The organism is Streptomyces violascens (assembly GCF_014649955.1).
Taxonomy (GTDB): domain Bacteria; phylum Actinomycetota; class Actinomycetes; order Streptomycetales; family Streptomycetaceae; genus Streptomyces; species Streptomyces violascens.
Window position 1 is genome coordinate 171,175 of record NZ_BMUA01000002.1, and the last position, 57,053, is coordinate 228,227.

A 57,053-nucleotide genomic window follows, 5' to 3' on the forward strand; every position below is an offset into this window, starting at 1 on the left:
GGGTGCACCCCGACCGGGAGGTCGGCCCTGCCGCCTGCTTCAATCCGCGTGTGAGCGAGAGAGACGTACTAATCGACGTGCTCAGGGTCTTCTGCGGCCCCGACGGCCGGCACGGCAACGCCCTCGGAGTGGTGCGCGACGGCGCGACCGTGCCCGGCGAGGGGGCCCGGCAGGAGCTGGCGCGTCAACTCGGCTTCAGCGAGACCGTGTTCGTGGACGACCCCGAGCGCGGCACGGTCGAGATCTACACCCCGGGAGTGCGCCTCCCGTTCGCCGGCCACCCGGTCGTCGGCGCCGCGTGGCTCCTGGACCTGGACGTCCTCGAACTCCCGATGGGCGACATCTTCGCCCGCCAGGACGGCGAGTTCACCTGGATCACGGCCCGAGCCGACTGGGCCCCGCCACGTACCCTGCGCCAGTACGCCTCGCCGGCCGAGGTGGACGCGCTGACGGTCCCGGAGCCGGGGGAGTGGATATACGCCTGGTCCTGGCAGGACGAGGCGGCAGGCCGAGTAAGGGCCCGCGCCTTTCCCGGCCGGGGCGACGGAATCGACGAGGACGAGGCAACGGGAGCGGCGGCCCTGCTCCTCACCCAAACCCTGGGCCGGGCCCTGAACATCACCCAGGGCCGGGGCTCCCAACTCCTGACGGCCCCGGGCCCGGACAACACGATCGAACTAGGCGGCCGGGTACTCCTGGAACGTGCCGTGAGCCAGAGCCTTTAGGGAGCGGGGCTGCGACATCGCGCGGCCCCGCCAACGGGTCCCGGGCGCCCTGCACGGGCGCGGGGAACTGCGCGAGCAAGCACGTACGGCCCGCGGGGACATGGGGTTTGAGGGGCGCGGGGAACTGCGCGAGCACCACGCACGGCCCGAGGCCGAAAGAGGGTTCAGGGGCGCGGGGAACTGCGCGAAAGCCCCCGACCACCCCGCGCCCAGAACCCCGCCCCCCCCGCGGAGCGCTACGCGCTGGCCCGGAACAACTCCCCCAGCTCCCTGAACACAGCCGTGTTCAAAGCAAAAGCCCGCTTGCACTCCTCGACAACCCGCCGCCGCTCCAGCTCATCCGCACGCAACGCGTCGAGCAGAACGCGATAACCCCGCTTGAACGCCGCCGGGTTGGCGATCCCCTCGAAGACGTAGAACCGTACGCCGTCGCCCTTGCGGGCGAACCCCCACGTGCGCTCCGCCTTGTCGCGGATGATCTGCCCGCCCGACAGATCACCGAGGTAGCGCGTGTAGTGGTGCGCCACATACCCGGCGGGCCAGGTCCGCGCGCACTCGGAGACGCGCGCCGCGTACGCGGCCGTCGCGGGCAGCGGGCTCGCGCCGCGCTGCCAGTCGGCGCCGCGCAGGTGGGCCAGGTCCCGTTCCAGCGAGGCCGTGCGCATCAGCTCGGGCTGTATGAACGGCCCCGCCACCGGGTCGTCGGCGAGCGCACAGGCGCCCTCCTCCAGGGCCCGGTACACGAACCAGAGCTGCTCGGTGTAGCGGGCGTACGCGTCGACCCCGAGCCGGCCGCCGAGCAGGTCGCCCATGAACGTCGACGTCTCCGCCTCCGTGTGCTGCTCGTGCGAGGCAGTACGGATGAGGGTGGAGAACGGCGTGGTCGCAGTGGTGGTCAAGGCGCGCCTCCGGGGACCGAGGGGTGCGGGAACCAGTATGATCGTCTCAAGTTAGGCTTACCTAAGTCAACTGGTTCCCGACGTCCTGTCGGTAAAAACGTACCCGGTGGGGCCGGGGTGCGACACCCGATCGAAAAATCCCGCCCGGCCCGGAACTGCGGCACAGGGCTACGGCAGCGTGAGGATCTCCGCGCCCGTCTCCGTGACCACCAGCGTGTGCTCGAACTGGGCCGTGCGCCTGCGGTCCTTGGTGACGACCGTCCAGCCGTCCTCCCACATGTCGTACTCGTGGGTGCCCAGAGTCAGCATCGGCTCGATGGTGAAGGTCATGCCGGGCTTGATCACGGTGGTCGCGTGCGGGGCGTCGTAGTGCGGCACGATCAGGCCGGAGTGGAAGGCCGTGCTGATCCCGTGGCCCGTGAAGTCCCGCACGACGCCGTAGCCGAAGCGCTTGGCGTACGACTCGATGACCCGGCCGATGATGTTGATCTGGCGGCCGGGCCGGACCGCCTTGATCGCGCGGTTGAGGGACTCCCGGGTCCGCTCGACGAGCAGCTTGGACTCCTCGTCGACGTCGCCGCAGAAGTACGTGGCGTTGTTGTCGCCGTGCACGCCGCCGATGTACGCGGTGACGTCCAGGTTCACGATGTCGCCGTCCTTCAGGACGGTCGAGTCGGGGATGCCGTGGCAGATGACCTCGTTGACCGAGGAGCACAGCGACTTGGGGAAGCCGCGATAGCCGAGCGTGGAGGGGTAGGCGCCGTGGTCGCACATGAACTCGTGCGCGACCCGGTCGAGCTCGTCCGTCGTCACCCCCGGCGCGATGTGCTTGGCCGCCTCCTCCATGGCCCGCGCCGCGATCCGGCCGGCGATCCGCATCAGCTCGATCGTTTCGGCGGTCTGCACTTCGGGGCCGTCGTACGGCGTGGGCATGGGCTTCCCGACGTACTCGGGACGCCGGATACGACCCGGGACGGAACGGGCCGGAGAGATCTCCCCGGGCACGAGCAGGGACTGCGACTTCGGCTGGCCAGACATGCCGGCGAGTCTATCGAGCGGGTGTGGGGCAGCATGGCCTTGAGGTCCCGGCCACCGTCCCAGGGAAGAGGCACCCATGGCTCTGTTCAAGAAGCGCACCGTCGGCAAACCCGGCGAGTGGTTCTACTGCCTGGTCCACCACAAGGTCGAGGAGGGCCCCGAGTGCCCGGCCAAGGACCGCTTCGGCCCGTATCCGACGCGCGAGGAGGCCGAGCACGCGATGCAGAGCGCGCAGGAGCGGAACCTGGAGTGGGAGAACGACCCCAAGTGGCACGACAAGTCGGCGCCGCAGGACGGCGGCACCGACTAGGCCCGCCCCGCCGGGCAGGTGCTAGGCCGCCGTCGTGGTGGGCCGGCCCGCCGCCCGGCGGCGGGCCGCGTCCTCGTCGGTCGCCGAGTCGTAGGTGATCAGCTCGGACAGCGCCGCGGCGAGCAGTCCCACCGCCGCCACGCAGGCCACCCCGCCCGACCACACCGCCGCCCTCGTCCCGGTCCAGCCGGCCATCGCGCCCGCCCGGACCTGGCCGAGCTGCGGGCCGACGCTGTACGAGAGCACCTCTATGCCGGCCAGGCGCCCACGCAGCTCCTCGGGGATGGTCTGGTTCCAGATCGTGGAGCGGCCGAGGCCGCTCAGCATGTCGCCGGCGCCCGCCACCGCGAGACAGGCGAGCACCAGCCACACGTTGCCGAAGAGACCCGCCCCGGCCATCGCCGTCCCCCAGACGACCGCCCCGACCACCACGAACAGGCCGTGCCGCCGCACCCGCGAGGTCCAGCCGCTGGTCAGGCTGAGCAGCACCGAACCGACCGAGCCCGCCGCGTACATCAGGCCCAGCGACCAGTCGGCGCCCAGGCTGTCGGCGAGGAACGGGAAGATCGCGTTCGGGAAGGCGAAGAACATCGCGGCCAGGTCGATCGCGTACGTCCCGAGCAGCACCGGCCGCGACCACGCGTAACGCGCGCCCTCCGCGATGCCGCGCAGCGAGGGCTTCTGGGCGTCGTGGGCCGGCGGAGCCGGGGTCAGCCGGGCGCACAACACCACCGAGACGGTGAAGGTGCCGATCGTGGTGGCGTACGCCGTCGCCGTGCCCGCGTACGCCACCACCAGGCCCGCCAGCGACGGCCCTGCGATCGCGCCGAGCTGCCAGCGCAGGGCGTTGAGCGCGGCGGCCGCCGGCAAGTGGTCGTGCGGCACGATCCGGGCCATCAGCGAGTCGAGCGCCGGGCGCTGCAGACCGGCGAGCGCCGAGACGCCCGCGGCCACCACGTACAGCGGCCAGAGCACGGGGTTCGGGAGCAGCGCGTTGACCAGCAGGATCAGCGCGAGCAGACCGAGACCCGCCTCGGTGGCGAGGATCACCTTGCGGCGGTCCACAGCGTCCGCGAGGGCGCCGCCGTACAGGCCGAAGAGGACCAGCGGCACCAGTTCCACCGCGCCCATCGCGCCCACCGCGAGCGGTGAGTCGGTCAGCTCCTTGATCTGGAGCGGCAGCGCGACCATCGCCATGAAGCTGCCGAAGTTGGTGATCAGGCCCTGTACCCAGAGCAGCCGGAAGTCGGCCGAGGCCCGCCAGGGGGCGAGGTCGGGCAGGATCGAGCGGAGTCGGGACGCGGGAAGTTCTTCGGGCACGAGCGGCCATGCTCCGCACCCGCGGCGCCGGAGGCAAACGAATTAGCGGTGCGCGCGCGATCCCGCCGAGGACTCACGGACGCCCGCTCACCAGCGTCCCGGCGGCGGCGCCGTCAGCTGGTCGGCGAGCCGGCTGAGCCGGTCGCGCAAGCGGCGCGGGCCGCGCTGCGGGGGCAGGGTGTTCTCGCCCGCGGCGGCGCTGACCAGGTGCTGCACGGTGTCCAGGTCGAGCTCGGCGTCCGGGGCCACCGTCAGGGACTCGTGGACCAGGCCCCGCACCTCGCGGTCGCCGCCGTCCAGGGCGAGCACGGTCGCCCCCGCCCGGCGGGCGTCGTGGACGCGCTCAAGGAGCCCGTCGGCGGGCCGCTCGGGCGCCACCACGAGCAGCGTCTCGCCGCGCCGGGCCGCTTCGAGACGGCCGAGCCCGACGGACAGATGGGGCGGCCCGCAGGGCTCGACGTGGTGGCGCACCAGCGTCGGGCTCAGCTCGGGAAGCCCCGACCAGGCCGCCTCGTCGGTGAGGTGGGCGGCCAGGTGCCAGGGCTCGTACCGCTCGGTGCCGACCAGGAGCAGCCCGCCGCCGTGCGGTACGACGGACGAGCGGAGCACGCCCGCGAAGCGGCGGGTGGCCCGCAGCCACTCCGTCCCGGCGAGCACTTCCCGCAGCAGTGCGACCCGTACGGCATCCATGGCCGGCAGCCTGCCGCATCCGGCCCGCGCGCGGGGGCCGAACCGGGCTTCGTCATCCGGACGAAGGGCCCCGCTACGGCCGAGTAGGGTCGCCCTCATGACTTCCACTGACAACGCCGGTAACGCATCGAAGCCCGCTGTGAAGGACCCCTGGGAGCTTCCGGACGTCTCCGGCCTCGTCGTCGGCGTGCTCGGCGGCACCGGCGACCAGGGCCGCGGCCTCGCCTACCGGCTCGCCCGGGCCGGCCAGAAGGTGATCATCGGCTCGCGCGCCGCCGAGCGGGCCCAGGCCGCCGCCGACGAGCTCGGCCTCGGCATCGAGGGCGCCGACAACGCCGAGTGCGCGCGGCGCAGCGACATCGTGATCGTGGCGGTGCCGTGGGACGGCCACGCCAAGACGCTGGAATCGCTGCGCGAGGAGCTGTCCGGCAAGCTCGTCGTCGACTGCGTGAACCCGCTCGGCTTCGACAAGCAGGGCGCGTACGCCCTCAAGCCCGAGGAGGGCAGCGCCGCCCAGCAGGCCGCCGCCCTGCTGCCGGACTCCCGGGTGACGGCCGCCTTCCACCACCTGTCCGCGGTGCTGCTCCAGGACGCGTCCATCGAGGAGATCGACACGGACGTGATGGTGCTCGGCGAGGTGCGCGCCGACACCGACCTCGTCCAGGCCCTGGCCGGGCGCATCCCCGGCATGCGCGGCGTCTTCGCGGGGCGGCTGCGAAACGCCCACCAGGTGGAGTCGCTCGTCGCCAACCTGATCTCGGTGAACCGCCGCTACAAGGCGCACGCGGGGCTGCGCGTCACCGACGTCTGAGGACGGCGGGGCATGGTGGACACTGGACGGGCGGGTGCGAAGGCGCCCGCCCGTCCGCTTTCACCGTTCCACCCCGTTCGACCTGAGTGCCGAAGTACCCGACAGGAGCCGACCTCCATGCCCCGCCTCGCTCTGTACGCCCTCGTCGTCTGTGTCCTCGCCGTTGTCGCGGCCGTGGTCTCCTTCGCCCAGGGCAGCTGGCTCGGAATCATCTGGGTGCTGCTCGTCGGACTCTCGTCCAACATGACCTGGTACTACGTGCGCCGGGGCCGCGCCGCTAGCCCTGCGGAGTGAGCGAGAGGCTCGGCAGGTCCGGCCAGAACTGGTAGAGGCTGCGGCCCGTCGCCGCGTCCAGGTCGGACACCCCGAGCCCGTCCAGGATCGCGTAGACCAGCCGGAAGAACTCCTGGTTGATCTCGGGGACCCAGAGCAGCGCGAACACCGCGAGCAGGCCGAACGGCGCGAACGGCTCGGCCTGGCGGCGGGCCGAGTGCGACAGCCACGGCTCGATGATCCCGTACCCGTCCAGGCCCGGCACCGGCAGGAAGTTCAGCAGCGCCGCCGTCACCTGGAGCAGTGCCAGGAACGCCAGCGCGTTGCGGAAGTCGGCCGGCACCCCGTCGAGCGCGTGCAGCCAGAACGGGGCCGTGCACACGATCGCGAACAGGACGTTGGTGAGCGGGCCCGCCGCCGAGACCAGGCTGTGCTTCCATCGGCCCCGGATCCGGCCCCGCTCGATGAACACGGCGCCGCCGGGCAGACCGATGCCTCCCATGATCACGAAGATGACCGGCAGCACGATCGACAGCAGCGCGTGCGTGTACTTCAGCGGGTTCAGCGTGAGATAGCCCTTGGCGCCGACCGTGATGTCCCCGCCGTGCAGCGCGGTACGGGCGTGCGCGTATTCGTGCAGGCACAGCGAGACGACCCAGGCGGACGTCACGAACAGGAACACCGCGAAGCCGCGGGACGAGGCGTAACTCGTCCACACCGCCCACCCGGAGACCGCCATGACGGCGACGATCCCGAGGAAGACCGGGCTGATCCGCCGGTCGTGGTGGCGGGAGGTCGTGGTGGCCATGCCGTGGGCTCCAGTGGCTGGTGGGACGGTCGAGCGGGACGCGCCCGACCGTACAGGGGCCGGGCGCCCGTGTCTGGATTCCGTCCGGATCGGACGCGGGCTCCGAGCGTCAAACGTCCCGGGACGGGGCGGGAGTTCCGCACCGCGAGCCCCGGTCCCTGCCGTGTCGATGACAATGGGGGCGTGCGCTACCGGATTCTCGGCAACACCCAGGTCCACCACCTCGACGGCAGCCCCGTCGCCCTCGGCGGTGCGCGGCTGCGCGCGCTCCTGACGGTGCTCGCGCTGCGGCCGGGCCGGGCCGCCCCGGTGGGCGTCCTCGTCGGCGAGGTGTGGGGCGGCGAACCGCCCGCCGACGCCCCGGCCGCGCTCCAGGCCCTGGTCGGCCGGCTGCGCCGGGCGCTCGGCCACGACGCGGTCTTCTCCGCGGACGGCGGCGGATACGGGCTGGCCGCCGAGGCCGACGACATCGACCTGCACCGCTTCGAGCGGCTCGCCTCCGACGGCGCCCGCGCCCTGGAGGAGGGCGACCCGGCGAAGGCGGCGGCCCTGCTCGACGACGCGCTCGCGCTGTGGGCGGGCCCCGCACTGGCCGACCTGCCCGACCCCGGCGCCCTCGCCTCCCGCGCCGAGGCCCGCAGGCTCGACGCCCGGCGGCTGCGGCTCGCCGCCGCCCTCGCGCTCGGCCGGGCCGGGGAGTCGCTGGCCGAGCTCGCCGCGCTGTGCCAGAGCCACCCGTTCGACGAGCCGCTGCACGCCCTGCGCATCCGGGCGCTGCGGGCGGCGGGCCGCCCCGCCGAGGCGCTCGCCGCGTACGAGGGTGTGCGCGCCACGCTCGCCGAGGAGCTCGGCACCGATCCCGGGCCGGAACTGCGCGCCATCCACGCCGAGTTGCTGAACCCGGCGGCCGTTCCCGCCCCGGCGCCCGCCGCCGCCCCGGTGCACGGCAATCTGCGGGCCCGGCTCACCTCGTTCGTCGGGCGCGAGGCCGAGCTCGCGGACATCCGCGGCGACCTCGAAGGCGCGCGTCTCGTCACCCTGCTCGGGCCCGGCGGGGCCGGCAAGACCCGGCTCTCGCAGGAGGCCGCCGACGGTGCCGCGGCGTGCTGGCCGGACGGGGTGTGGCTGGCCGAACTCGCGCCCGTGGACGACCCGGCCGGGGTGCCCGCCGCCGTGCTCACCGCGGTCGGCGCCCGCAAGACGGTGCTGCACTCGGCGGGCGCCGAGGAGCTCAGGGCCGCCGACCGGCACGCGGACGACCCCGTGGTCCGGCTCGCCGAGCACTGCGGGCCGCGCCGCATGCTGCTGCTCCTGGACAACTGCGAGCACGTGATCGGCGCCGCCGCCGAACTCGCCGAGTACCTCCTGGCCCGCTGCCCGCACCTGGTCGTCCTCGCCACCAGCCGCGAACCGCTGGGCGTGCCGGGGGAGTTGGTGCGTCCCGTCGAGCCGCTGCCCGCGCCGTTCGCGCTGCGGCTGCTCGCCGAGCGGGGCGCCGCGGCCCGGCCGGGCTTCCGCGTCGAGGACGATCCGGACGCCGCCGCCGAGATCTGCCGCCGCCTGGACGGACTCCCGCTCGCCATCGAGCTGGCCGCCGCCCGCCTCCGCATGCTGACGGCTCGCCAGATCGCGGACCGGCTCGACGACCGCTTCCGCCTGCTCACCAGCGGCAGCCGTACGGTGCTGCCGAGGCAGCAGACCCTGCGGGCCGTCGTCGACTGGTCCTGGGACCTCCTGGAGGCGCCCGAACGCGCGGTGCTCGGCCGCCTCGCCGTCTTCGCGGGCGGCTGCGACCTGGCGGCGGCCGAGGCGGTGTGCGCCGAGGACGACGGCCTCGACGCCCCGGACGTACCCGCCGTGCTCGGCTCGCTCGTCGACAAGTCGCTCGTCGTGGCCGCGCCCGACGACACCGGCGAGATGCGCTACCGGCTGCTCGAAACCGTCGCCGAGTACGCGACGGAGCGGCTGGAAGCCGCCGGGGACCGCGGCGCCGCCGAGCGCCGCCATCTCACGCACTACCGCGAATTCGCCCGCCGCACCGACGCCGCCCTGCGCGGCCCCGGGCAGCGCAGGGCGATCGACGCCTTCGAGCGCGAGTACGAGAACCTGCGCACCGCGCTGCGCCGCTGCGTCGCGCTGCGCGACGAGGAGGAGGCGCTCTGCCTGGTGCACGCCCTGTTCTGGTACTGGCAGATGCGCGACCTGCGCGCCGAGTCGCGCCACTGGGCCAAGGAGGCGGCGGCCCTTGGGCCCGACCCGTTCGCGCCGCCCGTGACGCCCGCGCCGCCGGTCTTCGTCCAGTGCACGGACTCCCCGCCGCCGCTCGACCCCGAGGTGCTCCAGGAAGCCCGGCGCGGCGTGCGGCTCGTCCAACTGGCCGCCATGGACCACGAGATGGACCAGTGGACGACCCCGGAAGCCGCCGAGCGGCTCCGCGCGATCACCTCCGCCTACCGCCCCGGCCTGCCGCAGACCTGCCGCATGCCGGGCTCGCTCTGGTTCTTCCCCGTGGTGCTCACCGGCGACCAGGCCCGGCTGAAGGAGGTCCTCGACGTGACCGTCGAGGCCAGCGCGGAACTCGGATACGAGTGGGAGCTGGCCGCAGCCCTCCAGATGCGCGCCAACGTCCTGGCCAACCGGACCGAGTGGGCCGGTGACGCCACCGCCGACGCCGACGCCGCGCTCCTCATCTTCCGGCGCCTCGGCGACGCCTGGGGATCGGCCGAGGCACTGGGTGCCAGGGGCGAGGCGCGTGAGAAGCGGGGCGAATTCGGCCGGGCCGCCCAGGACTTCACCGCCGCCCTGAGCTACGCCGAGCAACTCGGCGCCCAGGCGCAGGTCACCCTCCTCAAGGCGCGGCTCGCCTCCGTCCTCCTGGAGATGGGGGAGGGCGAGCGCGGCGAGGCCATGCTGCGCGAGATCCTCGCCGACGGGAACCGGGCAGGCGTCGAGGCGCGGCCCGCGGCCCGGCTCTTCCTCACCATGTGGCTCGGCCGCACCGGCCGGTTCGACGAGGCGCGCGAGCAGTCCGAGGTGATGCTGAAGGAGTTCAGCTCCGCCAACCTCGTGCTGTTCGAGGGGTTCGTCCTCGGCGTGCGGGCCTGGCTGGACAACGCGCAGGGCCGGTACGCCGAGGGGCTCGCGGGCGCCCTGGTCGCGCTCGACCGGGCCCAGGGGCCGCTCTCGCGGATGGTCGCGCCCGAGATGATCGCCGTCCACATGCTCACCGCGGCATGCGCGATCGCCGGACTCGGCGGCCTCGGCAGCGGCGAGGACGCGGCCCGGCTGGTGGGCGCGCACGACGCGTTGCTCCCGGCGGGCCACTTCCTGGCGCCCGTGCAGGTGGAGCAGCGGGCCGAGGCCGAGCGGGCCGCCCGCGCCCTGCTCGACGACGCGGCGTACGAGGCCGCGTACGCCGAGGGCGGCGGCCTCTGCGTGGAGGAGGCCACCGCCGTGGTGCGACGCGATCGCAAGAGCTGACGTACCGTCAGGATCAGGTGCGCTTGCGGAACTTGGCGACCGCCAGCGGGGCCATCACCAGCGTGATGCCCACCGACCAGGCAAGGGTCATCAGCGCGGAGTGGGCGACCGGGCCGCCGGTCATCAGGCCGCGGGCCGCGTCCGCGAGGTTGGACAGCGGGTTGTAGTCGGTGAACGACTGCAGCCAGCCCGGCATCGTGGTCGGCTTGGCGAAGATGGACGAACCGAACTGCAGCGGCATCAGCACGAGCATGGCCACTCCCTGGACGGCCTGGGCCGTCTTCATGGTGAGTCCGAGCAGGATGAAGATCCACATGAGGGACGCGCCGAACGCCAGCGACAGGCCGACCGCCGCGAGCAGGCCCCACACCGAGGTGCTGATGCTGAGGCCCAGGATGAAGCCCATGATCAGCAGGATCGTGGTGGCGACCAGCATGCGGCCGACCTCGACGACCATCTTGGCTATGAGGACGGACGACCGGGCGATGGGCATCGTCCGGAAGCGGTCCATCACGCCCTTCTTGAAGTCGTCGTTGACGCCGGTGCCGACCGCCATCGCGATGTTCAGGCCCATCATCGCCATCAGGCCGGGAACCAGGTAGTTGACGTACGCCTCCTGGTTGCCGCTGCCGAACATCGCGCCGCCGAAGACGTACACGAACAGCAGGATGAAGATGATCGGCATCAGGACGGCGTCGAACATCGACTCCGGGTCGGCCTTGATCTGGAGCATGTTGCGGCGCGCCAGGGCGCCGATGTGGCGCAGGTTCGCGCGCATCCCGATCCGTACGTCGTCGGACCCGGTGGTCCGCCGCGGGCGCGAAGGGGTCTGCTGGGCAGGCGCTTCGACAGTGGTGGTGGTGCTCATGCCGCGACCTCCTCGGTCTCACGGTGGGTGTCCTGGGCGGCGCCGGTCTTCTGGCCGGTGATGGCCAGGAACACCTCGTCCAGGCTGGGAAGGTGGGTGCCTATGTGGGCGATGCCGTAACCGCGCGCCCCCAACAGGCCGACGACGGCGGTCAGTTGCTCGTCGCTGAGGATCGGCACGTTGAGCACGCCCTCGTCGGGGATGACCTGGGTGCCCGCACTGTGTCCGTAGAGGAAATGGGCGTCGAGGCCCGCCTCGGTGACGGCCCGAGCCATCGCGCCCAACTGGTCGGGGTCGGTGGGCCGGATCTGCAGGGTGCGGCCGCCGACCTTCGCCTTCAGCTCGTTGACCCCGCCGTTGGCGATGACCTTGCCGTGGTCGATGACGGTGAGCTCGCTCGCCAGCTGCTCGGCCTCCTCCATGTACTGCGTGGTCAGCAGCACGGTGGCGCCCTCGGCGACCATCCGCCGCACTTCGTCCCACACCTCGTTGCGGGTGCGCGGGTCCAGGCCCGTGGTCGGCTCGTCCAGGTACAGGACGGCCGGGTGGCCGATCATGGAGGCGGCCAGGTCGAGCCGGCGCCGCATGCCGCCGGAGTACGTCATCGCGGGGCGCTTGGCGGCGTCGGTGAGCGAGAAGCGCTCCAGGAGCTCGTCCGCGCGGGAGCGGGCGTCCTTGCGGGACAGGTCGAGCAGCCGGCCGATCATGTAGAGGTTCTCGCGGCCGGACAGCTTCTCGTCGACCGAGGCGTACTGCCCGGTCAGGCCGATGGTGCGGCGCAGCTGGCGGGGCTGCTTCACCACGTCGAAGCCGGCCACGGTCGCGCTGCCGGAGTCCGGCACGAGCAGGGTGGACAGGCAGCGGACGAGGGTGGTCTTGCCGGCGCCGTTCGGTCCGAGGACACCGAGCACGGTGCCTTCGCGGACGTCCAGGTCGACGCCGTCCAGCGCCTTGGTGTCGCCGAAGTGCTTCACCAGCCCCCGTACGGAGACGGCGGTGCCGGCGGCAACACCGGCCCCGCTGTTCATGGGCTTCTTGTCGATTCGCGTCATGTCCACCAAGGTGCCAGCCGCCACCGACAATCCACCGACAGAGCACCGACAGCCTGGGGACAGCCGCCTACAGCCGCCGACAGCCCTGTGGACAACCGGGTCCACAGACGACGGACAGCCCGCCGATGGGGGAAGTCGGCGGACTGTCGTCGTGACCGCAGTGGCTAGTGGAAGGTGTGCTCCTCGGCCGGGAACGCCCCGCCGACGACCTCGCCGGCGAACGCCTTCGCGGCGTCCCCGAGGGACTCGCGCAGGTTCATGTACTGCTTGGTGAAGCGGGGGGTCTTCCCGCCGGTCAGGCCCACCATGTCGGTGTAGACGAGCACCTGCGCGTCGCACTCCGCGCCCGCGCCGATGCCGACCGTCGGGATGTGCAGCGTGCGTGTGACCTCGGCGGCGAGTTCGGCCGGGACGAGCTCCAGGACGATCGCGAAGGCGCCCGCGTCCTGCACGGCCTTGGCGTCGCGCAGCAGCTGGTGCGCCGCCTCGTCGCCGCGGCCCTGCACCCGGTAGCCCAGCGTGTTCACGGACTGCGGGGTGAGGCCGATGTGGCCCATGACCGGGATGCCCGAGTCGACGAGCAGCCGGATCTGCTCGTGGCTGCGCTCGCCGCCCTCCAGCTTGACCGCCCCGACGCCCGCGTCCTTGACCAGGCGCATGGCGCTGCGCAGCGCCTGCACCGGGCCCTCCTGGTACGAGCCGAAGGGCAGGTCGGCGACGACGAGGGCGCGCGAGCTGCCCCGTACGACGGCGGCGGAGAGCAGGGTGATCTCGTCCATGGTGACCGGGACGGTCGTCTCGTAACCGAGGTGGCAGTTGCCCATCGAGTCGCCGACGAGCAGCACCGGGATCCCGGCCTCGTCGAAGACGGACGCGGTCATCGCGTCGTAGGCGGTGAGCATGGGCCACTTCTCGCCGCGCGCCTTGGCGGCGGCGATGTCGTGCACGGTGATGCGCCGGGTGCCCTTGCCTCCGTACAGCGCCTTGGGATTGCTGCTGTCGGGCGCCTTGGGGGCAGCCTGAAGTTGTTGCGTCATCGCAACGGCTCCTGTTCGTCATCTCGAAGCGCCCTTACGGCGTCTCCGGACCACATCCATGGTGGCATCCCGTGCCCTGTGCCGGGAAGTGGGTGGCACAGGACGGCAGATCGGGCCGGAAAACACGAACTGGTGTCCGAAAAGTAAAGACCTTGCTATACGAGACGGTCTCGTATCGAAATGGCTCTAGGCTGGACGGCATGCCAACCACGCCTGCCGCGTCCGGTGCCCCGGCCGCACCTCGGATACCCGAAGCCGTCCACCGCCGACGCTGGGCGATCCTCGCCGTCCTGATGCTCAGCCTGCTGATCGTCGTCCTGGACAACTCGATCCTGAACGTCGCCGTCAAGACGATCGCCAGCCCCGCCCCCGCCGGCCTCGGCGCCACCCAGAGCGAGCTGGAGTGGGCGATCAACGCCTACACCCTCGTCTTCGCCGGGCTGCTCTTCACCTCCGGCCTCCTCGGCGACCGGCTCGGCCGCAAGAAGATCCTGCTCTTCGGGATCACGGTCTTCGGCCTCGGCTCGGTGCTCGCCGCGTTCTCGAACTCGCCGGACCAGCTCATCGCGTTCCGCGCCCTGATGGGCCTCGGCGGCGCCTTCGTGATGCCCGCCACCCTCGCCGTCCTCATGAACGTCTTCGAGCGCGACGAGCAGCCCAAGGCGATCGGCATCTGGGCCGGCGGCGTCGGCCTCGCCATCGCCATCGGCCCGATCACCGGCGGCGTGCTGCTCCAGCACTTCTGGTGGGGCTCGGTCTTCCTGGTCAACGTGCCGGTCGTGATCATCGCCCTGATCGCGATGGTCCTCCTCGTACCGGACTCCAGGGACCCCAACCCCGGCAGGCTCGACCCGGTGGGCGTGCTCCTGTCCGTCGTGGGCCTCGTCCTGCTGGTGTACGGCATCATCCACGGCGGCCAGCTGGCCGACTTCACCGATACGACGGTCCTCGCCACGATCCTCGCCGGTGTCGCGGTCCTGGTCGGCTTCGTCCTGTACGAGAAGCGCGTCGACCACCCCGCGATCGACATCGGCTACTTCAAGAAGCCGGCCTTCTCGGCCGCCGTCGTCGCCATCGCGCTGACCTTCTTCGCGCTGATGGGCGTGACCTTCTTCTCGGTCTTCTACATGCAGAGCGTGCGCGGCTACAGCGCGCTCCAGTCCGGTCTGCTCATCCTGCCGCTGGCCGCCGCCCAGATGATCTTCGCGCCGCGGGCCCGGCTGGTCGTCGACCGGTTCGGCGCCCGGGCCGTCTGCACCGCCGGACTGATCCTGGTGGCGATCGGCCTCGCGGCCTTCGGCCTGTTCGACGTGAACACGCCGATCTGGGTCATGGAGGTCGTCTTCTTCATCCAGGGCGCCGGAATGGCGCACATCATGCCGCCCGTCACCGTCTCGATCATGCAGTCGCTGCCGCGCGAGAAGGCCGGTTCGGGCTCGGCCGTCAACAACACCTTCCGCCAGGTCGGCGGCGCGCTCGGCGTCGCCGTGCTCGGCTCGGTGCTCTCCACCGTCTACCGCGGTGACATCGAGGGCCACCTCGGCGCGGTCCCCGAAGGGGCGCGCAAGGCGGCCGGCGAGTCCATCGAGGCGACCCTCGGCATCGCCGAGAAGATGGGCCCCGCGGGCAAGGCCCTGATCGCCCCGGCCAACGACGCCTTCATCCACGCCATGCACATCACGGCCCTCGCCTCGTCCGGCGTGGCCCTGCTCGGCGCGGTGGTCGTCGCCCTGTTCCTGCCCGGGAAGCCGCCCGCGACCCCCGCGCCCAAGGCGGAGGACCGCCCCGCCGAGGCCGCCCGCAGCTAGCGGCGTCCGGGACAATCGGCGGGTCGGCGAGAAGAAGCGGAGCGGGCGTGACCCTGATGGACAAGCAGTGCAAGGTCGGCGAGCAACGGCGCGGGCGGCCCCGCTCCGAGGCAGCCGAACGCCAGATCCTGGAAGCCGTGATCAAGCTGCTTGAGGAGGGCGTCCCGCTCGCCGACCTCTCCATCGAACGCATCGCCCGCACCGCGGGCGTCGGAAAGGCCACCATCTACCGGCGCTGGGCCGGCAAGGAGGAGCTGTACGTCGAGGTCGTCCAGTCCATGGAGTCGCCGGCCCCGCCGCTGCCCGGCAACTCCCTGCGCGACGACCTGATCTGCATGGTCGACAACGTGCGCCGGCGCAGCGTCGCCAAGCAGTCCTCCGCCCTTCTGCACAACGTCTTCGCGCAGATGCAGAGCTATCCCAAGCTCTGGTCCAAGTACCACAGCATCGTCATCGACCCCCGCCGCCGGCTGCTGGACGAGCTGCTGCGGCGGGGCGTCGAGAACGGCGAACTCCGCGCCGGGATCGACCTGGACATGGCCGCCGACCTCTTCGTCGCCCCGATGCTGGTACGCACCATGATGCGGCCCGGCGAGGAACTGCCCGGCCCCGACTTCGCCGAGCGCATCGTGGACGCCGTCCTCGAAGGGCTGCGCCCGCCCTGCTGAATATGCGCGTTGTGTCACAGGGGCCCGTGCCGGGGCACCGGCACGGAACCCGCCGCCGCGCCCGGTCGTCCTGCGGGGCGTACGGATGCCGTACACGAGGTACGGCGGCAGGGAATCCCACCCGTTTTCGCCTAGGGTCGAACGGCGGGGACGATGTGCGGAAAACAGCAGTGAGGACAGCGGTATGGCGCGGGCGTACATGACGGAGACGGGCGACGGAAGCGCGGAGGGCGAGCGCACCGGGTCCCGGTTCCGACGCCTGGCCGACGGCTGGCGCGGCGACCCGGGCATCTGGCGCCGCGGTCTTGTCCTCGCGGGGCTCGCCGTCGTGATCGCGCTCGTGATGATCCTGCACGCCCGGATCCCCAACTCGGTGGGCAACCTCGGCTCGCTCTCGGAAACGTTCCTGCCGTGGCTCGGCGTGTTCCTGCCGGTCCTCCTCGGGCTCGCGCTGTGGCGCCGCTCGGCGACCGCTCTGATCGCGCTGCTGCTCCCGTTGACCGTCTGGTTCAACGTGTTCGGCGGCCTCCTGCTCGCCGACAAGCAGGGCTCCGGCGGCAACCTGGTCGTGGCCACCCACAACGTGAACGCCGACAACCCCGACCCGGCCGGCACCGCCCGCCAGGTCGCGGCCTCCGGCGCGCAGGTGCTCGCCCTGGAGGAGATCCCGGGCGACAAGGTCGAGACGTACAAGAAGGCTTTGGCAGACGTCTACCCGTACCACTCGGTGCAGGGCACGGTGGGCCTGTGGTCCAAGTACGAGCTCAGCGACAGCAGGCCCGTCGACATCAAGATGGGCTGGACGCGCGCGATGCGCTCGACGGTGAAGACCCCGGCCGGTGACGTCGCCGTGTACGTCGCCCACATGCCCTCGGTACGGGTCAAGCTGAACGCCGGGTTCACCGCCAACCAGCGCGACAACAGCGCCTACACGCTGGGCGAGGCGATCTCCGCCGAGCCCGTCAAGAAGGTGGTCCTGCTCGGCGACCTGAACGGCACGATGAACGACCGCTCCTTGAACAACATCACCGCCCAGATGCGCTCCACGCAGGGTGCCGCGGGCGACGGCTTCGGCTTCACCTGGCCCGCCGCGTTCCCGATGGCCCGTATCGACCAGATCATGGTCAAGGGCCTTGAGCCGAAGTCGTCGTGGACCCTCCCGGAGACGAAGAGCGACCATCTGCCGATCGCGGCGCGCTTGCAGGTGTAGTTGCTCGGCATGCGGAAAGGGCGCCTCCTCGAGGAGGCGCCCTTTCCGCATGCATCAGAGCGACTCGCGCCAGCGGTTCGTGATCGGCAGCCGGCGGTCCTTGCCGAACCCCTTCGCCGAGATCTTCGTCCCCGGCGGATACTGCCGCCGCTTGTACTCAGCCGTGTCCACCATCCGCAGCGTCTTCCCCACCAGCTCCGGGTCGTACCCGGCCGCCACGATCGCGTCCGCGCCCTGGTCCCGGTCGACGTACATGGCCAGGATCGCGTCCAGGACCGGGTAGTCGGGCAGCGAGTCCGTGTCGACCTGGCCCGGGCGGAGCTCGGCGCTCGGGGGCTTGGTGAGGGAGTTCTCCGGGATCGGCGGGGTCTGGCCGCGCTCGGCCGCCGCCCGGTTGCGCCACTGGGCGAGCCGGAACACCGAGGTCTTGTAGACGTCCTTGATCGGCCCGTACGCGCCCACCGAGTCGCCGTACAGGGTCGAATAGCCCACCGCCAGCTCGGACTTGTTGCCCGGGGCGAGCACGATGTGGCCCTCCTGGTTGGAGAGCGCCATCAGCATCGTGCCGCGCAGCCGGGACTGGAGGTTCTCCTCGGCGAGCCCGGTCAGGCCGAGCGAGCCCATGTAGGCGTCGAACATCGGCTCAATGGGGACGGTGCGGAAGTTCAGCCCGGTACGCCGGGCCAGTTCGGCCGCGTCGCCCCGGGAGTGCTCCGAGGAGTACTTCGACGGCATGGACACGCCGTAGACGTTGGCCGCGCCCAGCGCGTCGCAGGCGATCGCGGCGACCAGCGCCGAGTCGATGCCGCCGGACAGGCCGATCAGGACGGACCGGAAGCCGTTCTTCGCGGCGTACGCGCGCAGGCCCACGACCAGCGCCGAGTAGACCTCCTCGTCGTCGTCGAGCCGCTCGGCGTAACCGCCGGTGAGCTCCGGCTCGTACGCCGCGACCGGCTCCTCGGAGACCACCACGTGGTCGATGCGCAGGCCGTCGTCGACCACGCCGGACGGAGCCGGGCCCGCGGCCGGGAGCTCCAGGTCGAGGATGACCGAGCCCTCGCTGAACTGCGGTGCGCGCGCCACGACTTCGCCGCTCGCGTCCACGACGATCGAGTCGCCGTCGAAGACCAGCTCGTCCTGGCCGCCGATGGTCGCCACGTACGCGAGCGTGCAGCCGGCCTCCTGGGCGCGCTTGCGGACCAGGTCGAGGCGGGAGTCGTCCTTGTTCTGCTCGTACGGCGAGGCGTTGATGGAGATCAGGAGCCCCGCGCCCGCGGAGCGGGTGGCCGGGACGCGGCCGCCGTCCTGCCACAGGTCCTCGCAGATGGCGAGGGCCACGTCGATGCCGCGCACCCGCACGACGGGCAGGGTGTCGCCCGGCACGAAGTAGCGGAACTCGTCGAACACGCCGTAGTTGGGCAGATGGTGCTTGGCGAAGGCCAGCACGACCCGGCCGCCGTGCAGCACCGCCGCCGCGTTCTGCGGGGCGCCCGCCGGCCGGCCGAGCCGGGGGCCGGCGACGGGGGAGCGGTCCAGGTACCCGACGACCACGGGGATCTCCCCGAAGCCCTCCCGCTCCAGACGCGCCGCGAGCGCGGTGAGTGCCTGCCGGGACGCCTCGACGAAGGACGACCTGAGGGCCAGGTCCTCGACGGGGTAGCCGGTCAGCATCATCTCGGGGAACGCGACGAGGTGCGCCCCCTGCTCGGCGGAGTGCCGTGTCCAGTGCACGATCGCCTCGGTGTTGCCGGAGATGTCCCCGACGGTCGAGTCGATCTGATTCAGGGCGAGACGTAGTTGAGGCACGCGGCCCAGTGTAATCGTCAATGCGACGCGATGGGGTGGTGAGCGGCGATACGGGGCGCCCGTTCGGGGCGCCCCGTGGGCCGGGCGCAGCGGCGGCCGGTGGCTCTACGGCGGCCCTGCGGCGGCACGTCAGTCGGTGACCGGGCTCGGGTCGCTGTCGGTGCCGCTTCCGGCGCCTGGGCCCGTACCTGGGCCGGTGCCGGTGACGACCGGCCCGCTCCACACCGTCTCGTCGTACTTCAGCGTCTGCGGCCCGATCTGGAAGTCCACGGTCCTGGACTCCGGCGGCACGGAGAACGCGAACTTGCCCGTGGCGCGGCCGCCCGGCTCCAGGGCGCCCGCGAACATGCTCGTCGCGTGCTCGTCGTCGTATATCGCCTCGGCCTCGATGCCGTCCGAGCCGCGCAAGGTCGGCACCGCCGACGTGATGTCGATCGACTCGGCGCTGTCGTTCACGATGGTGACGGTGAAGCGGAGCGCCCGGTTGCCCTTGCGGTGGCCCGATGCGGACGCGTCCGGCGTGTACGGCGCCGGCTTGGAGACGGTGACCTTCACGCCGTCCGGGTAGGCGTGCGTCGCCCCGAACGGCTGCGGCTTCTGGGCGGGCGGGGTGCTCGGCGCCGGATTCGGGCCGGGCGCGGAGGACGAGGCGGCGCTTGACGGCGCCTTGGGTATGGTGCCGCCCGGGCTCTTGGCGGCGTCCTTCACGAACACCACGGTGAGCAGGAGGCCGGCGATCCCGAGCACGGTCGCGATGCCGCCGAGGACGCTCCCGGCCAGTGCCACACCCCTGTTGGTGGCCCCTCCCTTGCGCGCCCGGCCGTGCCCGGCGAGCCCGAGGACCACGGCGAGGACCCCGAGCGTGCCCGAAAGCCAGAACAGGAAGGGCACGAGGCCGAAGCCCGCCCCGACGACGCCGAGGACCAGCGAGGCGGCGCCGAGACCGTTACGGGCCTGCTGTGCGGGGGCCTGCGGAGGCCCCGGGCGGCCGGGGGGCGGCGGTCCCCACTGCGGCTGGCCGGGGGAGTTGACGGGCACGGTCATGGGGGAGTCCTTCGGTGATCCATTTTTTCGGATCACCCTACGGCCCGACGTGCGCGACTCCGCCGCCGAGCCGAGGATGGGCGCATGACGACCACGGATGCCTCCGATGAAGAACTCGTCGCGGACGAAGGGACAAAGCGGCAGTTCGTCTCCTGGGCGACGCTTGGCCTGATGACGACGGCATCCGTCGCGAGCCTGCGCCCCTCCCCGTCCATGGCCATCTACGGCCTCGCCGCGATCTTCCTCTACCTCCTGCCGGCCCTCGTCTTCCTGCTCCCGACCGCGCTGGTCGGCGCCGAACTCGCCTCCGGCTGGACCGGCGGCATCTACCGCTGGGTGAGCGAGGCGCTGGGCAAACCGCTCGGGTTCCTCGCGGTCTGGTGCCAGTTCGCCATGACGATCGCGTACTACCCGAGCCTGCTCGCGTACGTCGCCTCGACCTTCGCGTACGTCATCAACCCGAGGCTGGCCGAGAACGGGCCGTACGTCGCCGTCGTGATCGTGGTCATCTACTGGACCGGCGTGTGGATCTCGTCGCGCGGCACGAAGACGGTCGCGGGGCTCAGCTCCATGGGGCTCGTCATCGGCACGCTCGTCCCGGGCGTGGTCCTGGTGGTCCTCGGCTTCGTCTTCCTCGGGCAGGGCAACCCGTCGGCGGCGCCGATGAGCGCCTCGCACTGGCTGCCGCCGTGGACCGGGCTCGCCAGCCTCGTCCTGATCGTCAACAACTTCCTGTCGTACGCGGGCATGGAGATGAACGGCGTCCACGTGTCCTCGCTGCGCGACCCCAAGCGCGAGTACCCGAAGTCCATGTTCCTGGCGACCGGCCTGGTGCTGCTGATCTTCATCCTTCCGGCCCTGGCGATCTCCTGGGTGATGCCGTCGTCGCAGCTCAGTCTCACGGCTGGCCTGATGCAGGCCTTCCAGGCGTTCTTCGACCACTTCCGGATCGGCTGGATGACCAAGGTGGTCGGCGTGATGCTGGTGGCGGCCGCGCTCGGCGGCATGCTGACCTGGCTCGCGGGACCGGCCAAGGGCCTGGTGCTGCTGTCCCGTCAGGAGGGCTATCTGCCACCGGTGTTCCAGCGGCTGAACAAGTACGGCACCCCGCGGAACATCATGGTCGCGCAGGGCGTCATCACCACCCTGATCGGCATCCTGTACGCGTTCAGCGGTGACGTGTCGAGCGCGTACTGGATGTTCTCCGTCATCACCGTCCAGATCTATCTCATCGCCTATCTGCTGATGTTCGTGGCGGTGGTCAGGCTGCGCAGGACCCGGCCCGAGGTGGAGCGGGGGTTCCGGGTCCCGGCGGTCGCGTGGGTCGCCGGCATCGGGTTCGTGGCGTCGGTGACCGCGCTGTTCATCGGGTTCGTGCCGCCGGACCAGTTCGGCAACCAGCCGCTCTGGCGCTATCTGCTGATCGTCGGCGGCGGGCTGCTCGCGCTCGGCCTCCTCGCGCCGCTGGCCTTCCTGAAGTTCCGCAAGCCGAGCTGGGTGCATCCGGACCATCAGTGACCGCGGCCACCCCCGTAACATTGGCCCCACTATGTCCCGCAGTGGTGTGCGAACCCGGCCCGTGGCCGTCCTGCTCGCGCTCGGCGCCCTCGCCTACACGGCCTGGGTGCTCGAACTCGTCTTCCAGACCGGCCTCGACCCGATCCAGGCGTACGTGAGCGAACTCGCCGCGGCCGACCAGCCGCTGGGCGGCCTCTTCCGTGCCACCGACCTGACGGCGGGGCTCCTGGTCCTGGCCGCCGCGGTGTGCGCACTCTCGCGCTGCGACCGGCGCCGCTGGTCGCTGGCGGGCTGGTCGGGCCTCGCGCTGTTCGGCGCGGCCACGGCGGTCGACTCCCGCCTCCCGCTGAGCTGCGCCCCGACCGCCGACCCGGTGTGCGCGGCCCGCGAGACGGCGGGCCTGGTCCCGGCGACGCACACCGCGCACGCGGTGAGCAGCAGCCTCGCGATGCTGGGGGCGTTGACGGGCGTGGTGGCCCTGACGGTGGCGGCTCGCCGCTACGGCTGGTGGCCCCTGCTCGGCGTGCGCCTCGGCCCGGCGCTGGTGGCGCTGGAACTGGCGGCCACGGCTTGGACGTTGGCATCGGTGGCCGCCTTCCAGGCGGGCCGCGGCACGTGGGCTCTCGGGGCGGGCCAGCGGCTTCAGGTCCTTGTGGTGGCGATTTGGCTGGGGGCGCTGGCGGTTTCGGTGGGGAGGGAGAGGCGGGCATGGCGTTCGTGAGGGTCGGCGGGGTCGCGCACCACGTGGTCGTCGAGGGAGCCGGACCGCTCGTGGTGCTCAGCGCGGGGCTGGGCATGAGCTGGTTCGACTGGGACCCGGTGGTGCCGCTGCTCACCCCGGACCACACGGTCGTACGCTTCGACCGGCCCGGGCACGGGCTTTCCGGGCCGGCCGTGGTGCCGCCGACCGCCGCGGGGGAGGCGCACCGGATCGCGGGGCTCCTCGACGCGCTGGGTGCGGACGGGCCCGTGACGGTGGTCGGCCACTCCATCGCGGGGTTCCATGCGGAGGCCTTCGCCCGGCTGTACCCGTCCCGTACGGCGGGGCTCGTCCTGGTCGACTCCAGCATCGAGGAGTCCGCGCGCCCTCCGGCCGCCCCGGGGCTGCGGCTCGCCTTCGCGCGGGCGGTGGGGGCGGTGCTGTGCGGCGCGGGGGCACCCGCCGCGCTCGGCCCCGCGGTCCGCCGGGCCACGGTCCGCGCGTCCCGCACGGGGGGCGGCGATCCGGCCCCGCGCGACGTGGTGCGCCGCTGCTACGGCACCTCGCGGGTGCTGCGCGGAATGATCCTGGAGAACGCGCGGTACGGGTCGGTGGCGGCGGAACTCCTCGTGCTGCGCCGCCGGTTGCCCCTCCCCGCGGCCCCGGTGACGGTGCTGGCGGGCGGCGCAGGAGGCGGCTCCTGGATCCACCGCCAGCGCGGCTTGGCGGCGACGCTGGGCGCGAGCTTCCACGTGGCGCAGGGAGCGGGCCACTTGGTGATGCTGGACCGGCCGGAGGCGGTGGCGGGGGCGATTCCCCCCACCGCGCCCCGTCCCGAGACCCTCCGGGGGTGAAGAACCCTGGGGCTCCGCCCCAGACCCCGTATCGCGCCTTAAGGGCGCTCGTCCTCAAACGCCGGACGGGCTGAACTGCTCCGGTGCGGCCAGCACCGACCCTGCTTAGGGGCACGGGGAACTGCGCGACCAGCCACCCACCGGCCCCCGGTCGAAGGCTGGCCCCCAGGGATGGCCGGCAACCGGTCGCAACCCGACCCCCCGGAGGGTCTCGGGAAGGGGCGGGGTGGGGAACGGGAAAGCCCCGCCCCCAGCCGCACGTGGAACGCGCAGCCAGGGGCGGGGAGGGAAACCCGGGTTACCGAATCACCAGGACGCCGGGGACACCCGGCATCGATTCACCGCCGGAACGGGAACCCGTACGACGCCACGTAACCCGGTGCGGGCGAACCCACACCCGTCACGTCGTCGTAGCCCTTCGTCGCGGACAGCGAGCTGTCCTTGCCGAGCGAGCGGACCGACGTCAGCAGGCCGCCCGACGCGTCCACGGCGTTGGCGAAGTCGACACGCGCGACCGCGAGGTCACGCTTCGCACCCAGCGGGTGGTCCGTCACGTCGTGGAAGAGCGGCGAGTCGTAGCGCGCGTAGATCGACGGGTTCGCGAACCCGATCGGGAAGTGGCGGGCCTGCTGGGCCAGCGCCTGGACGCCCGCGATGACCGGCGCGGCGAGTGAGGTGCCGCCGATGCGGTACTCGTCGTACTTCACCGACTTGTCGGGCCAGGACTGCGTCTGGCCCACCAGGAAGCCGGTGTTGGGGTCGGCCACGGCGGCGATGTCCGGCACGGTGCGCATGCGCGTCGCGCCGTTCGCCTTCGCGAGCGAGTCCGGCACGATGCCGTGCTGGTAGAACGGCTGCTTCACCGTGGAGCTGGTGCCGCCGCCCGCGCCGCCGGTGTAGGCGCCGGGGAAGTTCGTCCAGCTCTTGCCGTCCGCGGACAGCGCGGCCTTCTCGGTGCCCCATCCCGTCTCGAACTGGTACTTGTCGTTCTTGCCGACCGCCAGCGAGGTGCCGCCGACCGCCGTCACCCAGGCCGAGTTGGCCGGGGTGTCGACCTGCTTCTTGCCGGTGTTGGCGACCTCGTCGCCGTTGTCGCCGGAGGAGAAGTAGAAGCCGATGCCCTCGATCGCGCCGAGCTTGAACGTCTGGTCGTACGCCGCCGCGATGTCCGGGGTCTCGTTGGCCTCGATGTCGCCCCACGAGTTGGAGACGATGTCGGCGAGGCGCTTGTCGACGACCTTGTTGAGGGCGTCGAGCAGATCCGGGTCGTTGCAGGACGCGCCGCCCACGTACACGATGTTCGCGTCGGGCGCGACCGCGTGCACGGCCTCGACGTCCAGGGACTCCTCGCCGTACCAGCCGGACGCCTTGCAGTCGTCCACGCTGTTGTAGGCCGCGGGGAGGACCTCGGTGTACTGGCCCTTCTTGTAGGCCTTGTCACCGTTGCGCTTGGCGTACGTCGCCGCGTCCGACGCCATGGTCGGCGAGGCGTACGCGTCGGTGATCGCGACGGTCACGCCCTTGCCGGTGTACTTGCCCGCGCCGTACGCGGCCCGCAGCTGCTGGCCGGTGTAGCCGTGCACGGCGTACGGAACCTTGGTGCCGTAGGCGTCCGGCAGCGTCTTGGCGATGTTCTGGCCGTAGTAGCTGGAGAACGGACCCGCGTTGCGGAAGCCGGCGCCCGGCCCCGGCAGGGTGTCCTCGTGCGTCGACCGGTGCGGCGCGTTGTCCAGGCCCGTCACCGTCAGAACGGCGCCCGCGAGCGCGTTCGGCGCGGAGGCGGCCTTCGACGGGGCGTGGTAAGTCCGGTTGTCCTTGCGGTAGTTGCGCAGCTGCGTGGCGAACGCCTTCTGCGCGGCCGCGACGTCACCGGACACCGATATGTAGTGCTGGGTGGAGCCCGTGATGGTCAGTCCGGACGACTTCAGCCACTTGGTGACCGCGTCGATCTGCTCCTTGGTTGCGCCGAAGCGCTGCTGCGCCTGGTCGGCGCTGAGGTACTTGCCGTACGACGCCGACTGCGGGTCGGACACGGCCGCGGCGTACGCGTCGAGGCCCTTCGCGTCCCGCCCGGCGAGGTACACCCGGGCGTTGACCCTGGTCGATGCGGCGGTGGCGCCCTGGTCGGCGGAGCCGGTGGCCCAGACGGGCTGGGTGCCCGCGAGGGCCGCCCGTCCGCTCGGGACCGGGTCGGCCGCCTGGGCGGACGGTATGCCGAGGGCGAGCGCGCCGGCGAGCAAAGGCAGTGTCGCTGCCATGCTCACACCGGCGCGCCGCCTGGCGCGGCTGGTTCTCATGTAACCCCCTGCGTGAGGTCTTCGCATGCTGTACGTGTGCTGTCTGATGCGCGCACGTAATGCGTCACTCTTGTCAGGAACGGTTCATGCGGGGGGCATGTGATCGCCAAGAAACGCCAAAGAGCGTTTACCCGCGATCAGTTGAGGCGTCAGCCGGTACGTACCGTGGCGCCCCTTTTCTTCAGCATTTGTGCCATCAGGTCGATTTCCGACTGCTGCGCGTCCACCATGCCCTGCGCCAACCGCTTCTCCGGGCCCACCGTGCAGCGCTCGACGCAGCCCTCGGCCATGTGGATGCCGCCCTTGTGGTGCTCGGTCATCAGGCGGAGGTAGAGCACCTCCGCGTCCCTGCCGCTGAGCCCCCGCAGCTTGTCCAGGTCGGCGTTGGTGGCCATGCCCGGCATCAGCGCGCCGTCGGCGCCCGGCTCCATGCCCATGCCCATCCATGCCATCGGCAGCTGGGACGCCTCGTTCTTCGGCATCCCCCACAGGTCCAGCCAGCCGAGCATCATGCCCCGCTGGTTGGCCTGCGTGTTGGCGATGTCGTACGCGAGGCGCCGCACCTCCTCGTCCGAGGTGCGGTCGCGCACGATGAACGACATCTCCACCGCCTGCTGGTGGTGCGCCGACATGTCACGCGCGAACCCCGCGTCCGCCGAAGTGGCCTTAGGGGTACGGGAGTTGGCTTCGGCGGTGGCCCGGCTGCCCCCGGAGGAGACGAGCACGGCGGCCGCCGCGAACACCATCGCGAGGGCGAGCGCGGCCGCGATCCCCCAGTAGCGGCGGATCACTGCTCGCCCAGCCCGCCCGTGCACGGGGCGCCCGGCTCGGGCGTCTGCGGGCCCTGCACGTACTGGGTGAAGAACTGGTTCACCCGGGGATCGTCCGCGCCGTTCACGGTGACCTGCTTGCCCCAGGCGCTCAGCATGATCGCCCCGGCCTGGCCCTTGTACGGGCTCATCAGCGAGTACGGGGTCTTCGACACCTTGTCGGCGAGCTTCTTCACATCGGCGGCGGACGCCTTGTCCGTGTACGTCACCCACACCGCGCCATGTTCCAGGGAGTGCACGGCGTTCATGTCCGGGACCTGCTGGGTGTAGACGTCGCCGCCGCAGTTCATCCACACCTGGTCGTGGTCACCGCCCACCGGGGGCTTCATCGGGTAATTCACCTTGGTGGTCACGTGGTTGCGGGTCAGCTTCTTGGGATCCCAGTCCTTCTCGCCCGCGATCGGCGCCTTCGCGTCGGCGCCGCCCTGCGCCTGAGCTTCCGTCTGCGTCGTGTCGGCGGCCTTGCTGCCGCTGTCGTCCGCCTTGCCGAACTCGTACACGCCGAATCCGACCAGACCCGCGACCGCGACGACGGCGGCGGTGACCGAGGAGATCACCACGATCCTGCCGCGCCGCTGCCGGGTCTGCTCGATGCGGCGGAGCTCTTCCATGCGCGCTCTGCGAGAGGTGTTGGGGTCGTCCTGAATGGCCATGTGTCCGTAACGTCCTTCTGGGGATGGGGAGTTGAGGGCGGGGGCGGCCGGGTGCGGCCGCGGGGCCCTCTAGGTCCGCAGCACCTGAAGGACGTGCAGGTCGGGCGTGCGTGGCCGGGGCCCGAACCGTACGGGAGCAGCGCCCGCGCGGGGCGGCACCGGGCGCACGGCATGGACCGCGGCCGGGACCGGCGCGTCCGTCGGGGGTGTGGTGAGCACGGCCGGGCCGGTGTGCGGGAAGAGCCCGCAGTCGCCCTGGTCGTACGGGCAGACGTACTGCGCGGACCCGTCGGCCGTCGGGCCGATGGGGCTCTCCCCTGCTCGAACGAAGTTGAGAGCGTGGGGGAGGCGGGCCGGGTTCTCGCCGCCGCCCGCCGCGAGGCAGACGAAGAGTGCGGCGAGCAGCGTCGCCATGGCACTCAGCAGCGCCACGGGACGCGTGATGCGCGTGAGCCGCACTCCCCCCCATGGGCGCAGATGGTAGGGGAGGGAGTGCGGCTCACGGCAGGCCGGGTGCCTCACCGGCCGAAAAAAAGCCCGCGCGAAAGGGACGGTTCAGCCCACGTGGACCCGGGGCCGCAGGCGCAGATCGGGCTCGGCCCGGCGCAGCACCTCGCGGGTGACGGGCGCGACCTCGCCGTCGCCGAACACCAGGAAGCGCAGCAGATGGCTGAGCGGGTGGCCCTCGGTCCAGTTGAAGTAGGCGTGCGGCACCTCGCCGGTGCGGTCGCGCAGTTCCATCATCACGGCGGCGATGGTGTTGGGCACGACCGCGCCTTCGACGCGCAGCCGGCGCACCCCGTGCTTCTCGTCGCCGTGGACGGTGAGCTCGGTGGTGAAGTCGGAGGAGTTCTGGATGAACACCTCCAGGAACAGCACCGGCCGCCCGTCCGGGATGTGGGTCTCCTCGCGCTGGCTGTACTCCTTGGCGCGGTACTCCCGCGTCGAGTGCTCCTGCGGCTCGTTGGCGATGATCCGCAGCGGGCCGCTCTTCGCCGCCTCGTCCACGAACCGGGCGGCGCACGCGTCGAAGGTGACGGCCGTCGCCCGCAGTTCGAAGGCGCGGTGCACCCGCGAGGCGAACGACGACACCACGATGCCCACGATGAAGAGCAGCGCGATCTTGATGCCGTCCGGCCGCTCGATCACGTTCGTGACCAGCGTGTACGCGAAGACCGCGGTGACCACCCCGAAGCCGAGGGCGGCGGCCCGCTTGCCGCGCCGGTGCACGGCGACCGTCGAGGCGAACGAGGCCGACAGCATCAGGACCAGCACACCGGTGGCGTACGCGCCGCTCTGCGCGTCGACGTCGGCGTCGAACCACCAGGTGATGAAGAAGGCGATCGCCATGAAGATCAGGACCAGCGGCCGCACCGCACGCGTCCACTCGGGCGCCATGCCGTACCGCGGCAGATAGCGCGGTACGAGGTTGAGCAGGCCCGCGGTCGCCGAGGCCCCGGCGAACCAGAGGATGGCGATCGTCGAGATGTCGTACACGGTCCCGAAGCCCTCGCCGAGGTGCTGGTGGGCGAGATAGGCCAGCGCGCGGCCGTTGGCGCCGCCCCCGGTCTCGAACTCGGACTCCGGGATCAGGATCGTCGTCGCGAGGCTGGAGACAAGCAGGAAGCCGCTCATGATGAGCGCGGCCGTGGTCAGCAGCTTGCGGGTGTCGCGGACCCGGCCGAGGGGCTTGTCGTACGTGTCCGAGGCGTCGCCCTGGATCTGCGGCATGACCGCCACGCCCGTCTCGAACCCGGACATGCCGAGTGCGAGCTTGGGGAAGACGAGCAGCGACACGCCGATCATCGCGAGCGGCGAGGAGTGCTCGGCGGTCATCGCGTCCCACCAGTTGCCGACGACGACCGGCTCGGTGGCGATCTTCCAGACGGCGGTGGAGAGGACCACGAGGTTCAGCGCCAGATAGACCCCGACGAGCGCCACCGCGATGCCGATGGCCTCTTTGAACCCCTTGAGGAAGACCGCGCCCAGCGCCGCGACGAGGGCGAGCGTGATCCAGAGGTTGGAGCCGTGCAGGAAGTCGGGGGCGAAAGGATTCTCCACGACGTGCGCGGAGGCGTCCGCGGCCGACAGGGTGATCGTGATCATGAAGTCGGTGGCGGCGAAGCCGAGCAGCACCAGGACGAAGATCTTCCCCGCCCACCAGGGCAGCAGCCGCTCCAGCATGGCGATCGAGCCCTCGCCGTTCGGCGACTCCTTCGCGACCCGCCGGTACACCGGCAGCGCGCCGCCCAGCGTCAGCGCGATCAGCACAAGCGTCGCGAGCGGCGAGAGCAGCCCGGCGGCGAGCGCCGCGATGCCGGGCTGGTAGCCGAGCGTGGAGAAGTAGTCGACACCGGTCAGGCACATGACCCGCCACCAGCGATGGCCCTTGTGCTCGGCCGGCGGGGTGCCGTGCGGCCCGGGGTGGCGGGCGGAGCGCTCGCTCAGCCCGTCGAGCAGCCAGCCGCGCCAGCGGCGCCGGCCGAGGGGTGCGACGGCGGTATCCGGAGGATCCACCTGGGTGCCGGTCATGCGAGGTTCTCCTATGCCGTTCTGCCGAGCGGTTCTGCTGAGCCGGTGCGCCGGGCTTTTGAGCCCGCCGTTGTGCCGGGCTGTTGCGCGGGCAACGAGGAGCGAGTATCCACCACATCGTCACGCGTGGAGCCCGCAGGGGCACCCGTGGGGAGGGGACGTGCCGTAGGTCATACCGGGTGCGTAATGTGGAGGTAATCCCGCGCCTCGATACTGAGGATCCGCCCGGCGTCCCCGTCCTTGACGGGGTCATGGTGCACAGGCCGTCTGAACTGCAAGGATGTGGCTATGGACAAGCAGCAGGAGTTCGTGCTCCGGACTCTCGAGGAGCGCGACATCCGGTTCGTGCGCCTGTGGTTCACCGATGTGCTGGGCTTCCTCAAGTCGGTGGCGGTCGCCCCGGCCGAGCTGGAGCAGGCCTTCGACGAGGGAATCGGCTTCGACGGCTCGGCCATCGAGGGCTTCGCCCGGGTCTACGAGTCCGACATGATCGCCCGTCCGGACCCGTCGACCTTCCAGATCCTGCCGTGGCGCGCGGAGGCTCCCGGCACCGCCCGGATGTTCTGCGACATCCGGATGCCCGACGGCTCCCCGTCCTTCGCGGACCCCCGCTTCGTCCTCAAGCGCATCCTGGCCAAGACGTCCGATCTGGGGTTCACCTTCTACACGCACCCCGAGATCGAGTTCTTCCTCCTCAAGGACAAGCCGCTCGACGGCACGCGCCCGGTCCCGGCCGACAACTCGGGCTACTTCGACCACACCCCGCAGAACGTCGGCATGGACTTCCGCCGCCAGGCGATCACCATGCTCGAATCGATGGGCATCTCGGTCGAGTTCAGCCACCACGAGGGTGCGCCGGGCCAGCAGGAGATCGACCTCCGCTACGCCGACGCGCTCTCCACGGCGGACAACATCATGACGTTCCGCCTGGTCATGAAGCAGGTCGCGCTCGAACAGGGCGTCCAGGCCACCTTCATGCCGAAGCCGTTCTCGGAGTACCCGGGCTCGGGCATGCACACCCACCTCTCCCTCTTCGAGGGCGACCGGAACGCGTTCTACGAGTCGGGCGCCGAGTACCAGCTCTCGAAGGTCGGCCGCTCCTTCATCGCGGGCCTCCTGAAGCACGCCGCCGAGATCGCCGCGGTCACCAACCAGTGGGTCAACTCCTACAAGCGCATCTGGGGAGGCTCGGAGCGCACGGCGGGCGCCGGCGGCGAGGCTCCCTCGTACATCTGCTGGGGCCACAACAACCGCTCGGCCCTCATCCGCGTCCCGATGTACAAGCCCGGCAAGACCGGCTCGTCCCGCATCGAGGTCCGCTCCCTGGACTCGGGCTGCAACCCGTACCTCGCCTACGCCCTCCTCCTCGCGGCGGGCCTGAAGGGCATCGAAGAGGGCTACGAACTCCCGGCAGGCGCCGACGACGACGTCTGGGCCCTCACCGACGCCGAACGCCGAGCCATGGGCATCGAACCCCTCCCACAGAACCTGGGCGAGGCGATCGCCCTGATGGAACGCAGCGAACTGGTGGCGGAGACACTGGGCGAGCACGTCTTCGACTTCTTCCTGCGCAACAAGAAGCAGGAGTGGGAGGAGTACCGGTCCGAGGTCACCGCCTTCGAGCTGCGGAAGAACCTGCCGGTTCTGTAAGGGAGTCGGCCGGGGAGGGGCTCGTCCGGGCGCCTCCCCACGGTGGCAGGCCGCGGGCGGTCACGCGAAGTACTTCTGGGCCGCACGCACCCCCTCCGCCAGGGCCGTTACCTCCTCCGCGGTGTTGTAGACGTAGAAGCTCGCCCGCGTCGTCGCCGCCAGGCCGTAGCGGCGGGACAGGGGGCGGGCGCAGTGGTGGCCTGTGCGGACGGCCACTCCTCGGTCGTCCAGGATCTGGCCCACGTCGTGCGGGTGGATGCCGGAGAGCGTGAACGACACCGCTGAGCCCCGGTCCGTCAGGTTCTCCGGGCCGATGATCCGGAGCCCCGGGATCTCGCCCAGGAGGTTCAGGGCCAGGGCGGTCAGGGCGTCCTCGTGGGCCGCCACCTCCCGCATTCCCAGGGTCTCCAGGTAGTCCACCGCCGCGGCCAGGCCCACCGCCTGGGCCGTCATCGGGACGCCCGCCTCGAAGCGCTGCGGGGGCGGCAGGAACGTCGAGCGCTCCATCTCGACCACCTCGATCATCGAGCCGCCCGTCAGGAACGGGGGCAGCTCGTCCAGCAGCGCCGCGCGGCCCCACAGGACGCCCACGCCGCTCGGGCCCAGCATCTTGTGGCCCGAGAAGGCCAGGAAGTCGGCGCCCAGTTCCGTCACGTCCACCGGTCGGTGGGGGACCGACTGGGCGCCGTCCACCACCACCAGCGCGCCCACCGCATGCGCCCGGTCCGCGATCGGACGGACGGGATTGAGCGTGCCCAGGACGTTCGACTGGTGGGTCAGGGCGACCACCTTGGTCGACTCGTCCACCAGCTCGTCGAGGCCGTCCAGGTCGAGCCGGCCGTCGTCGGTCAGGCCGAACCACGCCAGCCGCGCCCCGGTCCGCTCGGCGAGCTGTTGCCAGGGCACCAGGTTCGCGTGGTGCTCCATCTCGGTCACCACGATCTTGTCGCCCGGCCCGATCCGGCCCGCGTTCCCCAGGGCGTACGCCACCAGGTTGATGCCCTCGGTGGTGTTCTTCGTGAAGACGATCTCGTCCTCCGCCGCGCCGACGAACGCGGCGATCCTGCGCCGCGCGCCCTCGTACGCGTCGGTCGCCTCGACCGACAGCTGGTGCGCGCCGCGGTGTACGGCGGCATTGTGGTTCAGGTAGAAGTCCCGTTCCGCGTCCAGGACTTGGAGCGGCTTCTGGGTGGTGGCGCCCGAGTCCAGATAGACGAGGCGCGCCCCGCTGTCGAGCGTGCGGCCGAGGATCGGGAAGTCCTCCCGCACCCGGTCCACGTCGAATCCCGCCATGGCGGACATGGTGGTTGCGTCGGCGTACGTCATCTTGGGGCGCCCCCTGTTTCTCATGCTGAACCGAATGGTTTGCCGTGAGTGGAAGGTAAACCTTCTCACGGTCTACGGCAAGCGTTAGCATGAGACACGTGGATCACGACGCGCCGCACTACCTCCATCAGCTGCCGGTTCCCGGCGAGGAACGCTTTCTCTCCCTCGCCCTGGTGAACACCCGGTTCGCGCTCAGTCACGGCCAGGTGGACCTCCTGGAGGATGTCGACGCCGCGCGGCTCTGGCTCGTGCGTCATGAACTCCTGGCGGACCGGATCGTTCTGAGTGGGCGTCAGGCAGGGCGGCTGCGCGTGCTCCGCGAGGCGCTGCGGGAGCTCTTCGGGGCGCGGGCCGAGGGGGGCGCGCCGCCCGCGCCGAGCCTGGACGCGCTCAATGCCGCGCTGGCCGCCGCGCCTCCCACGCCCCGCCTTCTCTGGACCGGCCGCGAGCCGCGCCGCGCCGACGAACCCGATACCGCGAACCCGGTCGGCGCGGCCCTCTGCTCGCTCGCCGAGGACGGGGCCGACCTGCTCACCGGGGCCGACGCGGGCCGGCTCGCGCCCTGCGGCGCCCAGGGCTGCACCCGCTGGTTCCTGCGCTCTCACGCCGCCCGCCGCTGGTGCACCACCAAGTGCGGCAACCGCGTACGGGCCGCCCGCCACTACGCCGCCCGCAAGACCGCCACCTGACATCCCGGACTCATCGACTCGCCCACCCAGCAAGGGAATTGGTCATGCCATTCGTCACCGTCGAATACTCCGAGCGGCTCGCCGACACGTTCGACCGGAAAGGCTTCGCCCGCGAGGTCCACGAGGTCGCGCCCCCGTCGATCAACGCTTCCACCGAGGCCTTCAAGACCCGGTTCCGGCGCATCGAGGAGTCGTACTTCGGCGCCGCAGAGGACGACATCGACGCCGTCTTCGTTCAGGTCGCCATCCTCTCCGGGCGCACCCCGAAGGCCATCGAGGAGCTGAGCGAGACCGTCCTGGAGATCGCCCGCAAGCATGTGACGGGCCTCGCGGGGCGGCGGCTGCACGTCATGGTCGAGACCCGCGAGATGGAGCGGGACTTCTACCGTGCCCACAAGGAGTAGCCCGCGAAGGGGCCGGCCCGAGCGCCGGCCCGATACCGCGGCTCAGCCCAGGTACGCCGGGGCCAGACCCGCCGTCAGCAGGTGGCGGGGCTTTCCCGTGCCGTCGGCCGGGACCGTGTAGAGGTCGCTGCCGTAGTCGCCGGCCAGGGAGTAGGCCACCGTGTGGTTGTCCTGCCAGACCGCCTGGTCGTCCACGCTCCTCGGCTCCGCGAGCGCGGTCTCGCGCATCGTCGCCAGGTCCAGGGCGTACAGGTGCCAGGGCGCGTCGGCGGGCAGGCCCGGCACCCGCTTCTTGTAGACGATGCGGGTGCCGTCGGGGGAGAGGGAGGGGCACTCGACGTTCGCGTGCAGGGAGGTCACCGTGCGCGCCGCGAGGTCGCCCCGTACGAGATAGGTGTGGCCGCCGGTCGCCATCGTCGCGTAGAAGTGCTGGTCGTCGGCGGCGAAGGTGACGCCCCAGAAGTTGGTGTCGGCGGCGTGGTGCTCCTTGCCGTCGAGGTAGGCCTTGAAGTCTTCGAGGGACGAGGTGAGCCGGCCCGTCCTGGTGTCGAGGACGGCCGTGCGGGTGGAGAAGTTCGTGCCCGCGTACGAGTCGCCGCCGACGAACACCGTCCACGCCGCCCAGTGCCCGCTGGGCGAGACCCGGGCGCGGGTCGGAATGCCGGGCAGACTGTAGTGCGCGCGCTCCTTCAGCCGGGCGTCGAGGACCACCGCGCGGTACGAGTCCTGCATCGCGCCGCGCTCGGCCTGGAGGCAGATGCCCGTTGTGGCGGCCGCGTAGAAGCGCAGGCACTTCACTCCGGAGGCGGTGCGCGGGCCCGCCGGGTCGGCGGCCGGGACCGTGGCCAGCTCGTCGCGGTGCGGGCCCCACGCCATGTTGCGGAACACGATCTTCCGCGTGGCGTCCGGCGTCAACGACACCTTTCCCGCGGTCACCGGGGGACCGCCCGCCTGCGTCCGGTTCTTCCGGTCCTCGCGGCCCGCCGCGTGCAGCACGGAGGCGGTCGCGACTCCCGCGAGGACGGCGAGCGCCGCCACGAGGACCAGGATCTTGTTGCGGAGGGTCAAGGCCGGGCTTCCTTCGGGGAGTTCGAGGGGCGGAGCAGGACCGCGCCCGCCGCGCACGCGGTCAGGACCGCCGCCGCCGTGCCCAGCGCCGTCCTGTCGCCCCACGCCGTCCACGCGGCGCCGAACGCGATCGAGCAGGCGAAGCGGGCCATGGCCTGGCCGGTCTGGATCAGCGCCAGCCCGGAGGAGCGGAGCCCGGCCGGGACCGCCCCCGCGGCCGCCGCCATCAGGACGCCGTCGGTCGCCGCGTAGAACCCGCCGTGCAGGGCCAGCGTGAGGAAGGGGAGCGCCGGGCTCTGCCACCCGGTCAGGAGCAGCACGTACGCGAGCAGGAGGGCCACATGGCCGCCGAGGAAGACCTGCCGGCGGCCCACCTTGTCGGCGAGGCGGCCCAGCGGTACGGCCAGGAGCAGGAAGGCGGCCGCCGTGCCGAGGGGGAGCAGCGCGAACCAGCGGTCGGGCACGCCGAGCCGGTGCTGGAGCAGCAGGTAGACGAAGGAGTCGCTCACCGTCGCGAGGCCCAACAGGAGTGCCGCCAGGGTGAGTTGGCGTACCTCCGGTACGCGCAGAAGTGCCAGGGCCGCCTTCAGGGAGGCGCGCGGGGCATCCTGAGGGAGGGCGGCAGCGGGGGCGCGGGAGGGGACGAAGAGGAGCAGGACCAGGACGCCGACGGCCGCCACGCAGAAGCTGACCGTGAACACCGCGTCGTAGCCGTCCGCCGCCTGACGCAGAATCAGGAACGCGGTCAGCGGGCCGAGCAGGGCGCCCGCGGTGTCCATCGCCCGGTGCACCCCGAAGGCCCGGCCGCGTGATTCCGGCGCGGACGCCAGCGAGATCAGGGCGTCGCGCGGCGCGGTGCGCAGCCCCTTGCCGGTGCGGTCGGCGGCGAGCACCGCGCCGATCAGCGGCAGCGAACCCGCCACCAGGAGCAGGGGTTTGCACAGCGCGGAAAGGCCGTAGCCGAGCACGGCGACCGTCTTGTGCCGGCCGCCCCGGTCGGCGAGATGGCCGCCTACGAGGCGGACAAGCGCGCTGAAGCCGTTGTACACGCCGTCGAGCAGGCCGAACCCGAGCGGGGACAGGCCGAGGCCCGTCACCAGGTACAGCGGCAGCACGGCGGTGACCATCTCCGAGGAGACGTCCGTGATGAGGCTGACCGTGCCGAGCGCGAACACGGTGGGGGCGATGGACGACCGCCGCCCGGAAGAGACCCGGGCGGCGTCGGCAGGGGCGGCAGGAGTGCCGCGACTGTCCGCTACGTACACGTCAGCCGGCCCAGATCCCCGTGATGTCGGCGGAGCCGGCGGCCTGGCCGGCGTGCGAGGTGCCGTACATGTCCTCGATCGTGCGCAGCACGTTGTAGTGGTTGTACGTCGTCGAGGACGAGGAGCCCGGGGTCACCGGCTGGCCGTAGAAGACCGTCGGGATCTTGTTTCCGGCGAGCCGGTTGTCCTCGTCGAAGGTGACGACGAGCAGGCTGTTGTGGGTCTTGGCCCAGGTCGCGTACGCGCCCAGGTTGTTCTTCAGCCAGGTGTCACCGGTGGAGACCGAGCAGTCGTGCATGTCGCTGCACAGGTTCGGGGTGACGTACGAGACCTGGGGCAGCTTGGTGTAGTCGGTGGGGAACTGGGCGAAGGTGTACGCCGAGGAGGTCGGCACGTTCGAGAAGCCGAACCACGGGTTGTGCTTCTGCGCGTACTTGCCGCTGGAGCACGTGGTCGAGCCCTGGCTGGGCAGCGACTCGTTGTAGCTCGCCCACGTCTTGCCCGCCGCGATCAGCTCGGATGCGAGGTTCGGCGCGGAGGAGAAGCCGGGGGTCACACAGCTGTCGTCGGTGATGCCCTGGGTCGAACCGGAGAACATGGCGTAGTAGTTCGGCTGGCTCGGGTGGGTCTCGGCGTACGAGGCCGTCAGGTTGGCGCCGCCGGACTTCAGCGAGTTGATGTACGGGGCGCTGGAGCTGCCGATGACCTGGTTGTAGGCGTGGTTCTCCATGACCACGACCACGACGTGGTCGGGGGTGGGGACGCTCGCCGCGGAGGCCGCGGAGGACGTTCCGCCGAGGCCGGCCCACAGGCCGGCGGATGCGGCCGTGAGGCCCAGGGCGGAAAAGAGGGCGGTGCGGGTGCGGCGCGGTTTGGGCTCGCCGGACACGGCTACCTCCGGATTGAGGGGGGATGGCTGCACCCACGGACCGGGTGCAGCCGCGGCGGGTTGCTTCCCGGAGGTTAGGGGTGTGCATGTCAACCTGGAAGGTGAAAGTGGGTGAAGACCCGGGGAACGTCCCGTGCCCAAAGCTGTGGCAGCCCCAATCGGCACCTCCGTCCCCTACCTTGGGGGGGATGACCAGTTCCGCCCCCCACCACGGTCCTCCCGCTTCACACACCCCCGACCGCAGGCCCTTCTTCGACAACGCAAAGTTCCTGCTCATCGTGCTGGTCGCGCTCGGCCACAGCTGGGAGCAGGTGTTCTCGCCCCACACGCACGGGCTCAGAGCCCTGCACAACCTGGTCTACGGCTTTCACATGCCGGCCTTCATCCTGCTCTCCGGCTACTTCTCGCGCACCTTCACCGGCCGTCCCGACCAGGTCCGCCGACTGCTCACCGGGGTCCTCGCGCCCTACCTGATCTTCGAGACGCTCTACACCCTCGTCTACCACTGGCTGCGCGGCGCGGAATTCGCGATCACGCCGACCTCGCCGACGTATCTGCTGTGGTTCCTCATCGCGCTGTTCCTCTGGCGGCTGTCCACCCCGATCTGGAACGCCGTGCGCTACCCGGTCGCCATCTCGGTCGTCGTCTCGCTCGCCGCGGGCACCACCGTGATCGGCGAGGACCTGGCGCTGCCCCGGGTCCTGATGTTCCTGCCCTGGTTCGTCCTCGGGCTCAGGCTGCGCCCCGAGCACTTCGCCCGGCTGCGCACCCGCACGGCCCGCCGCATCGCGGCGCCGGTCTTCCTCGGCGCCTTCGCGCTCGCCTACCTCCTGTCGCCCGCCCCGAGCGACGACTGGCTGTCGATGGACGTCGGCAACGGCGCGCTCAACGTCTCGCCCGTTCGGTATCTGCTGCTCAGGCTGGCCCTCTTCGCAGTGAGCGCGCTGCTCGTGGGGTCGTTCCTGGCGCTGGTGCCGGGCCGCCGGATGTGGATCACGGCACTTGGCGCGGTCACCCTCTATCCGTATCTGATCCACGGGATCCTGATCCGGATCGCCGAGCACTACGGGTTCTTCCACGTCGTACGGCAGTCGGGGCTCGCGGGTCAACTGGTGCTCAGCGGGCTCGCGGTGGGGGTGGTCGTCCTGCTGTCGACGCCGCCGGTGCGGGCGCTGGCCCGGCCGCTGGTGGAGCCGAGGCTTCCGCGGTGGCTCGTGCCCAAGGTGCAGGAGCCCGTGCCCGCGACCGCCCCGACGGCCGCCGCCGAGCGGGAGAAGACGCTGGCGCGCTGAGAGCCTGTGTCTGAGCGGGCTCCGGAGCAGACCCGCCGCGGTCAGTTCGCGGCGGGCTTCCAGGGGGAGGCCGGGCCTTCGGCGCCCGCGGTCTGCGTCCAGTACAGCCGGCCGTCCAGGCCGATGGCGGCCGCGGTCGTGTCCTGGCCGTCGGCGACGGCCGAGGGCGCGCCGGTGAACAGGATGCTGCCGTCGGACTTCCACTGCGGGTCCTCGGCGCCCGGCTCAAGCGTGGCGAGCGCGCCGGAGGCGGTGCGGCCGGTGAGCAGCGGGCCCGCCGCGCCGACCATGCCGTAACCGGACGTGTCGCCGAGGTCGGTGGGCGCGGACGGGGTCACGCCGGTGAACAGCACGCTCTGGATGTTGCCCGAGTCCACCTTGCGGTAGTACACCCGCACCCCGTCGCCCTCCGGGCGGGCGGAGAGGCCCGTCGTGTTCGGCGGCAGCTTGGTCTCGGTGGCGCGCGCCGGCATGGGGGCGCCCGCCTGCGGCTGCGCCCAGGTGAGCACGGTCTTCGGGGTGCTGGAGAAGACATGGATGCGGCCCGCGCCGTCGGCGGTGGCGACCGGGTCGCCCGCCATGTTGACGCCGCCGTGGACGGCCCACGGGGTCCAGGCGCCGTCCTCGGCCAGGTCAGCCGAGTACAGCTGGCGGTCGCCGCCGCGCAGGAACACCGAGAGCCTGCCGGTGCCGTCCACCGCCGCGGTCGGCGTGGACATGTCGAAGACGCCATTGCTGCCGCTGCGGTCGGGCGAGCCGAGCGAACGCCACGGGCCGAAGTCCCCGCCCGGGCTCGTCTGGACCGCGGCCACGACTTCGCGGCGGTAGTCGGTCAGCTCCGCGCCGAACTGGGTGCGGGTGCCGAACACCGCGAGCCGGCCGTCCGGCAGGCGCGTCGCGCTCACACCGGAGTCCATGCCGTCGCCGGGCAGCAGCCTGGGCGCGCCCCAGGCAGCGGCGCCCGGCGCCTTGTGCCACACCGCGAGGCGCTGGTCGAGCACGCCGAACGCCCACAGGCTCCCGTCCTTGCCGGACTGCAGCCAGGAGGTGGAGTTGGTGCGGGAGTAACGGACCGACTGGGCCCAGCCGTTGCCGTACGGGCGGATCGACACCTTGCGGTCGCCGCAGCCGGCGGCGCTGTCGCAGTAGTTGTCGTTCGGGTTCATCCAGGCGTACGTCTTGACGATGTCGGCCTTGGCGTCGGCGGCAGGCTTGGCGAACGTGTGCGGCAGGTAGCTGGTGTTGTAGCCGAAGTACGTCTGCACGCTGAAGTTCGGGTGGTTCACGGACTTCGCGTACAGCTGGAGGGCGGCCTGCGCGAAGCGGGCGCTGTAGATGTGGTCCTGGTGGTCCACGATCTTGTGCAGCTTGCCCTCCTTGCCCGGGGTCGGGTCGAGGGTGCGCACATGGGTCGGGAGGAAGCGCTCCATCAGACCGGCGAGCGTCTTGACGACCTGGTCCTTCGTGTACGTGAAGGGCTTGGCCGGGCTGCCGGAGGCTATCTGTGAGGTGAGCCGGTCGACCTGGCCGTTCCACAGGCCGCGCAGGCTGTGCGGCTGGTTGCCGTTGATGCTGCCGGCCTCGCGCAGCTGGATCCACACCAGGTGGATGTCGGGGTGCGCGTCCAGGGTGTCGACCTCGGCGGTGCCGCCGCCCGCGGTGGGTATGGACGTGCGCGTCCACGAGCTGCCCCGGTCGCCGGTCGCCATCTGCGCGTACGCCCCGCGTATGCCGTTCTGGCGGGCCTCGGAGTACTTCGCCTTGTCGACCAGCGGCTTGGGGCCGCCCGCCTTCTTCGGCGGCGGGGCGTTCACGCCGTCCGCCTCGCCGGCCGTGACGTACACCGACGTCATGGGGCGGCCGGAGCGCAGCGACTGGCCGGTGTCCGGGTTCATGAAGAACAGGTCGTCGTCCGGGTGGGCGATGACCTGCATGACCGACCCGGTCGCGGGCCGCACCGGTCCCGATGCGGCCGCCGCGGGCGTGCCCGAGGCGTGGCCGCCGGGGATGTCCGTGCCCTCGGTGTCGGACATCGCGAATTCGGCGAAGACGCCGCCCGTGATGAGCACGGCGGCGAGCGCGGAGCCGGCGACGGCGCCGCGGCGGGACAGCAGCGCGGAGCGCAGCGGCAGCCTGGACTTCATGGGTGCGGTCTTTCGGTGTGGGCGGCCTGGCGGCCGGGGTCGGTGCGTGAGCACTTCCTCGCCGAAAGCCCGGTCGTGAGTGCCCGATCAGGGCTGGTCAGAACCTGATCGGCATAGAAGACGAAAGGTCCAAGAATCGGGTTCATTTGGACTCGACGGCAAATCGTGTGGCCTTGATCACCCCGAATTGCCCTTATATCCCCCCAAGTCCGGCACATCCGCCCGTGAATCGGGCGCAGGAAGGCGGCAGTTCGCTTTCGGAATGTCCGGAAAGTTGCCCTATGTGGGTGCGACGTCACCTGTGGTGAGGGTCGGCGGGTGTGGTTGTCAGGGCCGGAGGTCCAGTACCGGCCGGCCCTCGCTCCGGTGCCGGGCGCCCCTTCCGGAGGGCGGAAGAACGACCCCGCGAGCCGCCCCGGTCCGGCCGCTCGGGCCAACCTCGCCGGGCCCCGGTGGCCCCACTGCGGCTAGGCTCGGAATCCGGGTCTTGATCGGGTGGGCCGGTTCCGGGAACCCCCCGGCCGGGCGTGCGGGTGTACGTACGAGGTGGGAGGCGGCCAGATGACGGTGCCGGGGCGCAGGAGCAGTACCTTCACACGGCTGCTGCGGCATGGCTTCACCGACCCTTCGGCCTCCGAGCGGCTCCTGGAGACCCCCGAGCTCGCCCCCGTACGGTCCGACCCGGTGCTCCTGGACGCGCTCGGCGCCACCGCCGACCCCGATCTGGCCCTGCTCGGCCTCGTCCGCGTCGTGGAGGCGCAGGACGCCGACGAGCGCCGCGCCCTCCTGGACACCCTCGTCACGGCCAAGCCGCTGCGCGACCGGCTGCTCGGGGTGCTCGGCGCCTCCGAGGCGCTCGGCGACCACCTGGCCCGCCACCCCCGCGACTGGCACGCCCTGGTCACCTACGAGGCAGCCGACCTGCACCCCGGGGTCGCCGAATTCGAGCGGGGCCTGGCCGAGGCCACCGACCCGGTGGCGCTGCGGGTCGCCTACCGGCGCTGCCTGCTCGCCATAGCGGCCCGCGACGTGTGCGGGACCACCGACATGGCCGAGACCGCCGCCGAGCTCGCAGATCTCGCCACCGCCACCTTGCGCGCGGCGCTCGCCATCGCCCGCACCGCCGCCCCCGAGGACGCCGCCCAGTGCCGGCTCGCGGTGATCGCGATGGGCAAGTGCGGAGGTCACGAGCTCAACTACGTCTCCGACGTCGACGTGATCTTCGTGGCCGAACCGGCCGACGGCGGCGGCGACGAGGGCAAGGCGATGCAGGCCGCCTCCCGGCTCGCGGCCCACCTCATGCGGATCTGCTCCGAGACCACCGTCGAGGGCGTCATCTGGCCCGTCGACGCCAACCTGCGCCCCGAGGGCCGCAACGGCCCGCTGGTGCGCACGCTCTCCAGCCACCTCGCCTACTACCAGCGCTGGGCCAAGACCTGGGAGTTCCAGGCGCTGCTCAAGGCCCGGCCGGTGGCGGGCGACCCCGAGCTCGGCCAGGACTACGTCGAGGCCGTCTCGCCGCTGGTGTGGCAGGCGGCCGAGCGGGACAACTTCGTCGCCGACGTCCAGAAGATGCGGCGCCGGGTCGTCGACAACATCCCCGCCGCCCAGGTCGAGCGCGAGCTCAAGCTCGGCCCCGGCGGGCTCCGCGACGTCGAATTCGCCGTCCAGCTCCTGCAGTTGGTGCACGGGCGCAGCGACGCGACGCTGCACAGCGGCACCACCCTGGACGCGCTGGCGGCGCTCGCGGCCGGCGGCTACGTGGGCCGGGCGGACGCCGCGCAGCTGGACGAGGCGTACCGCTTCCTGCGCGCGATGGAGCACCGCATACAGCTCTACCGGCTGCGCCGCACCCACCTCGTGCCCGAGGACGAGGCCGACCTGCGCCGGCTCGGCCGCTCGCTCGGCCTGCGCACCGAGCCCGTCGTCAGCCTCAACAAGGAGTGGAAGCGGCACGCGTCCGTCGTGCGCCGCCTGCACGAGAAGCTCTTCTACCGGCCGCTTCTGGACGCCGTCGCCCAGCTGGCCCCCGGAGAGACCCGGCTCAGTGCCCGCGCCGCCGCCCACCGTCTCGAAGCGCTCGGGTACGCCGACCCGGCGGCCGCCCTGCGCCACCTGGAGGCGCTGTCCTCCGGCGTGAGCCGCAAGGCCGCCATCCAACGCACCCTGCTGCCCGTCCTGTTGGGCTGGTTCGCGGACTCCGCCGACCCGGACGCCGGACTGCTCGGCTTCCGCAAGGTCTCCGACGCGCTCGGCAAGACTCCCTGGTACCTGCGGCTGCTGCGCGACGAGGGCGCCGCCGCCGAGAACCTGGCCCGCGTCCTTTCGGCCGGCCGGCTCGCCCCCGACCTGCTGCTCCGCGCCCCCGAGGCGGTCGCCATCCTGGGCGACCCGGACGGGCTCGTGCCGCGCGGCCGGGACCACCTGGAGCAGGAGGTGCTCGCCGCGGTCGGCCGCGCCGAGACCGCCGAGGGCGCGGTCGCCGCCGCCCGCGGAGTGCGCCGCCGCGAACTGTTCCGCACCACCGCGGGCGACCTCATCGGCTCGTACGGCACCGAGGACAGCCCCGCCGAGGAGGATCCGGGCGCCCTCGTCGACCGGGTCGGCAACGCGGTCACCGATCTGAACGCGGCCACCATCGCGGGCGCCCTGCGCGCCGCCGTGCGGGCCGAGTGGGGCGACACCCTGCCCACCCGGTTCGCGGTCATCGGCATGGGCCGCTTCGGCGGCCACGAGCTGAGCTACGGCTCGGACGCGGACGTCCTGTTCGTGCACGAGCCCCGCGAGGGCGTCGACGAGCAGGAGGCCGCGAAGGCCGCCAACCGCGTCGTCGCCGAAATGCGCCGGCTCCTCCAACTCCCCACCGCCGACCCGCCGTTGCTGATCGACGCGGACCTCCGGCCGGAGGGCAAGTCCGGGCCGATGGTCCGCACGCTCAAGTCGTACGAGGCGTACTACCGGCGCTGGTCGCTGGTATGGGAGAGCCAGGCGCTGCTGCGCGCCGAGGTGATGGCGGGCGACGCCGACCTCGGGGCCCGCTTCATCGAGCTCATCGACCCGCTGCGGTATCCGGTGGAGGGCCTCGGCGACGACGCGGTACGCGAGATCCGCCGGCTCAAGGCCCGCATGGAATCCGAGCGGATGCCGCGCGGCGCCGACCCCACCCTGCACACCAAGCTCGGCCGGGGCGGCCTGTCCGACGTCGAGTGGACGGTCCAGCTCCTCCAGATGCAGCACGGCTGGGACGAGCCCGGCCTGCGCACGACCCGGACCCGTCAGGCCCTGGCCGCCGCGCACGCGGCCGGGCTCATCGACACCGAGGACGCCTCGATACTGGACGAGGCGTGGGTGCTGGCCACACGGGTGCGCAACGGGGTCATGCTGGTGCGGGGCCGCGCCGGGGACACGTTCCCGTCCGACGGGCGGGAGCTCGCGGCGGTCGGACGTTACCTGGGGTACGAGCCGGGGCATGTCGGGGACATGCTGGAGGACTACCGGCGCCTTACCCGCAGGGCGCGGGCGGTTGTCGAAGAGCTGTTTTACGGGGCGCACCTGTAACGCTGCGGAGGGTTGCTGGGGGCTTTGTCCCCAGGCCCACTTCTGGGGGCTCCGCCCCCGGGCCCCCGTTCGCGCCTCAAGGGCGCTCGTCCTCGAACGCCGGACGGGCCGAAGGCGCTTTCCAGCGTCGGGGAGCAGGGACGTCCACCAGCTTCGGCAGCTGGTGTGGCAGGGCGCCGTACCAGGTTCGGGAGGCCAGGAAGCCGAAGGTCAGGCAGAGGAGGCCGCCCACCGCGTCCAGCCAGAAGTGGTTCGCCGTGGAGACGATCACCACCAGCGTGGCCGTCGGATACAGCAGGCCCAGGATCTTCGCCCAGGGCGCGGACGCGAGCGCGAAGATCGTCAGGCCGCACCAGGTCGACCACCCGATGTGCATGGACGGCATCGCCGCGTACTGGTTCGACATGTTCTTCAGGTCGCCCGACGCCATCGAGCCCCAGGTGTGGTGCACCAGAACCGTGTCGACGAAGCCCCCGCCGTTCATCAGGCGGGGCGGCGCCAGCGGGAAGAAGTAGTAGCCGACCAGGGCCACGCCCGTCGTCGCGAAGAGGACGAGCCGTGACGCCGCGTAGCGGCCCGGGTGACTACGGAACAGCCACACGAGAACACCGATGGTGACGATGAAGTGCAGTGTCGCGTAGTAGTAGTTCATGCCGACGATGAGCCATGTCACCGAATTCACGGCGTGGTTGACCGATTGCTCCACCGCGATGCCGAGGTGGTGCTCGACGCTCCAGATCCAGTCGGCGTTCTTGAGCGCCTTCGCCTTCTGCTCCGGCACCGCGTTGCGGATCAGTGAGTACACCCAGTAACTCACCGCGATCAGAAGCACTTCGAACCAGATGCGAGGACGGCGCGGCGAGCGCACACCTCTCAACCGGGCGGAAAATCCGGTTCGTCCGGGTTCGGTGCTGTGGGGTGAGGCCGACGGCTCGTTGGTTGGAGCGGCCGTCCGGCCTTCCAGAGTCTTCACGGTCATTTCACCCATGGGAAGAGAGTCTGCCAGATGCACATACCCCCGGCCGATCATCCTCCGGTCGGGTTCGCTCTGCACCTGCTACTCCCTGAGGACGACGTTTCCCGGCGTACGTCAGGGTCGGCTTCGGGGTCTCGCTCCGGAGGTTGAACCGCGTACGACCAGCTCGGGCATGAACACGAACTCGCTGTGCGGGGCGGGTGTGCCCCCGACCTCTTCGAGGAGGGCGCGGACGGCCGCCTGGCCCATCGCGGTCACCGGCTTGCGGATGGTGGTCAGCGGCGGGTCGGTGAACGCTATCAGCGGAGAGTCGTCGAAGCCCACCACGGAGACATCACGGGGCACATCCAGGCCCGCCTGACGCGCGGCCCTGATCGCGCCGAGCGCCATCATGTCGCTGGCGCACACCACCGCGGTGCAGCCCTGTGCGATGAGCGCGGAGGCGGCTGCCTGGCCGCCCTCCAGGGTGTAGAGCGAGTGCTGGATCAGGGATTCCGCCTCGGCGACGGTGAGCCCGAGCCGGTCCTGCATGCCGGCCGTGAAGCCCTCGATCTTGCGCAGGACGGGAACGAACCGCTTGGGGCCGACCGCCAGGCCGATCCGGGTGTGACCGAGCGCCGCGAGGTGGGTGACCGCGAGCCGCATCGCGGCCCGGTCGTCGGGCGAGATGAAGGGCGCCTGCACCTTCGGCGAGAAGCCGTCGACCAGGACGTACGGGACGCCCTGGGCGCGCAGCTGCTCGTAGCGCTCCATGTCGGCGGTGGTGTCCGCGTGCAGCCCGGAGACGAAGATGATCCCCGAGACGCCCCGGTCCACCAGCATCTCGGTGAGCTCGTCCTCGGTGGATCCGCCGGGCGTCTGCGTCGCGAGCACCGGGGTGTATCCCTGCCGGGTCAGCGACTGGCCGATGACCTGGGCGAGGGCGGGAAAGATCGGGTTTTCCAGTTCCGGCGTTATCAGGCCGACGAGCCCCGCGCTGCGCCTGCGCAGTCGTACGGGCCGCTCGTAGCCCAGCACGTCGAGTGCGGCGAGAACGGATTCGCGGGTGCCCGCGGCCACACCGGGCTTGCCGTTGAGCACGCGGCTGACTGTGGCTTCGCTGACCCCCGCCTGGGCTGCGATGTCGGCGAGCCGTGCGGTCACGGGATTGGACTGTACCGGTCGCACGTCAGATTGCCCACCAGACCGCGGATTCGGCAGGGAGCAGGGTGCTCGTGCCGTCGAACTCGACGGCGCCGCTGGTGAGCAGCGGCCGCCCGGGGAGCGGGAGTTGGACTTCGTGGCCCAGGGTGTTGAGGGTGCAGACGAAGCCGGGCCGGGTGAAGGCGAGCACCCCCCGCGGTGCCGGGAGCCAGTCCATCGTGCCGTCGCCGAGGCCCGGCAGCTCGCGGCGCAGGGCGAGCGCCTCGCGGTAGAGCTCCAGGGTCGAGTGCGGGTCGCCGGACTGGGAGGCGACGCTGAGCCCGCGCCACGAGTCGGGCTGCGGCAGCCAGGGCGCGGCCTCGCCGAACCCGTACGACGGGCCGTCCGCGGTCCACGGGATCGGGACGCGGCAGCCGTCACGGAAGCCGTCCTGGCCAGCCGCGCGGTGGAAGGCGGGGTCCTGGCGCAGCTCGTCGGGCAGGTCGGTGACCTCCGGCAGGCCGAGCTCCTCCCCTTGATAGAGGTAGGCGGAGCCGGGCAGGGCCAGGGTGAACAGGGCCGCGGCGCGGGCCCGGCGCAGGCCCCGCTCGCCGCCGCCGTAGCGGGTGACATGGCGTACGACGTCGTGGTTGGAGAGCACCCACGTCGTCGGTGCGCCGACCGCGCCCGTCGCGGCGAGCGAGGCGTCGACCGTCTCGCGCATCCGCTCGGCGTCCCAATCGCAGGTGAGGAACTGGAAGTTGAAGGCCTGGTGTAGTTCGTCGGGGCGTACGTACAGGGCGAGACGCTCGGGCGAGGGGGCCCAGGCCTCGGCGACCGCGATGCGCTCGCCGTCGTAACTGTCGAGCAGCGCGCGCCAGCCGCGGTGGATCTCGTGGACGCCGTCCTGGTCGAAGAAGGGGAGCACCTGGCTGCCGATGAGCTTGGCCTGCTCGCTCGCGCCGATGTCGGGCAGGCCCGCCGCCTTGACCATGCCGTGGGCCACGTCGATGCGGAAGCCGTCGACACCGAGGTCCAGCCAGAAGCGGAGCACCGAGTCGAATTCGGCGCGCACCTCGGGGTGGTCCCAGTCGAGGTCGGGCTGCTCGGGGGCGAACAGGTGCAGGTACCAGTCGCCGTCGGGGGCCCGCGTCCAGGCGGGCCCGCCGAACACCGACTCCCAGTCGTTGGGCGGGAGCCCGCCGTCCGCGCCCTTTCCGGGGCGGAAGAGGTAGCGCGCGCGCTCGGGGCCGCCGGCGAGCGCCGCGCGGAACCAGGGGTGCTGGTCGGAGGTGTGGTTGGGGACGATGTCGACGATGACGCGCAGGCCGAGCCGGTGGGCCTCGCGCACCAGGTCGTCCGCGTCGGACAGCGAGCCGAAGAGCGGGTCGACCGTCCGGTAGTCGGCCACGTCGTAGCCGCCGTCCGCCTGCGGCGAGAGATAGAAGGGGGTGAGCCAGACCGCGTCGGCGCCCAGGTCCTTCAGATGGGGAAGCCGGGCCCGGATGCCGGGCAGGTCGCCGATGCCGTCGCCGTCGCCGTCCGCGAAGGAGCGGACGTACACCTGGTAGATCACGGCGTCGCGCCACCAGCCGGTCCGGGGCCCGGTGTGCTCCTCGGTGACGGTGGCCGTCGTCAGCTCCTGCGTCATGTGTGGTCCCTCTCGAAAACCCTGCATCTACGGGATCAACGCCGATGGCCCTCGAAAAGTAACAGTCTTGCAAGGTCTTGCGGAACCCTTGCAGGGCCTCCGCAGGCGCATGTGGACCAGGCGCACCCGCTTTGACAAGGCGCACAACGGCAACCGTGCGGACACGCTGACGTAACGATCACCCGACCTTGCAGAAATTCTTCGCAAGGTCTTTCGGACTCCTTTCATCCTTGTTACGTTCCTGGCGATCCGGCGCCGTGATGGAGCGGCACCCAGTGAAGGAGTTCTCATGCGACGTGGCATAGCGGCCACCGCGCTCGCGGCGACCCTCGCGCTCGCGGCGACGGCCTGCGGTGGCAGCGACAGTGACGGCGGCAAGGCGGAAGGCCCCGTCACCATCACCTGGTGGGACACCTCGAACGCCACGAACGAGGCACCCACGTACCAGGCGCTGGTCACGGAGTTCGAGAAGGCGAACCCGACGATCAAGGTGAAGTACGTCAACGTCCCCTTCGACCAGGCGCAGAACAAGTTCGACACCGCCGCCGGCGCCAAGGGCGCCCCGGACGTGCTGCGCGCCGAGGTCGGCTGGACGCCCGCGTTCGCGAAGAAGGGCTACTTCCTGCCGCTGGACGGCACCGAGGCCCTGACCGACCAGGCCAAGTTCCGGCCGAACCTGATCAAGCAGGCCCAGTTCGAGGGCAAGACCTACGGCGTCCCGCTGGTCACCGACACCCTCGCCCTCGTCTACAACAAGGCGCTCTTCGCCAAGGCCGGCATCACCAAGGCCCCCGCCACCTGGGACGAGCTGAAGGCCGACGCCGCCCTGGTCAAGGAGAAGGCCGGCGTCGACGGTTACTGGGGCTCCACCGCCGGGTACTACACGCAGCCGTTCCTGTACGGCGAGGGCACCGACACCGTCGATGCCGCCGCCAAGAAGGTCACCATCGCAAGTGCCCCGGCGGTCAAGGGACTCGAGACCTGGAAGGGCCTGTTCGACGGCCCCGGCCTGCACAAGGCGGACGTCACCGCCGACGCGTACGCCCACATCCAGGACGCCTTCGTGAACGGCAAGGTCGCCGCCATCGTGCAGGGCCCGTGGGAGATCACCAACTTCTACAAGGGCTCCGCGTTCAAGGACAAGGCCAACCTCGGCATCGCCACCGTCCCGGCCGGCTCCACCGGCAAGGCGGGCGCCCCGACCGGCGGCCACAACCTGTCCGTGTACGCGGGCTCCGACAAGGCGCACGCGGCCGCCGCGATGAAGTTCGTGGGCTTCATGACCTCGGCCAAGAGCCAGGAGACCATCGCGCTGAAGAACTCCACGCTGCCGACCCGCGAGGACGCCTTCACCGCGCAGGTCAAGGCCGACCCGGGCATCGCCGGCTACCAGGGCGTGCTCACCGCCGCCCAGCCGCGGCCCGAGCTGCCCGAGTACAGCTCGCTGTGGACGCCGATGGACACCACGCTGCCGAAGGTCGCCGACGGCAAGGAGTCCGTCGCCGACGCCACCAAGAGCCTGCAGCAGGACATGGCCAAGCTGGTCCCCGGCTTCACCAAGTGAGCCCCGCCGCCGGGCCGTTCCCCCAGGGAACGGCCCGGCGGCACGCACGTCCGCCGAACCCCCCGGAAAAGGTGTCGAGATGACCGTTGCCGTCGATGGCGCGGCCCCCAAGAGCGCGGCCAAGGCGCGCCGGGGGCCGCTGGAGCGCCTCAGGCAGTCCTGGCAGAAGCACTGGTACGCGTACGCGATGGTCGCGCCGATCGTCGTCGTGCTCGGCGTGCTCGTGCTCTATCCGCTCGTCCAGGGCTTCTACTACACGCTCACCGACGCCAACAGCCTCAACTCGGCGCGCACCATCGGCGCCAACCACATCGCGGCCACCTACGACTTCGTCGGGCTGCACAACTACGCGGACGTCCTGTGGGGGCCGACCGCCTGGGACCGGTTCTGGTCGCACTTCATCTGGACGATCGTGTGGACGGTCGCCTGTGTGACCCTGCACTACGTCATCGGGCTCTCGCTCGCGCTGCTGCTCAACCAGAAGCTGCGCGGCCGCACCTTCTACCGGATGATCCTGATCCTGCCCTGGGCGGTGCCCACCTTCGTGACCGTCTTCTCCTGGCGCCTGATGCTCAGCGACTCGGGCATCGTGAACTCCGTGCTCGGCACGTTCCACCTGCCGCAGCCCCAGTGGCTGGAGGAGCCGCACTTCCAGCAGCTCGCCGCGATCCTCGTCAACACCTGGGTCGGCGTGCCGTTCATGATGATCTCGCTGCTCGGCGGACTCCAGACGATCCCCGCGGAGCTGTACGAGGCCGCCGAGATGGACGGCGCGAGCGCCTGGCAGCGCTTCCGCCACGTCACCCTGCCGGGCCTTCGCCCGGTCAGCGCCACGGTCGTGCTGCTCGGCATCATCTGGACGTTCAACCAGTTCGTGATCATCTTCCTGCTGTTCGGCAACGGCGGCGCCCCCGACGCCCAGATCCTGGTCACCTGGGCCTACCGGCTCGGCTTCGGACAGCAGCCCCGCGACTTCGCGCAGTCCGCCACGTACGGCGTGCTGCTGCTCTCCATCCTGATCGTCTTCACCTCCTTCTACCGGCGCTGGCTGGCCCGCAATGAACAGGTCTGATGCCCCCATGGCTACCAAGGTCGTTTCCCGGGACCACGGCCGGCGCCGCACCGCCGTCCTGTCGCACCTGGCGCTGAGCGTCGCCGGCCTCGTCGCCCTCTTCCCGATCGTCTGGCTGGTCTTCATCTCGCTCGGCCCGGACAAGGACGACTACCTGCACCCCGACCGCATCTGGTCGAAGCTCTCCTTCTCCAACTACGCGTTCGTCACCGAGCACACCAAGTTCTTCACCTGGCTGGGCAACACCGCCCTGATCGCGGGCCTGACCTGCGTCATCGGCGTGATGTTCGCGGCCACCACCGGGTACGCGGTGTCCCGGATGCGCTTCCCCGGCTACAAGAAGCTGATGTGGGTGCTGCTCGTCACCCAGATGTTCCCGATCGCCGTACTGATCGTGCCGATGTACCAGATCCTCGGCGACCTCGGCCTCATCGACACCTACGGCGGCCTGATCCTCGTGTACTGCTCCACGGCGGTGCCGTACTGCGCGTGGATGCTCAAGGGGTACTTCGACTCGATCCCCATCGAGATCGACGAGGCGGGCCGGGTCGACGGGCTCACCCCGTTCGGCACCTTCTTCCGGCTCATCCTGCCGCTGGCCCGCCCGGGCCTGGCGGTCGCCGCCTTCTACACCTGCCTCACCGCGTGGGGCGAGGTGGCGTTCGCCTCCACGTTCATGCTCGACGACGGCAAGTACACGCTCGCCGTGGGCCTGTTCAGCTTCGTCAGCCAGCACGACGCCCAGTGGAACTACATGGCCGCCACCGCCGTACTCATCGCCATCCCCGTCTCCGCCGTGTTCTACCTCGTGCAGAAGCACCTGGTCACCGGCATGACCGCGGGTGCCACCAAGGGCTGAGCCGGGCCTCGCCCCGGCTCCCCAAGAACAGCAAAGGCTCGGGGGTTTACGCCCCCAGACCCCCTCTAAGGACGACATGACCCAGCACTTCACCGCCCCCGACCGCCTCACCGGGAACACCGGCACACAGTGGTGGCGGGACGCCGTGATCTACCAGGTCTATCCGCGCAGCTTCGCCGACGGCAACGGCGACGGCATGGGCGACCTCGAAGGCGTGCGCGGCCGGCTGCCGTACCTGCGCGACCTCGGCGTCGATGCCGTCTGGCTCTCCCCGTTCTACGCGTCCCCGCAGGCCGACGCCGGCTACGACGTCGCCGACTACCGGGCCATCGACCCGATGTTCGGCACCCTGCTCGACGCGGACGCGCTGATCCGCGACGCGCACGAGCTGGGCCTGCGCATCATCGTCGACCTCGTACCGAACCATTCCTCCGACCAGCACGAGTGGTTCAAGCAGGCCCTGCGCGAGGGCCCCGGCTCTCCGCTGCGGGCCCGCTACCACTTCCGCCCCGGAAAGGGCGCGGACGGTGAACTCCCGCCCAACGACTGGGAGTCCATCTTCGGCGGGCCCGCCTGGACGCAGGCCCCCGACGGCGAGTGGTACCTGCACCTCTTCGCCCCCGAGCAGCCGGACTTCAACTGGGACCACCCGGCCGTCGCCGACGAGTTCCGCTCCATCCTGCGCTTCTGGCTCGACATGGGCGTGGACGGCTTCCGCATCGACGTCGCCCACGGCCTCGTCAAGGCGCCGGGCCTGCCCGACATCGGCGGCCACGACCAGCTCAAGCTGCTCGGCAACGACGTCATGCCGTTCTTCGACCAGGAGGGCGTCCACGCGATCTACCGCTCGTGGCGGACCATCCTGGACGAGTACGACGGCGAGCGCATCGCGGTGGCCGAGGCCTGGACCCCGACAGTCGAGCGGACTGCCGCCTACGTGCGCCCCGACGAACTGCACCAGGCCTTCAACTTCCAGTACCTGGGCGCCCCTTGGGAGGCGGCGGCGCTGCGCGAGGTCATCGACGCCTCGCTCGCCGCGATGCGGCCGGTCGGCGCCCCCGCCACCTGGGTCCTGTCCAACCACGACGTCACCCGGCACGCCACCCGCTTCGCCAACCCGCAGGGCCTCGGCACCCAGCTGCGCACCCCGGGCGACCGCGAGCTCGGCCTGCGCCGGGCCCGCGCCGCCACCCTCCTGATGCTGGCCCTGCCGGGCTCGGCCTACGTCTACCAGGGCGAGGAGCTGGGCCTTCCCGACGTCACCGACCTGCCCGACGAGGTGCGCCAGGACCCGTCGTTCTTCCGCGCCGCGGGCCAGGACGGCTTCCGCGACGGCTGCCGCGTGCCGATCCCGTGGACGGTCGAGGGCAGCTCGTACGGGTTCGGCAGCGGCGGCAGCTGGCTCCCGCAGCCCGACACGTGGGGCGGGCTCAGCGTCGAGGCGCAGACCGGCGACGCGGACTCGACCCTTGAGCTCTACCGCCGGGCCATCGCGGCCCGCCGCGACCACCCGGGCCTCGGCGCCGGGGACGACGTCCAGTGGCTGGACGCACCCGAGGGCGTGCTCGCCTTCGCCCGCGAGGGCTTCGTGTGCACGGTAAACCTGACGGGTTCGCCCGTACGCCTCGCGACGCCGGGCCGAGTCGTCCTGGCGAGCGCCCAACTCACCCTGGGAGAGGGGCAGTTCGACCTTCCCGCCGACACGACGGTGTGGTGGACGGTGTGAGCCATGCCGCGCAGCAGGCCGGGCCGCGCCTCGCGGAGATAGCGGCCCAGGCCGCCGTCAGCGAGGCCACCGTCAGCCGCGTGCTCAACGGCAGACCCGGGGTCGCCGACGCCACCCGCCAGCGCGTCCTCGCGGCCCTGGACGTGCTCGGCTGGGAGCGCCCGGCCCGGCTGCGGCGGCGCAGCGAGGGGCTGATCGGCCTGGTCACCCCGGAGCTGACCAACCCGATCTTTCCCGCCTTCGCGCAGGCGGTGGAGCAGGTCCTCGCGGGCCACGGCTACACGCCCGTCCTGTGCACGCAACTGCCGGGCGGGGCGACGGAGGACGAGCTCGTCGAGCAGCTGGAGGAGCGCGGCGTCAACGGCATCGTGTTCCTGTCCGGCCTGCACGCGGACACCTCCACCGACCCGGCCCGCTACCTGGCCCTGGCCGAGCGGGGCGTCCCGTACGTGCTGGTCAACGGCTACAACGAGGCGATCCGAGGCCCCTTCGTCTCGCTCGACGACCACGCGGCGATCCGGATGGCGGTGGGCCACCTGGCCGACCTCGGCCACACCCGCATCGGCCTCGCGGTCGGCCCGCTGCGGTACTCGCCGTCGCGCCGCAAGACGGAGGGCTTCGCGGCGGCCCTCGGCGAACGCCTCGGCCTGCGCGATCCGGAGGCGGCGGCCTACATCAAACCCACCCTGTACAGCGTGGAGGGCGGCCAGGTCGCCGCGGGCGCGCTTCTGGACCAGGGCTGCACGGGGATCGTCTGCGGCAGCGACATGATGGCCCTCGGCGTAGTACGCGCCGCCCGCGAGCGAGGCCTGGATGTGCCGGCCGACGTCTCGGTGGTGGGCTTCGACGACTCCCAGCTCATCGCCTTCACGGACCCGCCCCTGACGACGGTGCGCCAGCCGGTGGCGGCGATGGCGGCAGCCGCGGTGTCGGCCCTCCTGGAGGAGATCGGCGGAACCCCGGTCCAGCGAACGGAGTTCGTGTTCCAGCCGGAGCTGGTCGTGAGGGGGTCCACGGCGCGGGTGCGGGGGTGACCCTGCGGCCACCCCCGGACCGGGTCAGAACGGCTTCGTCGGGAGGTACTTGCCGTCCAGGGTGATCACGGCGCGCTCGCCGCCCTCGGGGTCGGCCACCTTCTTGACGTCCAGCCTGAAGTTGATCGCGCTGATGATGCCGTCCCCGAACTGCTCGTGCACCAGGGCCTTCAGGGTCGTGCCGTACACCTGGAGCATCTCGTAGAAGCGGTAGATCGTCGGGTCGGTGGGGATGCCGCCCGGGATCGAGCCGCGGCTCGGGATGGTGGTCAGGAGCAGGGCCGCGTCGTCGTCGAGGCCGAGCAGGTCGGCGACGGCCCGCGCGGACTCGGCGGGCAGCGGGTGCTGGCCGAGCACGGCCGCGGTGACGAAGGCGACCGAGAGGCCGGCCGCGTCCGCGATCTGCTGCCACGACAGGTCCTCCCGGACCTTCGCCTCGACGGCGGCGGTGGCGATGGCCTGACGGGCGGTGGTGCCGAACGTGGCGTGGGTCATGTCGTAACTCCTTTGGTAGTGGGGTAAGTCGAGGGGTCAGGCGGTCAGTTGCTCGACCGTGCCTGTCGGGATGTCGTAGACCCAGCCGTGCAGCGTGAGCCGGTGTTCGGCCAGGGCGCGGGCCACCGAGGGGTGCGTCGCCAGATTCGCCAGCTGGGCCCGTACGTTGCCGCGCACCAGGGCGGCAAGCTCCGCCGTGTCCGCGTGGGCCGGGGCCGCGTCCGCGTGCCGCAGCCAGTCGGCGATCGCCGGCATGCCGGAGAGGTCGTGCCGCTCGGCGAGCGCGGTCATCGCGCCGCACGCGGAGTGGCCGCAGACCACGATGTCGCCGACGCCGAGGACGGCCACGGCGTACTCGATGCTGGCCGCGACGCCGTCCGGCCCCGGGGTGTACGCAGGAACCAGATTCCCCGCCGTGCGGATCACGAACAGCTCGCCCGGCTCGCTCTGGGTGATCAGTTCGGGGACCACCCGGGCGTCCGAGCAGCTGATGAACAGCGTCTGGGGGCGGTGGGTGGCGGCGAGGTGGGCGAAGAGGTCCGCCTTGGCGGGGAAGACGCCGCGCTGGAACTGCGCGACGCCCTCGGCGAGGTCTTGCATGGTCACTCCCTTCGGTGGTGGCCGGCCCCGAGGGGCTGACGAGATCCACCATGCATGACCAGCATCTATAGCGTCCAAGACGCAATTTCCATTGCTGCTATCGATTCCATCTATAGTTGAGCCATGGCCCCGGAACTGCGCCACTTGCGCTACCTGCTCGCCGTCGCCGAGCACGGCAACTTCACCCGCGCCGCCGAAGACCTGCGGATCTCCCAGCCCACGCTGTCCCAGCAGATCAAGCAGCTGGAGCGCACGGTCGGGGTCCAGCTCCTGGACCGCTCCGGGCGCTCGGTGCGGCTCACCGACGCGGGGGAGACCTACGCCCACTACGCGCGGCGCGCCCTGCGGGACCTAGCCGCCGCCGAGCGCGCCGTCCTGGACATCGCCGACCTCTCGCGCGGCAGTCTGCGGCTCGCGGTGACTCCGACCTTCACCGCGTACCTCGTCGGGCCCCTCGTCGCCGAGCTGCACACCCGACACCCCGGAATCGCCCTGGACGTCAGGGAGTTGGCGCAGGACCGCATCGAGGCCGGTCTGCTCGCCGACGAGCTCGATCTCGGCATCGCCTTCGACGGGCCGCACCTGCCCGGCATCGAGGCGACGGCCTTGTTCACCGAGACCCTCGGCCTGGTCGTGGGTGCCCCGGCCATGGAAGCCGCCCCGGGTGCCCCGGCGTCAGGGGGCGCGCTCGCCGTCCGCGAACTCGCGAACCGTCGACTCGCCCTGCTCAGCGGCGACTTCGCGACCCGGGGTCACATCGACGCCTACCTCGGCCACCACCGCGTCACCCCCCGCATCGCCGTCGAGGCCAACTCCGTCCAGGCGCTCACCGAGATCGTCCGCCGCACCCCGCTCGCCACCGTGCTTCCCGACGCCGTCACGCACGACCACCCGCACCTCGCGCCCGTCGCCCTCGACCCGCCCCTGCCCGCCCGCACGGTCGCCCTGCTGCGCCGCGAGAGTGCGTACCGCAGCGCCGCCGCCCGTGAGTTCACCCGGCTCACCCGGGACCTCGTCCGCGCCCGCGGCTACGCCCCCGCCTGAGCCCCGCTCGCACCGCACTCGCACCCCGCTCATCCGCCGCGCAACTCCTTGCAGACGAGCAATCTCACGCTCCGGATTCTGCCCAAACCATTGACCTGATCCTTACGCCCTCCTACGGTCACCTGCTCAGAAGCGCTTTCAGTCTTGCAGCAAGAACATTCAGGCCACGCTGAATCGCCTCCCTCAGAGCCGCAGGAGGACCGCCCCCATGAAGCCCCCCAACCGCATACCAAGAACCGCAACCGCTCTCGCCTTCGTCACGGCCGTCTCGGCGGCCTTCCTGGCCGCGCCCGGCGTCCCCACCGCCGTCGCCTCGGCCCCCGGTGACCGGGACGTCACCGCCGAGCTCTTCGAGTGGAAGTACGACTCGGTCGCCAAGGAGTGCAAGGACACCCTCGGCCCGGCCGGTTACGGCTACGTCGAGGTGTCGCCCGCCACCGAGCACGTCCAGGGCCCCCAGTGGTGGACCTCGTACCAGCCGGTCAGCTACAAGATCGCCGGCCGGCTCGGGGACCGCACGTCCTTCAAGAACATGGTCGACGCCTGTCACGCGGCCGGCGTGAAGGTCGTCGCGGATGCCGTCATCAACCACATGGCGGCCGGTTCCGGCACCGGCACCGGCGGCTCCTCGTACACCAAGTACAACTACCCCGGGATCTACCAGTCCCAGGACATGGACGACTGCACCAGCCAGGTCGGCAACTACAGCGACCGCTGGAACGTGCAGCATTGCGAGCTGGTCGGGCTCGCCGACCTCGACACCAACGAGCCGTACGTCCGCACCCGCATCGCCCAGTACCTCAATGACCTGCTCTCGCTCCTCGTAGACGGGCTGCGCATCGACGCGGCCAAGCACATCGCCACCGAGGACATCGCCGCCATCAAGGCCCAACTGACCAATCCTTCCGCCTACTTGAAGCAGGAAGTCATCTACGGCGCGGGTGAGGCGGTTCAGCCCACCGAGTACCTGCCGAACGGCGACGTCCAGGAATTCCGGTACGGGCGCGACCTCAAGCGGGTCTTCACCTCCGAGAAGCTCGCCTACCTGAAGAACTTCGGCGAGGGCTGGGGCTACCTGCCCAGCGCCCAGGCCGGGGTGTTCGTCGACAACTGGGACACCGAGCGCAACGGCTCCACCCTCACCTACAAGGACGGCGCGAACTACACCCTCGCCAACGTCTTCATGCTGGCCTGGCCCTACGGCTCGCCCGACGTCCACTCCGGCTACGAGTTCTCCGACAACGACGCGGGCCCGCCGAACGGCGGCACCGTGCAGGCGTGCTGGACGGACGGCTGGAAGTGCCAGCACAAGTGGCCCGAGATCCAGAGCATGGTCGCCTTCCACAACACCGCCCGCGGCCAGTCCGTCACCAACTGGTGGGACAACGGCAACA

General features: G+C 71.3%; 48 protein-coding genes (1 of these 48 running past the window's edge). 23 read left to right on the forward strand and 25 right to left on the reverse strand.

The annotated features are described in order from the left end of the window. The first annotated feature begins 50 nt into the window (after positions 1-50). A complete protein-coding gene (locus tag IE206_RS05925) occupies positions 51-725 on the forward strand; it encodes a PhzF family phenazine biosynthesis protein (RefSeq protein WP_189960942.1) in 675 nt (224 codons plus the stop codon). A 236-nt stretch (positions 726-961) separates the two neighbouring features. Here the strand turns inward: IE206_RS05925 and IE206_RS05930 are convergent, their stop codons facing one another. Next, positions 962-1,624, reverse strand: coding sequence for a biliverdin-producing heme oxygenase (locus tag IE206_RS05930; protein WP_189960943.1), 663 nt, complete (start codon positions 1,622-1,624; stop codon positions 962-964). Between the two features lie 168 nt (positions 1,625-1,792). Beyond that, on the reverse strand, positions 1,793-2,662 hold the full coding sequence (map, locus tag IE206_RS05935) for a type I methionyl aminopeptidase (RefSeq protein ID WP_189960944.1): 870 nt from the start codon (positions 2,660-2,662) through the stop codon (positions 1,793-1,795). A gap of 76 nt (positions 2,663-2,738) precedes the next feature. On the opposite strand from map, the gene IE206_RS05940 reads away from it, so the two are divergent. Further along, on the forward strand, positions 2,739-2,972 hold the full coding sequence (locus IE206_RS05940) for a hypothetical protein (protein WP_189960945.1): 234 nt from the start codon (positions 2,739-2,741) through the stop codon (positions 2,970-2,972). A gap of 21 nt (positions 2,973-2,993) precedes the next feature. Here IE206_RS05940 and IE206_RS05945 read toward each other — a convergent pair whose 3' ends face one another. After that, entirely contained in the window at positions 2,994-4,292 is a 1,299-nt protein-coding gene (locus IE206_RS05945) for an MFS transporter (RefSeq protein ID WP_189960946.1), read from the reverse strand. A gap of 87 nt (positions 4,293-4,379) precedes the next feature. Beyond that, complete coding sequence (locus IE206_RS05950; protein WP_189960947.1) at positions 4,380-4,982, reverse strand: hypothetical protein; 603 nt, start codon at positions 4,980-4,982, stop codon at positions 4,380-4,382. A 97-nt stretch (positions 4,983-5,079) separates the two neighbouring features. Here IE206_RS05950 and npdG point away from each other — a divergent pair, with 97 nt between their 5' ends. Together npdG and IE206_RS05960 are read left to right on the forward strand one after the other, a co-directional pair. After that, positions 5,080-5,793 (forward strand): NADPH-dependent F420 reductase, encoded by a 714-nt coding sequence (npdG, locus tag IE206_RS05955; protein ID WP_189960948.1) that lies wholly within the window; start codon positions 5,080-5,082, stop codon positions 5,791-5,793. Between the two features lie 117 nt (positions 5,794-5,910). Next, positions 5,911-6,087 carry a hypothetical protein gene (locus IE206_RS05960; RefSeq protein WP_189960949.1) on the forward strand — a complete coding sequence of 59 codons (177 nt, stop codon included), beginning with the start codon at positions 5,911-5,913 and terminating at the stop codon, positions 6,085-6,087. On the opposite strand, the gene IE206_RS05965 is transcribed toward IE206_RS05960, so the two are convergent. Continuing rightward, positions 6,071-6,874: a site-2 protease family protein gene (locus IE206_RS05965; RefSeq protein ID WP_189960950.1), complete on the reverse strand. Its 804-nt coding sequence runs from the start codon at positions 6,872-6,874 to the stop codon at positions 6,071-6,073. The two genes, IE206_RS05960 and IE206_RS05965, sit on opposite strands and share 17 nt — an antisense overlap. A 183-nt stretch (positions 6,875-7,057) precedes the next feature. Between IE206_RS05965 and IE206_RS05970 the strand changes: the two genes are divergently transcribed. Continuing rightward, positions 7,058-10,354, forward strand: a complete 3,297-nt coding sequence (locus tag IE206_RS05970) for an AfsR/SARP family transcriptional regulator (RefSeq protein WP_189960951.1) — start codon at positions 7,058-7,060, stop codon at positions 10,352-10,354. Between the two features lie 13 nt (positions 10,355-10,367). Here the strand turns inward: IE206_RS05970 and IE206_RS05975 are convergent, their stop codons facing one another. The 3 genes from IE206_RS05975 to panB form a co-directional block, all read right to left on the reverse strand. Beyond that, complete coding sequence (locus tag IE206_RS05975) at positions 10,368-11,222, reverse strand: ABC transporter permease (RefSeq protein WP_189960952.1); 855 nt, start codon at positions 11,220-11,222, stop codon at positions 10,368-10,370. Further along, a complete protein-coding gene (locus IE206_RS05980; RefSeq protein ID WP_189960953.1) occupies positions 11,219-12,274 on the reverse strand; it encodes an ATP-binding cassette domain-containing protein in 1,056 nt (351 codons plus the stop codon). The genes IE206_RS05975 and IE206_RS05980 overlap by 4 nt, the downstream gene beginning before the upstream one ends. A 164-nt stretch (positions 12,275-12,438) precedes the next feature. Continuing rightward, positions 12,439-13,311 carry a 3-methyl-2-oxobutanoate hydroxymethyltransferase gene (gene panB, locus IE206_RS05985; protein ID WP_189960954.1) on the reverse strand — a complete coding sequence of 291 codons (873 nt, stop codon included), beginning with the start codon at positions 13,309-13,311 and terminating at the stop codon, positions 12,439-12,441. Positions 13,312-13,511: 200 nt separating this feature from the next. Between panB and IE206_RS05990 the strand changes: the two genes are divergently transcribed. The 3 genes from IE206_RS05990 to IE206_RS06000 all read left to right on the forward strand — a co-directional run bounded on the left by IE206_RS05990 (position 13,512) and on the right by IE206_RS06000 (position 16,997). Then, positions 13,512-15,119 carry an MFS transporter gene (locus tag IE206_RS05990; RefSeq protein WP_189960955.1) on the forward strand — a complete coding sequence of 536 codons (1,608 nt, stop codon included), beginning with the start codon at positions 13,512-13,514 and terminating at the stop codon, positions 15,117-15,119. A gap of 56 nt (positions 15,120-15,175) precedes the next feature. Next, positions 15,176-15,787: a TetR/AcrR family transcriptional regulator gene (locus IE206_RS05995; RefSeq protein ID WP_189961392.1), complete on the forward strand. Its 612-nt coding sequence runs from the start codon at positions 15,176-15,178 to the stop codon at positions 15,785-15,787. Between the two features lie 184 nt (positions 15,788-15,971). Next, entirely contained in the window at positions 15,972-16,997 is a 1,026-nt protein-coding gene (locus tag IE206_RS06000; protein WP_189960956.1) for an endonuclease/exonuclease/phosphatase family protein, read from the forward strand. Positions 16,998-17,051: 54 nt separating this feature from the next. Here IE206_RS06000 and IE206_RS06005 read toward each other — a convergent pair whose 3' ends face one another. Continuing rightward, the gene (locus IE206_RS06005; RefSeq protein WP_189960957.1) at positions 17,052-18,803 is read right to left on the reverse strand and encodes an NAD+ synthase; all 1,752 of its coding nucleotides are present in this window, start codon (positions 18,801-18,803) and stop codon (positions 17,052-17,054) included. A 129-nt stretch (positions 18,804-18,932) separates the two neighbouring features. Then, on the reverse strand, positions 18,933-19,847 hold the full coding sequence (locus tag IE206_RS06010) for a DUF4190 domain-containing protein (RefSeq protein WP_189960958.1): 915 nt from the start codon (positions 19,845-19,847) through the stop codon (positions 18,933-18,935). A gap of 84 nt (positions 19,848-19,931) precedes the next feature. Here IE206_RS06010 and gadC point away from each other — a divergent pair, with 84 nt between their 5' ends. From gadC to IE206_RS06025, 3 genes are read left to right on the forward strand one after another with little or no spacing between them, the layout of a single operon-like run. Next, positions 19,932-21,365, forward strand: coding sequence for a glutamate/gamma-aminobutyrate antiporter GadC (gadC, locus tag IE206_RS06015; RefSeq protein ID WP_189960959.1), 1,434 nt, complete (start codon positions 19,932-19,934; stop codon positions 21,363-21,365). Between the two features lie 31 nt (positions 21,366-21,396). After that, a complete protein-coding gene (locus tag IE206_RS06020; RefSeq protein ID WP_189960960.1) occupies positions 21,397-22,086 on the forward strand; it encodes a DUF998 domain-containing protein in 690 nt (229 codons plus the stop codon). Beyond that, a complete protein-coding gene (locus IE206_RS06025; protein ID WP_189960961.1) occupies positions 22,074-22,919 on the forward strand; it encodes an alpha/beta fold hydrolase in 846 nt (281 codons plus the stop codon). Before IE206_RS06020 ends, IE206_RS06025 begins: the two co-directional genes overlap by 13 nt. A gap of 338 nt (positions 22,920-23,257) precedes the next feature. Here IE206_RS06025 and IE206_RS06030 read toward each other — a convergent pair whose 3' ends face one another. The 5 genes from IE206_RS06030 to IE206_RS06050 form a co-directional block, all read right to left on the reverse strand. Next, entirely contained in the window at positions 23,258-25,177 is a 1,920-nt protein-coding gene (locus IE206_RS06030) for a S53 family peptidase (protein ID WP_189960962.1), read from the reverse strand. A gap of 188 nt (positions 25,178-25,365) precedes the next feature. Beyond that, entirely contained in the window at positions 25,366-25,962 is a 597-nt protein-coding gene (locus IE206_RS06035; protein WP_189961393.1) for a DUF305 domain-containing protein, read from the reverse strand. Between the two features lie 41 nt (positions 25,963-26,003). Then, positions 26,004-26,699, reverse strand: coding sequence for a thioredoxin-like domain-containing protein (locus IE206_RS06040; protein WP_189960963.1), 696 nt, complete (start codon positions 26,697-26,699; stop codon positions 26,004-26,006). A gap of 69 nt (positions 26,700-26,768) precedes the next feature. Beyond that, positions 26,769-27,131: a hypothetical protein gene (locus tag IE206_RS06045; RefSeq protein WP_189960964.1), complete on the reverse strand. Its 363-nt coding sequence runs from the start codon at positions 27,129-27,131 to the stop codon at positions 26,769-26,771. 123 nt (positions 27,132-27,254) lie between these two features. Next, positions 27,255-29,231 (reverse strand): APC family permease, encoded by a 1,977-nt coding sequence (locus IE206_RS06050; protein WP_189960965.1) that lies wholly within the window; start codon positions 29,229-29,231, stop codon positions 27,255-27,257. Positions 29,232-29,519: 288 nt separating this feature from the next. Here IE206_RS06050 and glnA2 point away from each other — a divergent pair, with 288 nt between their 5' ends. Further along, on the forward strand, positions 29,520-30,881 hold the full coding sequence (gene glnA2 / locus IE206_RS06055; protein WP_189960966.1) for a gamma-glutamylpolyamine synthetase GlnA2: 1,362 nt from the start codon (positions 29,520-29,522) through the stop codon (positions 30,879-30,881). Between the two features lie 60 nt (positions 30,882-30,941). Here the strand turns inward: glnA2 and IE206_RS06060 are convergent, their stop codons facing one another. After that, positions 30,942-32,207, reverse strand: a complete 1,266-nt coding sequence (locus IE206_RS06060; RefSeq protein ID WP_308433909.1) for a cysteine desulfurase — start codon at positions 32,205-32,207, stop codon at positions 30,942-30,944. An 89-nt stretch (positions 32,208-32,296) separates the two neighbouring features. Here IE206_RS06060 and IE206_RS06065 point away from each other — a divergent pair, with 89 nt between their 5' ends. After that, positions 32,297-32,896: a CGNR zinc finger domain-containing protein gene (locus IE206_RS06065; RefSeq protein ID WP_189960967.1), complete on the forward strand. Its 600-nt coding sequence runs from the start codon at positions 32,297-32,299 to the stop codon at positions 32,894-32,896. Between the two features lie 44 nt (positions 32,897-32,940). Further along, on the forward strand, positions 32,941-33,300 hold the full coding sequence (locus IE206_RS06070; protein ID WP_189960968.1) for a 5-carboxymethyl-2-hydroxymuconate Delta-isomerase: 360 nt from the start codon (positions 32,941-32,943) through the stop codon (positions 33,298-33,300). A gap of 42 nt (positions 33,301-33,342) precedes the next feature. Here the strand turns inward: IE206_RS06070 and IE206_RS06075 are convergent, their stop codons facing one another. From IE206_RS06075 to IE206_RS06085, 3 genes are read right to left on the reverse strand one after another with little or no spacing between them, the layout of a single operon-like run. Then, a complete protein-coding gene (locus IE206_RS06075; protein WP_189960969.1) occupies positions 33,343-34,368 on the reverse strand; it encodes a TolB family protein in 1,026 nt (341 codons plus the stop codon). After that, a complete protein-coding gene (locus IE206_RS06080; protein WP_189960970.1) occupies positions 34,365-35,633 on the reverse strand; it encodes an MFS transporter in 1,269 nt (422 codons plus the stop codon). The genes IE206_RS06075 and IE206_RS06080 overlap by 4 nt, the downstream gene beginning before the upstream one ends. Position 35,634: 1 nt before the next feature. Next, entirely contained in the window at positions 35,635-36,522 is an 888-nt protein-coding gene (locus IE206_RS06085) for an alkaline phosphatase family protein (protein WP_189960971.1), read from the reverse strand. Between the two features lie 188 nt (positions 36,523-36,710). Here IE206_RS06085 and IE206_RS06090 point away from each other — a divergent pair, with 188 nt between their 5' ends. Next, positions 36,711-37,814, forward strand: a complete 1,104-nt coding sequence (locus IE206_RS06090; protein WP_189960972.1) for an acyltransferase family protein — start codon at positions 36,711-36,713, stop codon at positions 37,812-37,814. 41 nt (positions 37,815-37,855) lie between these two features. On the opposite strand, the gene IE206_RS06095 is transcribed toward IE206_RS06090, so the two are convergent. Further along, a complete protein-coding gene (locus IE206_RS06095; protein WP_226598785.1) occupies positions 37,856-39,958 on the reverse strand; it encodes a PIG-L family deacetylase in 2,103 nt (700 codons plus the stop codon). A gap of 561 nt (positions 39,959-40,519) precedes the next feature. Here IE206_RS06095 and IE206_RS06100 point away from each other — a divergent pair. Then, the gene (locus IE206_RS06100) at positions 40,520-43,516 is read left to right on the forward strand and encodes a bifunctional [glutamine synthetase] adenylyltransferase/[glutamine synthetase]-adenylyl-L-tyrosine phosphorylase (RefSeq protein WP_189960973.1); all 2,997 of its coding nucleotides are present in this window, start codon (positions 40,520-40,522) and stop codon (positions 43,514-43,516) included. A gap of 76 nt (positions 43,517-43,592) precedes the next feature. On the opposite strand, the gene IE206_RS06105 is transcribed toward IE206_RS06100, so the two are convergent. From IE206_RS06105 to IE206_RS06115, 3 genes are all read right to left on the reverse strand, one after another. After that, complete coding sequence (locus IE206_RS06105; RefSeq protein WP_189960974.1) at positions 43,593-44,504, reverse strand: phosphatase PAP2 family protein; 912 nt, start codon at positions 44,502-44,504, stop codon at positions 43,593-43,595. A 102-nt stretch (positions 44,505-44,606) separates the two neighbouring features. Beyond that, complete coding sequence (locus IE206_RS06110; RefSeq protein WP_264197997.1) at positions 44,607-45,635, reverse strand: LacI family DNA-binding transcriptional regulator; 1,029 nt, start codon at positions 45,633-45,635, stop codon at positions 44,607-44,609. Between the two features lie 25 nt (positions 45,636-45,660). Next, the gene (locus IE206_RS06115; protein WP_189960975.1) at positions 45,661-47,265 is read right to left on the reverse strand and encodes a glycoside hydrolase family 13 protein; all 1,605 of its coding nucleotides are present in this window, start codon (positions 47,263-47,265) and stop codon (positions 45,661-45,663) included. A gap of 289 nt (positions 47,266-47,554) precedes the next feature. Here IE206_RS06115 and IE206_RS06120 point away from each other — a divergent pair, with 289 nt between their 5' ends. The 5 genes from IE206_RS06120 to IE206_RS06140 all read left to right on the forward strand — a co-directional run bounded on the left by IE206_RS06120 (position 47,555) and on the right by IE206_RS06140 (position 53,520). After that, positions 47,555-48,829 (forward strand): extracellular solute-binding protein, encoded by a 1,275-nt coding sequence (locus IE206_RS06120; RefSeq protein ID WP_189960976.1) that lies wholly within the window; start codon positions 47,555-47,557, stop codon positions 48,827-48,829. A 79-nt stretch (positions 48,830-48,908) separates the two neighbouring features. Next, complete coding sequence (locus IE206_RS06125; RefSeq protein ID WP_189960977.1) at positions 48,909-49,901, forward strand: carbohydrate ABC transporter permease; 993 nt, start codon at positions 48,909-48,911, stop codon at positions 49,899-49,901. Positions 49,902-49,908: 7 nt separating this feature from the next. Then, a complete protein-coding gene (locus tag IE206_RS06130; RefSeq protein ID WP_226598784.1) occupies positions 49,909-50,760 on the forward strand; it encodes a sugar ABC transporter permease in 852 nt (283 codons plus the stop codon). Between the two features lie 76 nt (positions 50,761-50,836). Further along, complete coding sequence (locus tag IE206_RS06135; RefSeq protein ID WP_189960979.1) at positions 50,837-52,486, forward strand: glycoside hydrolase family 13 protein; 1,650 nt, start codon at positions 50,837-50,839, stop codon at positions 52,484-52,486. Continuing rightward, positions 52,471-53,520, forward strand: a complete 1,050-nt coding sequence (locus IE206_RS06140; RefSeq protein ID WP_189960980.1) for a LacI family DNA-binding transcriptional regulator — start codon at positions 52,471-52,473, stop codon at positions 53,518-53,520. The genes IE206_RS06135 and IE206_RS06140 overlap by 16 nt, the downstream gene beginning before the upstream one ends. A 24-nt stretch (positions 53,521-53,544) precedes the next feature. On the opposite strand, the gene cynS is transcribed toward IE206_RS06140, so the two are convergent. Next, entirely contained in the window at positions 53,545-54,015 is a 471-nt protein-coding gene (cynS, locus tag IE206_RS06145) for a cyanase (protein ID WP_189960981.1), read from the reverse strand. A 36-nt stretch (positions 54,016-54,051) separates the two neighbouring features. Next, positions 54,052-54,615 carry a carbonic anhydrase gene (locus IE206_RS06150; RefSeq protein ID WP_189960982.1) on the reverse strand — a complete coding sequence of 188 codons (564 nt, stop codon included), beginning with the start codon at positions 54,613-54,615 and terminating at the stop codon, positions 54,052-54,054. A gap of 123 nt (positions 54,616-54,738) precedes the next feature. On the opposite strand from IE206_RS06150, the gene cynR reads away from it, so the two are divergent. After that, positions 54,739-55,659, forward strand: coding sequence for a transcriptional regulator CynR (gene cynR, locus IE206_RS06155; RefSeq protein ID WP_189960983.1), 921 nt, complete (start codon positions 54,739-54,741; stop codon positions 55,657-55,659). A gap of 208 nt (positions 55,660-55,867) precedes the next feature. Next, a protein-coding gene (locus IE206_RS06160; RefSeq protein ID WP_189960984.1) for an alpha-amylase crosses the window boundary here: on the forward strand, positions 55,868-57,053 show its 5' portion. The gene runs 224 nt beyond the window's last position; the window shows 1,186 of its 1,410 coding nt (coding positions 1-1,186); its start codon is at positions 55,868-55,870; the stop codon falls past the right edge of the window.

Coding starts and splice junctions, on each gene's coding strand:
- map (WP_189960944.1), bottom strand. CDS start 2,662: ATGTCTGGCCAGCCGAAGTCGCAGTCCCTGCTCGTGCCCGGGGAGATC.
- IE206_RS05940 (WP_189960945.1), top strand. CDS start 2,739: ATGGCTCTGTTCAAGAAGCGCACCGTCGGCAAACCCGGCGAGTGGTTC.
- IE206_RS05950 (WP_189960947.1), bottom strand. CDS start 4,982: ATGGATGCCGTACGGGTCGCACTGCTGCGGGAAGTGCTCGCCGGGACG.
- npdG (WP_189960948.1), top strand. CDS start 5,080: ATGACTTCCACTGACAACGCCGGTAACGCATCGAAGCCCGCTGTGAAG.
- IE206_RS05960 (WP_189960949.1), top strand. CDS start 5,911: ATGCCCCGCCTCGCTCTGTACGCCCTCGTCGTCTGTGTCCTCGCCGTT.
- IE206_RS05965 (WP_189960950.1), bottom strand. CDS start 6,874: ATGGCCACCACGACCTCCCGCCACCACGACCGGCGGATCAGCCCGGTC.
- IE206_RS05975 (WP_189960952.1), bottom strand. CDS start 11,222: ATGAGCACCACCACCACTGTCGAAGCGCCTGCCCAGCAGACCCCTTCG.
- IE206_RS05980 (WP_189960953.1), bottom strand. CDS start 12,274: ATGACGCGAATCGACAAGAAGCCCATGAACAGCGGGGCCGGTGTTGCC.
- panB (WP_189960954.1), bottom strand. CDS start 13,311: ATGACGCAACAACTTCAGGCTGCCCCCAAGGCGCCCGACAGCAGCAAT.
- IE206_RS05990 (WP_189960955.1), top strand. CDS start 13,512: ATGCCAACCACGCCTGCCGCGTCCGGTGCCCCGGCCGCACCTCGGATA.
- IE206_RS05995 (WP_189961392.1), top strand. CDS start 15,176: ATGGACAAGCAGTGCAAGGTCGGCGAGCAACGGCGCGGGCGGCCCCGC.
- IE206_RS06000 (WP_189960956.1), top strand. CDS start 15,972: ATGGCGCGGGCGTACATGACGGAGACGGGCGACGGAAGCGCGGAGGGC.
- IE206_RS06010 (WP_189960958.1), bottom strand. CDS start 19,847: ATGACCGTGCCCGTCAACTCCCCCGGCCAGCCGCAGTGGGGACCGCCG.
- gadC (WP_189960959.1), top strand. CDS start 19,932: ATGACGACCACGGATGCCTCCGATGAAGAACTCGTCGCGGACGAAGGG.
- IE206_RS06020 (WP_189960960.1), top strand. CDS start 21,397: ATGTCCCGCAGTGGTGTGCGAACCCGGCCCGTGGCCGTCCTGCTCGCG.
- IE206_RS06025 (WP_189960961.1), top strand. CDS start 22,074: ATGGCGTTCGTGAGGGTCGGCGGGGTCGCGCACCACGTGGTCGTCGAG.
- IE206_RS06030 (WP_189960962.1), bottom strand. CDS start 25,177: ATGGCAGCGACACTGCCTTTGCTCGCCGGCGCGCTCGCCCTCGGCATA.
- IE206_RS06035 (WP_189961393.1), bottom strand. CDS start 25,962: ATGGTGTTCGCGGCGGCCGCCGTGCTCGTCTCCTCCGGGGGCAGCCGG.
- IE206_RS06040 (WP_189960963.1), bottom strand. CDS start 26,699: ATGGCCATTCAGGACGACCCCAACACCTCTCGCAGAGCGCGCATGGAA.
- IE206_RS06050 (WP_189960965.1), bottom strand. CDS start 29,231: ATGACCGGCACCCAGGTGGATCCTCCGGATACCGCCGTCGCACCCCTC.
- glnA2 (WP_189960966.1), top strand. CDS start 29,520: ATGGACAAGCAGCAGGAGTTCGTGCTCCGGACTCTCGAGGAGCGCGAC.
- IE206_RS06060 (WP_308433909.1), bottom strand. CDS start 32,207: ATGACGTACGCCGACGCAACCACCATGTCCGCCATGGCGGGATTCGAC.
- IE206_RS06065 (WP_189960967.1), top strand. CDS start 32,297: ATGAGACACGTGGATCACGACGCGCCGCACTACCTCCATCAGCTGCCG.
- IE206_RS06070 (WP_189960968.1), top strand. CDS start 32,941: ATGCCATTCGTCACCGTCGAATACTCCGAGCGGCTCGCCGACACGTTC.
- IE206_RS06090 (WP_189960972.1), top strand. CDS start 36,711: ATGACCAGTTCCGCCCCCCACCACGGTCCTCCCGCTTCACACACCCCC.
- IE206_RS06095 (WP_226598785.1), bottom strand. CDS start 39,958: ATGAAGTCCAGGCTGCCGCTGCGCTCCGCGCTGCTGTCCCGCCGCGGC.
- IE206_RS06100 (WP_189960973.1), top strand. CDS start 40,520: ATGACGGTGCCGGGGCGCAGGAGCAGTACCTTCACACGGCTGCTGCGG.
- IE206_RS06105 (WP_189960974.1), bottom strand. CDS start 44,504: ATGGGTGAAATGACCGTGAAGACTCTGGAAGGCCGGACGGCCGCTCCA.
- IE206_RS06115 (WP_189960975.1), bottom strand. CDS start 47,265: ATGACGCAGGAGCTGACGACGGCCACCGTCACCGAGGAGCACACCGGG.
- IE206_RS06120 (WP_189960976.1), top strand. CDS start 47,555: ATGCGACGTGGCATAGCGGCCACCGCGCTCGCGGCGACCCTCGCGCTC.
- IE206_RS06125 (WP_189960977.1), top strand. CDS start 48,909: ATGACCGTTGCCGTCGATGGCGCGGCCCCCAAGAGCGCGGCCAAGGCG.
- IE206_RS06130 (WP_226598784.1), top strand. CDS start 49,909: ATGGCTACCAAGGTCGTTTCCCGGGACCACGGCCGGCGCCGCACCGCC.
- IE206_RS06135 (WP_189960979.1), top strand. CDS start 50,837: ATGACCCAGCACTTCACCGCCCCCGACCGCCTCACCGGGAACACCGGC.
- cynS (WP_189960981.1), bottom strand. CDS start 54,015: ATGACCCACGCCACGTTCGGCACCACCGCCCGTCAGGCCATCGCCACC.
- IE206_RS06150 (WP_189960982.1), bottom strand. CDS start 54,615: ATGCAAGACCTCGCCGAGGGCGTCGCGCAGTTCCAGCGCGGCGTCTTC.
- cynR (WP_189960983.1), top strand. CDS start 54,739: ATGGCCCCGGAACTGCGCCACTTGCGCTACCTGCTCGCCGTCGCCGAG.